Below are 57,671 nucleotides of genomic sequence, written 5' to 3'. Positions count from 1 at the left end.
TTTATTAAAGCATTTTTTACCTCAGAATCTGAATATATTTTAAACTCGAAATTAGTCGTTCCATCAAAAGTAGGAGCAGTGTAATGTTCAATCGCTCTTTCTGTTTCTGTTTTACCTGCTCTGTTTTTTTTATCTAACGCAGATGGTTTTGGCACTTGAGATCTATCAACTTTTATCATAATGATCTATTTTTTAGTGTCCAAACTTTTCCATATACTCTCGACTCGTTTCAGTGCCTCTGCTTCTAAGTCTTTTTTTATTTTTAATCCATCTTCTCTTGTCTTTCGAGCAAGTAATTCATCAATTACATAATAAGTAAGTTCTTCACGTTCTGTATCTCCCAAATGTTTAATTCGAGGAATAATTTGGCTTAGATCTAAAAGACGATTTTTTTGTTCTTCACTTCTTTCTTTTTCTTCCAAAGCAAGAATTGCATAATATTCATCAAAAAGTCTTTCTGTTTCAGGATCTATAGTACTTTTTAATCCAAAAAAATCGGAAGTCAATATCTGATCTACTCGTAGTTCGCTTGGGTCTGGCAACTCCGTTAACGCTATTACTTCATTTTCTTGATTTTTAGTAAGTACAACAGTTTCTCCGGCTCTTAATCCTCTCAAACAAAGTGGTTCATGAGTTGTTACTACAAAACGAATTTTAGGAAAAGCTTTTCTTAAACGTGTAACCACTTCCATTCTCCAACGTGGATGCAAATGAGTGCCTATTTCATCAATAAGTACCATTCCTTCTGCTAAGTCAAATGTTACATTTTCTCCCGCTAAAGTAGCCATAATGTCAACTGCCAAATAGAAGATTGATCTATAGCCATCACTTAGTTCATCAATGGAAAAAATATCACCATTCCTATTTATTACTGGTTGATTTTTTATAATACTTATAGTGTCATCATTTTCCAGAAGCATTAAATCTTTTAGTGATATTGCTACTCGATCAAAAGCATTTTTATCTTTCTTGAATAATTTGACTAGCCAAGTGTCAGCATCTATTAAAGAAAAAGTATAATCAAACAGGTTTTTGGCTTTAGCTCCATAGAAATCTCCTTTTTCAGGCTGAATTTTTCCTTCTTTAGGATTTAAGCGTATGGAGTTATAGGCTACAATGTTAACAATAGGTTGATGTAATGTAGTTTTAATTTCTGTTTTGTTAAAAGTTACCTCTATAGGTTGTTTTGCACCTACAAGATGTATTCGAATAAATCCATTTCTTGCTCTATGCTTTAAAAGGTCTTTTCCTTTTAGCTCTAAACTTTTTATATATCCATCTCCTGTCAAGCCAATTACAAAAGCTTTCAATAATGAACTTTTTCCAACACCATTTTCACCAAGAAATAATAGCCAAGGTTCATTTTTAGTAAGAGAATCAGAATTATTGTTAAATTCTAATTCTAAGGAAGAGAAACACTTAAAGTTTTTCAATTCTATTTTTTCAACATATATATGTTTTATTTCATCGATGTTAAGGGATTGATTAATTCCTTCCTTATCTTCAAAACTTAGTTCAACTTTGTTCGCAAATTTTTCTATATCCTCTTCTAAAAAATTTAAGGGTTTTCCTTGTAGAATTTCAAAATCTTGAAATATTTTAAAATCCCGGTTATTCAAATAATCATTTATACCTGCATCCTTAAATAATTTAGTGAGTATTTGTCTTTGAATAGCTAAATATGGTTTACTCGAATCATTACTAAAAATACTTCCCCAAGATTTAACCATTTTATTAATAGCAGTCATATTTTCTTCAGGAGTAGAAAATAATTTAGAAAAATGTTCCCATTCTTTTTTAAGTTCTTGTATAATTTTTCCTCTTGCTTTTACTAAGTCAGCCCGATTTAGCTTAATAATTTCAATTGTTGTTTTCCCCTTAGAAGTAAGAAAATCTACTTCACCTTGTTCATTATAAATTAAATGTTCTTCTGGTTTATCAAAGCACGGATCTACTAACAAAGCTTTTTCATGATATATAACTTCTTTGTAGGGAGTATTTAATGGTATTCTTTTTCCCTCTACTGGAAACCATGTTGATTTATATTGATTACATAAAGTACAGCTCAGATAAATATTATTCCAATCATAAGTTAACCACCAATAATGATCTGTTGAAAATTCCTTGTCCAATCCTCGGGCTCCTCCTTTAGGGCGAAAATGATCATATTCTGACCTTGAAGTTTCGAGAGGTATCACTGATTCACAATAAGCACATTTCCCTTTAAACACTTCTCGCAGTGCTTCAAGAAATTTATTTCTTAATTCTTTTTCAAAGGGTTGTGAGTATTTTTGCTGAGATCTGCTCTCTTTTGATTTTATATAAAACTCTTCTAGTCTTTTTTTCGCTATTTCGACTTCCTTTGAATAAAAAACCTCAGGTACAGGAATACTATTTCTTTCTACGTAAATCATCTTGTATGTTTTTTAGCAAATTTTTCTAGGATGCTTGAGCTAGGATGACTAGATAGTGAGATGAGTTTATTAGCTAAAGCTACTGGCACTATTGAATTATCATACATATCGCATCTTAGCTTTTCTATATTCCAGAGTATTGTGTCCAAATTTTTAAAATCATCTTTTTGCGGGTTTAATACTATATTTTTATTTTCAACAGGAAGCGTGACAACATATATTCTTTCATCTCTTGATTTAAAGATAATCTTCGAACTATAATATGAAGTATGTGCATAGGGATCAGGATTGTCTGAAGAGCCGGGTAAAATATAGGAATAAATGTGCTTATTATTAAGCAATAAAGCTTCTCCTGGCTGTAATAGCTTTTTGATTTCATCTGCATGTTCCACAAATGCTCCTGATTTTTCTAAACCAGCCAAAAACAAGTTATGATGTTTGAAAAGATAATTACATAGTTTTCTAACATGTTTATGTGTATCGGCAGTTTGTCCAAAGAATGCTAATGGACCATCTTTAATAAAGAAAAATTTATCCAACCATTTCGGTTTGGTTTCTTTAATATATTTGATTGTATGTATAATATTTATTTGTTCGATTAGGTTAACCAAGTAGCCAAGAATTCCACCAGCTCCGAGTTCATCATCTATCACTTCATGCAACCTAAAATAATCAGTTATATATAATATTCCATCACATTCAGGACACTTCGTAATGTAGTCATCATTGAAATTGGAACGTAGAATATCCTGATTTGCTTTTTTACAATATGGACAAATGGTCAGGTTAAAACTATCCTCTGGTTGGTCGAATAAATTAAAGATTAGCCAATAAGTTGTCGAAAGCAAATTACTTTTTTCTTCTCCTTTCTTTTTAAAGTATTCGTAAATAGTACTACGAACAGAATGAGTTAAAGTAATATTGCTATTATATGAAACGTTTTTTGTTGGAAGTACTAATTTGCTTCTTTCTAAGTCTTTAAGTGCTGACATTGATTCTCTAGAAATAAACGGCATTTCGGAAATGTTATTTAAATCTTCGGTATTTAGAAAGATCTCTCCAAATTGGAAGAATGTTATCAATGAAGAAGGAAATGTTTTCTTTACCGGAATAGTAGCGTAACCACCATCCATTGCGATAATATGTTCAATTGGATTTTCATCCGGATATTGAACTTTAATAATAAGAGACCTATCCAATTCTACTTCTTCAGCAGATTTGGGATATTCGCAATTTTCCAAAAATGATTTAACATCCTCATCATTTATAATAAATGAGTGTGACGATTTACTAGCTAACTCATCAGGACGCTTACCTGTTCTACTACTATATGCCATAACATTTATTTTGAAGAGGTTTAAACTGAAAATTTATCAATCTTTACTGGTACAACAAAAGGATTAGAGTAGGTTTTCATTCTCACAAAACCTTTGTCGTTTTTCGCACTGAAACGAATTAATGCATCCGCAAAATCATCAAAGTCATAATATTTTCTGAGTTCCCTTATCTCATCCTCATTGTTTAGATGAGCTATAAACCAATTCTGTGTATTTTTTAATATACTAGAACTTATTGAACTTACTTCTTGTGTAGCGTATATCATTCCCAGATTTAGTTTTGCTCCTTCTTTAGCAATTCTATTATATATTTGACTTAAATCTTTATCGTCTTTTTTTGGAAATAAATTATGAGCTTCTTCAAAGTAGAATTGAATAAAGTTATTCGGGAGACTGTCTGTAAATCTAGACATTGAATCTGAAAATATCTTTTTTGATATTCTTTCAAGAAATACTTCTTGAAGTTTAGGGTCTCCTTGTGATAAATCAATAATTACAATACCTCCTATTCTTAAATGCCTAGATATATCAACTTCAAAAGAATTATCGGTTGTATTTGTATGCATTTTTGCAACTTTTTTAAATTTGTCAAATCCACTTACAGAACGACCATCTTTCTTTTGAGTTAAAAATACCATAAGTGATTTCATTTCATCTGAAAACCAATCTTTACCATTTTTTCTTTTATAATCTGTAAAAACTTTATCATTTGTGTTTTCCCAAGCACATAAGAACCAATTTTCTGCTTCATCCAAAGGAATACCTTTCTCGATATCTAACTCTTTGTATTTTTCAGATACTAATTTTTTTATTGATGCATCTGCTTTAAACTTTACTTTACAATTTGTTGAAGGCTTAAAGCCTGCTTTATTTAAACAACAGAAATAGATCGCTTTATTTTTATTGTATCTAGTCCATTCATCAAAATGTTCTTTGTCCAATGGGGGCGGGGTGAAATCTAATACTTTTAAACTTGTAATGTAATCTCCTTTTTCATCTTCCAAAGAAGCACATATATAGTTAAACCCAGTTACAATATCCTTGTAAAAATTCACTTTCATTATTTTAAAGTCTGGATCACTTTTTTCTAAAATACTATATCTAATAGTATTTTGTTTATATTTTTCAAATATTGCAGTTCCCTCATCTTGTAAATTTTTATTTGCATACTCTCCATTTACATCAAAAATTAACTGCCCTACTGAATATTTAGGAGCCCCATTAGTATCAAATGATTTTAGATTTTCCTCAATAGTATCAGGAGATTTAGAAGGCAAGATGGCTGTAGCTTTACCCGATATTTGAGATGTAGCTTCAATAATCTTTTTAACTGTATTAGACTTACCTGTTCTGGTCATTCCAAAAAGAGCTGTCCTTTTTCCCAGTAGATCAGTTGGGTTAATATAAACTTCTGCTTTGTCTTCTTCATTTTTGCTTTGAAATCTGAGACTGGAACTGTACTGTACGTGTCCAATGGAAAATTCATTATCATTGCCAGGAATAATATCAGGGGAATCTCTTTGGTTAACAATATAACCTAAAACATCTTTATTGACTTTATAAACACTATAATGATGAGCAGAATAAAAATTTTCTAAGTCTGCACCAAATTCTACATTGGTTCCATTTCTATAGAATGTTCCTAACACACGGCATTCTAGTCCTGAAAAACTAAACTCATAACGTGTAAAATCATCCAATTTAGAGTTTTTACCAGAAGTAGGTAAATTGTCTTTATAATATTCTATCATCGAACTTATCATTGCACTATCTGTTGGCAACTTGGCTGGTGCCAAAGCTCTTAAAAGAATTGCTTCTTCAACAGTTTCTTCGTTATCATAAAATGCTAATAAAAAAGTTCCTTGTGCTATCCCTTTAACTCTTTCTTTATCATCATCACAAACAAGAATACTAGCTTTATTATAATCAAGAGAAAAAGGATGTCCTACAAAAAATTCAGGTTGTTTTCCTTGTTTTAAAGGATCTACAGATGCAAGTTGTTTTATTCTATCTGTTGTTTTCATACTTTCATTTTTTTCAGAGGTGATTTTAATAAAGGATCACTAAAACGAATACAAGCTTGTTCAATATAATCTTCCTTAACTTCAAATGACATCCAATTTCGATTTAATTTTTCAGCACAATATCCTGTAGTATTACTTCCAGAGAATGGATCCAAAATCAAATCATCTTCATCTGTAAGAAATTCTATGAAGAAATTAACTAAGCCTCCAGACATTCTTGCAGGATGTGGTTTTATGTTTTTTTCTCTACACATTTTCAGATAATAATCATTGGAACTCGTGTTAGAAAAGCTAAGGACACTGTGCGGTAACCTTACTTCTCTATTATCATCAACTTGTTCTAATTCAAAAAAGTTATGTGCTATACTACCACCATTATCTTTTAAAAATCCAGTCTCACTAATATTATGCTCAGAAGGTCTCTTTCCTGCATTATATTTTTGCTTTTTTAACAGGCTTTGCATACTCTTACTATAAGGTCTAAGCACTTTACTATTATCCGCTTTAGGAAAGTCATTTTTAGCTATCCACCAAACGTGTGTATAACTATCTACTGTTCTTAATCTGTTAACTGTAACCCATTGAGCTGGTGACGGTAATTTTGAAGGATTGTAACATATAAATTCTTGTATTAGCCTTAAATTAGCTTTAGGATGTTTTACAAGACCAAATAAGCATTCTAAATGTAATAATGATTGTACTGGTCTTTCAGGCTCCCAAGCATTTCCAATTTCAATGACTAGAGATCCATCTTCTGTTAATAAATCAGAAAAGATTGGAGCCATATCTATAAACCATTTTAAGTATTCTTCTCCTTTTTCATTTCCATATTGTTTTTTATTATTTAATGGAAAAGGAGGTGAGGTGATAATTAAATTTACTTTACCTTTTAATTCTTTCTTCATTTTACCGCTCAAAAGTTCTATTGAATTACCTTCAATAATTTTTCCTTTATCGGTTTGATATTTAATATTAATCATCCTGTTACTTTATTAGAAAGCTTTAACCCAGTAATAAAAAGCTTCCGGGTTGTTCTTTTTTAATTTGTTTAGTTTGTTGTATTTTGGGTCTTCAATAATCCAATCTTTTATTTCTAAAGGATTATTAAACCTTTCGGTTTTTATTTCTTTTTCGGCTTGTAATAGTTTGGTGAGATAAGCTACTTTAGCTGCTGCTGTTATAGCTTCGTCTATGTTGAATCGGTCAATTGTGAAGTTGATAAAGTTTCTGATCCCTAATTGTAGATGATTAAACTCTTCTGATTTTATATCGCGTTCTGCTAATGTATAGCAAGCTTGCCAAGTGTCTTCTAAAACTTCAGTTGCTGTTATGTTTAATTTTCTGAAACCAATTTCTTCCTGGACTACTTTGTTGAAGCTGTTTTTTACTACAGTTAAGTCACTTATGTTGTCGAATAGAAATGCGATGTCGTATAATTGTTTTATGATTTCTACTGGACGGTTTTTACTGTAAAGTATTCCAGTTGTTTTGGGAGCGAATGCGGTTAGTTTGTCGCCCAAAATGGCATCAAAGGTGGGCATTGTGATTATGTTATCTTCTCCCGAAGTGGAAATCCAATTGTGTTTTATAGGTAGTTCCTGAATTTGAGGATAAGGATTTGGTGTATAGAGCAGGTCCAATAAAATAGGTTCGACATTACCATCTACTACGCTTTTGTAATAGGTTTTGAAATGTCCGATTGGTGCATCGGGTGTATGTTTTCTATGGTTGTCGTCTTCCCAATCCAGGAAGATTTTTTCCTCCACTATTTTTTGTAAAACGGCTATTATTTCTTTTTCAGAATGTTCTGTTATGATATCGATGTCGATTGAGAATCGTTTTGGTTTTTCAGTAGCCAACAACAATGCTGTACCGCCTTTGAATGTAAAGTTTAACCCTTCTATTTTTAATTGCTCCAATAGTGTTAGTGCCCAAATTACTTTTTCAATTAATTTGGGATCAATGCGTTTTCCTAATTTGTTTCTTAAGTCAAGAATCCAATCTAATGTGTGACTTTCGTTGTTAATCATCGTTTGTATATTATTGGCAAAAAACCATCTATTTTGCCAAACTTATATTTATCAATTTTTCTACTTCTGTTTCTCGATTTCTTCTTGCTGCATATCGTTTCATTTTTGATTCGTTGATGTCGTATTTGTTAAAGGCTGATTGGTAAATAAAATTTAATTCTCCTTGTTGTGCGGCAAAAAGGGTATCATCAATTACTATATCGACTAATATTTTTTCAAGTGTTGGGATAGTCAAATCATTAGTTTTCGAAATGGGTGCTTCAGAATATAAGTTTTTTACAATAATTACATTGTCTAATACACTTATGTATCTTTCGAAGAAAATTTCGTCCGGGTTTATAAAGGTATTTTGAAAAGAAGCGTTCAGTTCATTAAATACTTGTTCTGTAGCCACTTTTTCGATTTCAACGATTGTAAAATTTTTAAATGGTTGGTGACGCATCAAATCGTTTAACCAAGAGCTATTCCAAACACAATAGTTAACGAATGGAAATCCTTTGTGAATTCTACTGGCTATTTTTTTTAATTGTTTGTCAATTTTTGGTGTGAATAATTGGATTTTTCCAACGGTATATATTCCTCTGGAGATATTGTCTATCACGCCATTTTTTTTTAGTTTATACAAGTAGGCGTTAATGGTATTATCTGACCAAGTGGGAAAATCGTTTTTGAGTAATTCCATCAAATCTTCCTTTGATAACACTTCTTTGTTATCAAAATATTTTATTATATGATTTTCAACAGTTTTCTCCAATTTTTATTAATTTGTAGTAAATGTAATAAAATATTTTTAACAAATATAATTTTGGCAAAAATAGTGTGATTTTGCCAAAGTTATATGATTTGATTTTGTCCCAAATTTGGTCAAGAATTGGGACAAAAAATTATATCGCAATCTACTTATTTATGTTTCATAGTTGCATTGTGAGGTTTAAACTCACTAAATTGATACATAGCATAATTAATCAGTAAAGTTTTGGCATTAAAACATCTTTACTGCCGAAACTTAATCGTATTCAAAGGAGTCAATAAAAAACTTTAAATTGTATAATTCAAGTACACCATCCTCTTCTAAATCTTCGTTTTTTAGTTGGTCAATTTCGATAAAGGATAAGTTATTTGCAAAGGACTTTTCTCCGATTAAATGCTCAATATGAACATAAACAGCTTCTCGAAGTCTTGGGTTGTCTTTATGGGCGATGTAGTTTTTGAGTAATACTTTTATTCCTAAATCGGTTGGTTTGTTTGGGTTTTCTAATGGGATGAAATACATTTCGCTTATTTTTAAACTGATACCGTAATATTCTAGTGGTTTGTCGGTGCCGTTTTCGTATTTGGTAAGGTTAGTTTCCGGCTGGAGGAATGCATTTATTTTCCAACGTTTTACAACTGGTGCATGATGAACTAGTAATTCTACTTCTTTGAAGAGGTAAGGATTTCCATTGGCCGTGATAATTAATTCGGCTTCGGATTTCTTGTTTTTAATAATGAGGTCTAGGTCTTTGTTGTATTTATGGAGTATTTCGATTAGTTTGTCGAAATGGTTTTTTATTTCTTCTTTTGGAATTTCGTTTAGGAGTAGGAAAACGAAATTGTTTTGTTGGAAGTGGTTCCAGAAGGAGGTTATTTGGTTCATTTGGCTATTCGTTTATTCAGTTATTTGAAAGGTTCTCGATACAATTTTGCAAACAAAATCACTCGAACTGACGTTAGCGTTTATCAGGTGTTGATTTATCGTATGCAATTAAATTTACCATTTACTCACGCTTTGTTATTGTTTTTTTTTGTGTTCGTGATTATGCAATTTATTTACGCTTGTCTTTAGCTTCATTGTCGAATGCTATTAAGTTGCATAATTCACGTAAACGGCTTCTAACTCGATTGCCATACTGTTTTTCTATTTCTGTGGCTGATAGGTTTGTGGTGATGTGGGTTTGTAGTTTTTTTGAAATGAATAGATCATATCTGCTTAATAGAATTTCTGCCATTACGTTGCATTCGTTGCCGTAATATTTTAGGTTGTTTTCTGTACCAAGATCATCAAAGCATATTGTTCGTGGGTCTGCTTCGTAGAGTTTGCCTTTGCTGTATTTATGAATTATTTGATAACCATCCTGGATGAATTCAAAGCTTATATCTCTACACGGTTTAACGAAAAATTTATGTTCTGTTGCTGTTAGGTATTTCATTAAGTTCATGAGTGAGGTTTTACCGCATCCGATTGGTCCGGTTAGTAATATTCCCTTGTTGAGGTTTATGCCGTATTGAAAACATGTTGGTTCATCCTTCAGGAAATAAGCGATTAGTTTATACATAATTGGGTAATCAGTTTCTATTATTTTGAAATGATTGCCGTATAGTTCAACTCCTTTAGCTTCGAGCCAATTGATTACTTCGGTGTAGCTGTAGTGTGATTTAATTTCTTTTTCCATAACTAAAATTTTAACCGCAAAGTCCGCAAAGATTAACGCAAGGTTCGCAAAGGATGAGATGCTGAAACAAGTTCAGCATGACAAGAATGCTATAGCGGTTCTGAATAGTCTTTGTCTGTTGTTGTGTTGAGTTGTTTTGTCCTGTTAGGTTGTTCTGCATTTGAAATGTATTTTGGTGCGTTAATCATCCAATTTTGTGCTGCTGCCTGCCAATCGGCCATTGGTGTTTTGCCACCGACTAACCAACCAACACTTTTGAAGTAATTGAAGAATTTTAGAGCTTCTTGTTCAGGAAAGTTATTTTCTTGAAAATAGGTTTTGACTTCTTCGATTGTTGGTTCTAACTTTTCTTCTTTTTTCGTGGAACTTTTTTGCCAACTATTTTTTATTTGATTCTCATCGGAGTTGGCGAATACAGAATTTTCATTCTGCATTTCTTCTTTTTCTTTTTTCGCGAAACTTTTTTCTTTTTCTTGAGTTTGGTTTTTTAAATTGGAATTATTTATTTCTTCAAAATTTTTTGTGTGCTTTTCCAAGTTTGAAACGTTTTTATCGTTTGAAATGTTTGTATTGTTTATATAGTTTATTGAAGATACTAGTGCTTGTTCAGTAGCTGTCTCGGTAGTAGTCTTAGTAGTTGTTTTGTGCTTGTCTAGAACCTGTCCAGTATCTAGTGAAATTTTTTTAGTGGTGTTATCTTTTTTTTGAACTGGCTTTAAGTCTTCTGAAAAATTGAATAAAATTACCATACTGCCTTTATACGGGTTAAATGATGGTTCGTACTTTATATACTGCTTTTCGTTTAGTTCTCGCATACATTTATGGTATGTAGCTTTGGAACATATTTTACTAATTCGCATCATTTCATCCCTTGTAATACTGATTGGATTTTTAAAACGGTTCACATTCCATGCTTGGAAAAGTGCTATGTATAAACTTATATGTGTTGGGTTTAGTTCCCGGTCTTGAATGATACGGTCGAAGAAACCCGTTAGGTGTTTGATGTAGTTCATTTGAAAGTATTAAGAATGGAGTATTAAGTATTAAGACAAAAACCTGTCTTTCGTCAAGCCCTGGATTTAAGTTCAGGTTGACAAAATAGTAGTTACTTAAAAAGAGTAGGTAAGGCATTTACTTTGTTTCCCTGAAGGAGTTTTTCAATGTCTGCATTATCATAATACATGATGCCACCAACTTTTGTATAAGTTAGTGTTCCATTGATTCTTAAATTTTGTAAAGTACCAGGAGAAATGTTTAACAGTTTACGGACTTCTTTGGATTTGAGCCACTGTTTTGCCTGTTGAGGTTTGGTATGAATGATTTCTTTTAAATCATTTAGAAGAAGGGTGCGGAATTCGTTTAAGTCTTCGCGAGTGATAATTTGGATTTCCATAACGTTTATTTTAAATTGTTATGGTACAAAATTGTAGCGTTTGATTCGATTTAAATCACAAGTTAATCACAAGTTGTGAATGATTTTATTCGAAGTATTGTATTTGTTGGTATTACAGCAAGTCGTCTGTGTTTTCCATTCTTTTTACTAATTTTTCTTTTAATGCGTTTAAGAATTTAGTTTGGTCGGATTTACGCATTCTAATTTCAAGGAAAGCCCTGTGATACTGACCTAAATTGACATTAAAGATACTTTCAAAATATTCTGCAATATCTTTTAAATCGGAGGTACCATTGTTGAACACACCTTCGGTATGCAAAGCATACAAAAGCTCAATTAATGCGACTTTAGCACCTGTCCAATTTTGTTTCACCTTGGGATTGACTTGTGATTTTTCTTTTGGTTCTCTATTTTCCATCATTAGAAGCTTATCTTCTAAATAGACTTGAATTAAATCGTGTGCCATAATTTTAGCCACTTTAAAGTCGTGTGAAGTAGAAAAAGTGCGATCAGCTTCAAAATAAAAGCTGTCTAAAGTTAGCTTAATATCAAATTTACCTCTTGTAAAATACTTGTGGTCAAGATAATTACTGCCAGTTCGGTAATACTTGTAAAAATCTAAATTGTTATCAAAATACCTTTTTAGTTTTTCTAATTCATTGTTTAGATACTTTTTTATAATGCGTTCGCCTCCATGTGGTTTTTTAGTTTCTATTTTGTAGATTGCGTTATAATAAATTAGTTTTGATGTAAACTTTGGTTTTATGTTTTTGAAAAAATCAATTTCTATTTCTTGGGATTTGCTTTTTTCTTTTTCGAAAATAAGTTTCAATTTTTCAATTGAATTTACAATAATGTTTATCGCACTTTCACTCCTAAGAATTGGATCGTCAATTTCTAAATCGGTAAAATTTAATTGTTCATTTAACTTTGATAGTAGTTGTGTGGCTTTATTGTTCAACTTATACTTTGTTTGAAAGATTAGTTTAGTGAACCGTACTTACATCGTGATTTTTATTTCACTTATCACCAAATTTGATGTTGCGGAGGCAATAATTCCTTTAGAGCTAAACATATTTGCTTTTACATTGATTATTGATTTACCTTTTTTAATAACACTCGTTTTTACTATGACTGTATCTTCTTCTTTCGCCGCACTAAAAAATTCAACATTTATATTAATAGTAGGAAAGAAATTATCAGTGCCTAAAATCATAAAGTTTACACCAATACAATCGTCAAACATCCCACAAATAACACCACCGTGAAGCGTTCCTGCCGGATTAGTCATCTCTTTTCGTACTTCAAATTGAAATTCAACAGAATTTTCATCAACAGCAATCACCGTCCCATTCAGCCATTTGGCAAATGGGGACGGACTTCCTGAAAATGGTCTTCCAATAAAACTTTGTAGTAGTTGAAGTCTTTTATTTTCCATTTTACTTTTAATTTAATTTTCCAAAAATTCTTCTTCTGCCATAGCATTATTTAAAAACACTCCTGTATTATTTCCTGTTGATACAGCATATGATACAGCACGAAGAGGATTAGTACTGTCACCACAAGCGAATATATTATCTACTGTTGTTTTCTGAAACGCATCTACTTTGATAAGCCCTTGTTCGGTCAATTCACAACCCAATAATTCGGGGATTTTACAGTGCTGTTCAAAAGGAGGTCTTGAGTAGATAGCTTTTAATTGAAAAGTTGAATTGTCAGAAAAAATTATTTCTTCAACTTCTCCGTTTTGGTGTTTCAATGAGGTAATTTCTTTTTCAACAATTGAAATATTGTGTCTTTTGATTTCATCAGTTTGCTCTTGTGTCAATTCTGATTTGCCATTAGTAAATATTGTCAAGTCTTTTGTCCAGTTACTAATGAGTCGAGCCAGATGAAATGCACCGTATCCATTTGCAAAAATTCCTGTTTTTTGATTTTTCACTTCATATCCGTGGCAATAGGGACAATGAAGAACTGAAATTCCCCAACATTCAGAAAATCCCTTGATGTTTAGCATTTTATCTTTTAATCCTGTTGCAAAAATGAGCTTTTTAGCTGAAAATACTTTTCTTGACTGTGTTGAAATCTCAAATCCTTTATCAGTTTTTGTTCCATTAACAGCAAGGTCAGTTATGAATTTTACTGTATCGTATTGCAACACTTGCTTTTTTGCTTTTTCTGCAATAACGCTTGGTTTTTCTCCGTCTTGCGTAATGAAGTTATGTGAATGTGGTGTTTGTCTATTACAAGGCAAACCGCTATCAATAATTAGAACGTTTCTTAATGATCGTCCCAAAGCCATTGCTGCTGAAAGCCCTGCATAGCTTCCGCCAACAATGATTACGTCAAAATTTTTGTTATCTGTCATATTGTTAAAATTTGAAAATGTTATTAATGGAAAAGGTAAAGCTAAAACTGATAAAGCAAGACCACCTTGTTTAATTAGTTCTCGTCTTGATATTTCTTTCGATTCAACCATCTTGTTTTTAGATTTATAAATTATTTGATGGGCAGAATAAATTTACTTTATTTTGCCGATCTTACACTTTTATAAATGGCATTTTCAAACATTGAATAGGCGTAATTATTAAGGAACAGTACCATTCCTGCCATTTTTCCTACGATGTTTCGGATTTTTGGATTTTTGGCATTTATCACTTTAATAATTTTGTCCACTATTACAGAAGGATCATCTCCCTCTGCCAAACCATTTTTGATATACTTATTCACTTGCTCTTTATAGTTCTTGTATTCTGCTATATTTCCATCAACAGCAATCATATTCGTGCCAATATTTGTTTTTGCCCACATAGGCTCTATCATACTCACCTTAATATTAAATTGATTTACCTCAAATCGTAATGTTTTAAAGTAACCTTCTAAGGCATGTTTGGATGCAGCATACATTGACTTCATAGGTATTGTTATAAGCCCCATCATAGAGCTCACTGTAATAATTTGACCAAATTCTTGTTTTCTGAAATAAGGCAATATTGCTTTTGTAACATTAACTGTTCCCCAAAAGTTAGTATCAAATTGAAGTTTACCTGCCTCAGTAGAAGTCTCCTCTGCTAATCCAGTGAGCATGTAACCTGCATTATTCACAAGAACGTCTAATTCTTTTACGGTTTCAAATAGTTGCTTTGTAAATTCTTCAATCGATTTTTCATCTGTAACATCTAGAGACAATACTTTGAAAGGAACTGTGGCTTGTAGTTTTTCTGCATTTCTACTAGTACCGATTACATTGTGTCCTTCTGTGTGCAACTTATTTGCTAACATCAATCCAAAACCTGATGATGCTCCTGTTATTAAAATTGTTTTTTTCATTTTCTTAAATTTTGATTATTAATATCTTCAATTATGTTTATCTAGTTTTTATTTAAAATTTGAACTCATTCGTTTTAATCCTTTTCTTTTCAGTCTTTCACAATACCAATTGTTTTCTTTATAGCTTGAAAAATTGTAGATGTAAACAAAATCTTCTATTTCAAGTTTGTGTTCTTTAAAAAAGCCATACAGAAGCTCTACAATATTTTTAAAAGTTGATTTCTCAGGTTCAATTAGAATTAGTGTATCCATCCAATATATTTTGTCAATTTTGGAAATGATAGTCTCTTTTAATTTATTGACTATTGCATCGTCTTCAATATTATAATGGATAGCATTCATTTTTATTCTTCATCTAGTTTAGGAGGAATCAATTTGTACATTACTGGTGTTACAATTCTTGCCAGAATAGTTGAACTTATCAATCCTCCAATTAATACAATCGCTAATGGAGATATTTGAGGATTGGGATTTACTGCCAGAGGAATCAAACCACAAATTGCGGTGACTGATGTTAATACTACTGGAAGAAAACGTGTTTCACCAGCAATTGCAATGGCTTCATCAATGGACTTTCCTTCTTGTCTTAATTGATTTGTAAAATCCACCAGAAGAAGAGAGTTTTTCACTTGAATTCCTGATAATCCAATGAAACCGATAATAGAAACCAAAGACATCGGGTTTCCTGATGCTATTAAAAACAATACTCCTCCTAAAACGCCTAACGGAATGATGGACATAACAATGATGATTCCTTTAAATGTTTTGAATTGTAGTAATAAAACAGCAATGAATAAAAACGTACTCAATATAATTACAGCAAGAAAATTACCTCCTAATGCATCACCTTCCGATTCTTTTTCTCCTGATAGTTTGTAATAATACCCTTTTGGCATCTCTAATTTATCCAATTTCGGAATAATATCTACCAACAAATCATTTGCTAAATAACCATCTTTTGTCATAGCACTGACTTTTGAAAAGCGTGATTTGTTAAAGTGATTAATTGCAGTTGGTGCTGTTTCAAAAGATACTGTTGCAATTTGATTCAATGCAATTGGTTTCCCCTGAACATTATTTACATATAAACTTTTCAATGCATCAAGATTAGAAAACTTATCTCTTGGTAAAGTAATGGTCACGTTTCTTGCATCTCCACGGTCATCTATATAATCTCCAACAGTTAAACCGGCAACAGCAAGTCGAATTACTTTATCGACCTCACTGGTCAGTACACCCAATGTTCTTGCCTTTTCTTTATTGATTTTTATTTTAACATCCGTTTTATAAGTGTTTAACTCGTTGTTGATGTAAACTGTACCTTCCTGATTTCTCAAAATAGTTTCTACCTTAGAAGATAATTTGCGTAAAACCTCTTGGTCTTCTCCAAATAATCGTACTACGATGTTGGCTTCCAATGGTGGTCCTTGTTCAAAATCTTTTACTTCAACTTTAGCATAAGGCATCGTTTTAAATTTTTCGCGCAATTCTTGTATAAGACTGGTTTTGTCTGAAGGTTTTGCTTCTTCTTCTAGTTGCACGAAAATTTGAGCAAAATCAGATTTTCTGTCCTGAGGATGTACATTGTAGTAAATCTGCGGATTTCCGTGTCCAACATTTGAAGTAAAATATACAATCTCTTTGTGTTTCTTTAATTCAGTTTCCACAATTTTAGTTACCCTGTCACTTTCTAAAATATTGGCTTGAAGTGGCATTTTTATGTTGATTAAAAACATTGGTTTTTCCGAAGTTGGGAATAACTTAAATCCAGCTACAGAAAACAGACCGAAAGCGATGACACTTAAAAATATAGAAATGGCAATCGTAGTTTTTGGAAACTTCAGTGCTTTAGGCATAATGTTTTTGTATGTATTTGTAAGGAATTTTTGCAAATACTGAAGAAATATATTTCCTCCTTCATGTTCGTGTGTTTTTAAGAAACGACTACCCAAAAACGGAACCAAGGTCAAAGCCACAATCATAGAAGCTAATACACTTGTGATTACCGCCATAGGTAAACTTCTGATAAATTCACCAGCCGTATCTGGAAGAAAAGTCAGAGGTAAAAAGGCAATAACCAAAGTAGCCGTTGTACCTACAACTGCAACACCTATTTGCTTTGTACCTTTTAAAACGGCATCCATTTTAGAATGTCCTTCACGGAGCCAACGTTCTATATTTTCTACAACTACAATACTATCATCAACCAGCAACCCTAAAGCAACGACCAAGCCCACAATACTCAATTGATTTAAGGAATACCCTAAAGCATTCATTGCAATTAATCCCAAAGCCAATGATAAGGGTATAGAAATCATCACTATAAGAGATGCTCTCCCTCCTAATGGAATTAATGTAATAACAACCAAAAGAATTGCTAATCCAAAGTCAAAACCTAAATGCCCTAAACGTTTTGATACCATATCGGCTTGGTCAAAGTTTTTTACAAGCTTAATGTTCTGAGGTAAATCTTTAGAAAACGCATCAACTATTGGTAAATATTCTTTTTGAACATCACTAATGTTTACATTGTCCTTCATTCCGGCAGTAACCAAAATGCAACGATGTCCATTAATTCTTGTAATGTGATAGGGCACTTCAGATTTGTAATTCACATCAGCCACATCTTTCATGTAGATAATTTTGCCATTAGCATTGTAAACAACCGTATTAGCAACATCTTCTGCATTTTTAAATTTTCCACTTGTTTTTACATTGAATACTTTGGTATCCATATCAATACTTCCACCAGGAATATCAGCAGCTTCACTTTGTAAACTTCCCATCACAATATTCAATGGGATTCTTAATTGTGCTAATTTTTCCAAATTCAAATCCACACGGATTTCCTGTTCCGGAATACCACTGTATTTTACATCTTTAAGATTGGTTATTTTTTCAATTTTTGTCTTTAGTTTGTCCGCTTCATCACGTAGTTTTTTGTCAGATGCATTTTCAGAAATCAAAGCTACCTGAAGAATTTTTACATCTGAAGACGAAATTTTTTCCGTTTTGATTTGATAAATATCTTTTGGTAGTTCACTACTTTTAAGGGCATTCATTTCGGTAGAGATTTCCTGATATTTATTATCTACATCCACTCCGTATTTAAATTTTACCTGAAAAGCGGCTACGCCATCTTCTACAGTTGTGAGTATCTTTTCGATATTTTCTAAGCCGTAAATCTTATTTTCAATTGGTTTTACAACCTGTTCTTCCATATCTTTCGGACTTGTACCTGGATAAATTACGGTAATCAAGTATTCTGGTGGATGTGTTGCAGGATCTTCTGCTCTTGGCATCGTGAATAAGGTAAGGACTCCTACCACAGCCACCAAAAGAGCGAGAATCAGTGTAAACTGATAATTCTTAACGGAAAAATTTGTAATTTTCATACTGTTAGTTATTTAATGATCTTTATCGTTGATTGTTCATTGAGGTAGGCGCTGTTGGAAATGACTATCCGGTCTGTTTTTTGAAGACCGTCATTTACAAACACCTTATCATTGTCAAATTTGTTGATGGTGATAGGTTGACGTTTCACTTTGTTATTTTCCACGACGAATACAAAGGCTTTGTTGCCGTCCGCTTCAATAAGTGCATTATAAGGGATGGCCATATAATCTTCGGCTTTATCGGTTTGTATTTCTGCTTTTCCAAACATCCCCACAGCAGGTTTTTGGTCTTTCATATTGAGTTTTAGTTCTATTTGAAAAGACCCAAGAGCAACATCTGCCGCTTGCGACTTTCTAAAAACGGTAGCTTCAAATTTTTCATCAGGAAATCCGTCAAGGGTTACAGAGGCTTTTTGATTTATTTTTACTGAAGCCCATTCTTTATCAGTCAAGCCTACTTTCAACAGGTAATTGTTGTTGTTTGACGTTTCGTTTATAGCTAAAATTGGAGACCCAGGACCAACAACTTCACCTTCATTTGCTAATTTGTTAGCGACAAAACCATCAGCAGTTGCATATATTTTAGCATGACGAGAATTAAAAGCTACTGCATCTTTTTGCTTTTGGGCAATGTCAAGACCTGTTTTTGTATTTTGAAGTTGTTCCAACGTATAGACATTGTCTTTGTATAGATTATTAGCACGTTCATAATCTCTTTCAAACTTCTTTAAATTTAAATCGGCTTGATTTAAACCTGCGTTGATTTCGGTTTGATCTAATGTGGCTAAAAGTTGTCCTTTTTTGAAAAACTGACCTTCTTCTACATAAATGCGACTTACCACACCACCAATTTTAAAACCGTAATTAGCTTGGTTTTCTGTGGTTACTAAACCCGAAGCACTTATATTGTTGGTAAATGCTAATGATTCAACTGTTGCTGTTTTAATTGGAATAATATCCGCAGTTTCAAATGGATTGTTTTCCTTTTTTTCTTCTTTGCAAGCGAAGAAGAGAGGTAATACGAATAGGGAAATGATTATTGATTTGTTCATGATCTTAATTTTTATTGGTTTAAGGTAAAAGTTGCATTGGCTCTTTCTAATTCTGCATAGGCAATCCACGAATTATAAAGTGCTATATTAGTATTGAGTTGGGCATTTACCCATTGATTTTGAGCATCCAGAAGTTCAATATAGATGGCCTGGCCTTCTTTATATAATTTGGTTATATCGTCATTATATTTTTTGGCAGACTCTTTTTGATTTTTATTGGCATTGAATTGTTCCAAAGCTGATCTCAAATTGTTTTGTGTAACTTGAAACTGAAGTAATAATTGTTGCCTTACATTGTCAATCTGTGAACTGATTTTTTTATTGTCCTCTTCAACTTGTTTTAGCTTGTATTTGTTTTTATTTCCTGAAAAAATATTCCATTCTAAACCTAAACCCGCAAAATAATAGCGTGAATCTTTGTTCATTTCAAAATCAAAATCCTGTATTCCAAAATCGGCAAAACCGCTTAATGTTGGAAACCAGTGTGATTTTGTGAGTTTATTAATGTTCTCGTTTAATTCTTTTACTTGGTCTAATTTCTTTAATTCTTCTCTGTTCTCAGTATTTCCTTCGACTAATGCACTAGGAACGTTTTCATTGATTTCATCAACCATGATTTGTGTATCGAGTTTTTGATTGAGCAGGAAATTAAAATAGGCTCTGGCATTATCACTTACTTGTTTTGCAGTTTCTAAATTGGCTGCAATACGTACTACTTCATTATCACTTCGTAAGACAGCAGTACGGTTTATTTTATCATTTTTAAATAAGGAATGGTTTACCCTTTGATTTTCGGTAACCAATGCCAAAGCATCTTCATAAATTTTTATTCCTACCAGGGATTGCAAATACTTGTAATAGGCAATTTTTATATCCTTGACCAATTCTCTTTGGTAGATTTCCAACTCTATTTTTTGTAAAGTTGTTTGTTGGGCTTTAATCCTTTTGTTATAGATAATTTCAAAATTCAATAAAGGCATTGTAGTATGAATTTTTGCATCATAGAAATTATCCGGATTAATAAGTACTGACTGATTTTCTAAAGTTGGAAACGCATTAGAATTTGTAATTTGATTCAAGGTGCTATATACCGGATTTAGCATATCTCCAATAGGGATATCAATGGTTCTTCCACCTTCTGCCTTTGTGTAAGTTCCATTTAAAGAAACGTTAGGGTAGAATAAGGAACGTGCTTCTTTTAAAGCCCACATACTTTTGTTAATATCGAAGTTATGCTGTTTGATAACTTCGTTGTTTTTTAGTCCGGCTTCGATGTAGCCGTCCAGCTTACTTTGCGAATATCCTTGATACTCAAGTAAAATTGCTATTAGAACTAGTGCTTTTTTTATCATCATTACATTGTTTTTTAATTGAACGTTGTTCATTTTTTTGAACAAAAAAAATTATAATTTATCTATTATTTTTAAATACTCATTGTAACCATCATATAGGATAGTATCTGGATTTGTGAATTTTACACCTTTAGTTCTTTGACGAATTTCGAGGCAACACATACCGTGGACTAAACTCCAAATCATAAACGAAAGCGGTTCCATATTGTGACCTTTAAAATGTCCTTTATCGATGCATTCCTCAATTGTTTTTTTAACATGTCCAAACGTTACTACTCCTTCGTTCCAATCTTCATTATTGGAGCTTTCCAAAAATTCCATAGGTGCTTTAACATTAAACATCAAATCATACATTTCTTGATTTTCGAGTGCAAATTTGATATAAATGAATCCCATTTTTTGAAGACGTTCCATAGGATCTTCTATTTTGAATAAGTCTTTAAAATAACTACCCAATTCCTGAAACCCAATAGAATGCAAATCATGTAAAATAGCGTTCTTATCTTTAAAGTAAACATAGACAGTACCAACACTATAGTCAATTTCGTCTGCTATGTTTCTTATAGTTGTCTGTTCAATTCCTTTTTCCAAAAAAAGCTTTTTTGCTCCTTTTAGAATGAGTGCTCTCAATGCTTCTTTTTCTCTTGCTTTTCTATCTGCTACGCTCATAAGTATTATTTTCTTTGCAAATATATGTATTTTTTTTGAACAACGTTCATTTTTATAAATTATTTTACTTTTTTATTTGAATGTAATGAGTTTACAGTATTTAAATTGATAAATTTCTCCCTTAAAATCTGCATATCCTCACTCACTTTTCTATCCAAAACCTTAGCATAATGTTGAGTGGTTCTCAAATTTTTATGACCTAACATTTTGCTCACACTTTCAATTGGAACACCATTAGTAAGTGTTACGGTGGTTGCAAAAGTGTGTCGAGCAATATGGAAGGTTAGTTCTTTTTCAATTTCACAAACTCCAGCAATTTCTTTTAGATAAGCATTCATTTTTTGGTTGGATAGAATGGGAAGCAGCTTATCTTCATTAATACATTGCGGATGACTTTCGTATTTATCAATTATCATTTGAGTAACTGGAAGGATTGGAATTTTTGAAGCTGATTCGGTTTTTTGTCTGTGGGTGAATATCCACTTCTCTCCATCAATACCGTAGCTTATATGCGACTTCGTTAAGTTCTTGACATCGATGTATGCCAAACCAGTAAAGCAGCTGAAAAGAAAAATATCACGAACTAATGATAGCCTTTCGGTTTTGAAGTCTTTTTCAATTATAGCTTGAATCTCTTCTTCGTTGAGGTACACACGTTCTACTTCTTTGATTTTTGATTTGTAGTTTGCAAAAGGGTTTTTATCGAGCCAATCATTGGCCAAACATATCTTGATAATTTTATTGAAATTCTTGATGTATTTCACCGCTGTATTATTAGCACAGTTTCTAACGCTTCGTAACCAAAATTCGTAATCAGAAATAAAGGCATGATCAATCTTTGTAATATCGATATCGGAAACATTATATTTCCATTTCATGAATTCAATAGTATGTTTCAAAGAAGTAGTGTAGCGTTCTAATGTTCCTGGAGCGTATTCTTTTCCAACCAATTCTTTTATTTTGTTGTTGTGGTCTTGGAAGATAGGAACGAGCATTCTTTGCCTTTTATCTGTTCCTTGTAGTTTAGCTTTCAATATTGATGAAGTCGCTTGCTCTTTATCTTTCAACACTTGATGATGCGCTTCGTAAACTTGCTGTTCTAAAGTTTTTAGATAAGCATTTAATGTTTTAACCTCAGTGCTAGAACCAATAACTTTTTGAAGTTTGTTATCCCATCTATCTAGTTGAATATTTCTTTTCGCTGAAATTTCTTTGGGTACTCCATCAATAGTAATTCTTAAGTAGATTGGAGCAGTGCCATCGGCTTTGATTTTGTTTTTCTTGATAAAGAAAAGCAAATTGAATGTTTTGTTCATAATGTGGTGACTTTAGGTTTATAAAATTATCCTTAAAAATCACTTGAAACAAGATGTTTAAAACGTGAACACCTTATCATACAAGTGTTTCAGCTTAATTTAGTGACCTATTTGGTTTGTTAAAAATAGGTCACTAAATAGGTCACTGACAGAATACCATTTTATGAACTTTTTGGTATAGCCACTAATGAAAAAACGCCGTAAAACATAAGTTTTACAGCGTTTTGTTGAGGTTTGTTAACCTTTCAGCGGAGAAAGAGGGATTTGACTACCTATTTCAACGTATTGTATTACAGCTTTTTACAATTGAATTTTTATTTGGGTAACCGATTTTACCCCCTTTTTAATCGTAAATAATTCATTTCATTTGTGAGTTGTAAATATACTCATTTGCAATGATATAGCAAATTAAAATTCAATAAACATTACTAAAAATTGAACAAGTTATTAAAGTGTTTGATTGTATAAATCTTGATTAAAATCTTTCTGAAGTATTTTTCAATTTTAACCAAAAATCAAGTGAGTTACTTGTTCATATTTTATGCCACAATATGTACAGAACTCTTCAATCGTTAGAAACTCATTTTCGAGCTTATTGAGGTCTTTTTTTATCTTTTGCATCAATCTAGTACTTTGACGATAACTCTTGCCTGTTATGCGTTGTATGTCCTTCGGATAGATGCATACCCTCTGATTATTCAATTTCATACTTTATCCATACCTTTGATATAGCTATGCTATACTTCTGACGTGCAGAAAATCTTTTGCAATTTAGTTATAATTTTTCATACTTATTTATTGTGTTTTTATGTTCATTTAAGTCACTTGTGTCGATTTTGGACATATGGTACACTTGTTACTTTTTCTTTAGTGAAATGCTTTGTAAACTTTGCTATAATCATTCAAAATGTGGTTGCAACTGATTGAAAGAATGAAGGTGATTTTAGATGAATGTTTAACAAAATTTTGAAGTTATGGCTAGACAGAAAGGCATAATTAAATTGAAAGGTACTATCGGAGATATTACTTTTTACAAAACGCAAGATGGACACTTAGCAAGAGAAAAAGGTGGAATTGACGCGAGTAGAATTGCGAGTGATCCTGCGTTTCAAAGAACACGTGAGAATGGTTCGGAGTTTGGTAGAGCTGGTAAGGCAGGAAAAATGCTAAGAACTGCTTTACGACCATTGCTTTTAAATTCTGCTGATGGTAGAATGGTGAGCCGTTTGACGCAAGCGATGGTTAAAGTTATCCAAGCAGATACTGTTAGTGAACGTGGTTTGCGAAACGTAATTGATGGAGAAGCTGAATTGTTATTTGGTTTTGAATTTAATATTCGTGGTAAGCTAGGAACTACTTTGTTTGCTCCGTTTGTGGCAACTATTGACCGTGTGGCTGGTGAAATTACTGTGGATTTGGCATCATTTATTCCTGCGAATATGATTGCTGCTCCAAGTGGAACTACTCACTACAAAATCATTTCTGGTGGAGCTGAAATTGATTTTGAAGCTGAAACGTATGTGGTAGCTACTTCTGAAACGGCAATTTTGCCTTGGGACGGAACTGCTACTGCTCCAATTAACCAAGTGAATGCGGTTACAGCTAACTCAACTAAGCCATTGTTTTTGGCTTTAGGTGTTGAGTTCTACCAAGAGATTAATGGGCAAATGTATCCATTGAAAAATGGTGCTTTTAACCCATTATCGATTGCTAAAGTTGATAGTGGCGTGTAATGGTTATTTGGTTAACTAGAACTTATTTCCCTGAAGGAACGAATGGTAAACTCGAATGCGAAGGCAAATTGATTTGCAATACAATCGAATTGCCGTGGAAGATGAACGAAACGAAGGTTTCCTGTGTTCCAGAAGGGAAATATTTTATTAGAAAGCGATACAGTGCAAAATACAAATGGCATTTAGAATTAGTGGATGTGCCGAATAGAAAGTTTATTCTTTTTCATCCTGCTAATAATGCTCAAAAAGAATTGCAAGGTTGTATTGCTCCTGTTACTAAACTTTCTGGACCTGGTTTAGGTTTAATGTCGAGAAAAGCTTTTACGAAGCTAAAAGACTTTGTTTACAAAGCTTTGGACAATAAAGAAAGTGTTGAATTAATTATCCAATAGATCCTTTACAGGATGACAAAAAACGTAATTATGAAAAAAATCATTAATAGAGCAAAAGCTCCCACACCAAAATTTTTCAAAGTGCTTCGAACTGTTGGGTTGGCATTAGCTGCCGTTGGTGGAACTATTTTAGCTGCTCCAATTGCTTTACCCGCGATTGTAACTACCATTGGTGGTTATGTTGCAGTAGCTGGTGGAGTTTTGTCAGCTGCAAGTCAGCTTACTACAACTGATGACAGCAAATAATCCCACATTGATGGGTACTGCTGGAGGCACATTTTTAAGTATTGTACCTAATCTCTCCTCTGATGATATTGTAAAAACAGTTATTTTAGCAACTATTGGAGCTGTTGTAAGTTTTACGATTTCATTACTGCTTAAAAGCCTTAATAAGAAGCACAAAAAATAAGTTTAGCCCTAGTTGTGGTGACCTTTGGGTTAAACAAAGTGAAAGCCAAGTCGAGAGACCTGGCTTTTTTCATTTATATCCTATAAGGAACTTCAGAAGGAATTATTTCAACATCGGAATAACCATTTTTTGAGAGGAAATCTTTAATAGAATGTTTGTTTAATTCTGAGTCCAAAGATGGACCAATAATAATATGACTAATAGGAATTTTTTTAACCCTATATTTTTTATTTTTTTCTAATAATTCCAAACTTGCTTTATCATCCTTTGCTCTTTCTTTTTCAAAAGCATAGTCTGTTTTTAAAACTTTATAAGGAACTAAAAGATTATTTTTTCCAACTCTGTAAGAAATAGATTCTAAGGATATGCTAAATTGTTTATCTGTTGACATTTCGAATCTAAATTCCTTTTCTTCTTCAAATGAACTATGCTTGAAAAGACCAATATATTTATCCAATAATTCATTTATTTCTTGTGCTATTTCTTTAAAAACATCTTCATCACTTTTTAATCCAAAAATTAAATCAAAATGTTCAAAATAGTATTCAGTGATTGTTTCTATTAAATTATTTACTAATTCTAATTGATTGTTTGAACCATATTCAATATAAAATCCACTAGCAATATTTTCAAAACCTTCAATAAGTTTTTTTCTATCTAAACCTATTGCAATTCCTTTTCCATCATTTGCATATGCTCTCCATTGGCTTAATAAATCTCCTTCAAGCGAAAAACAAGTAGCAAAATGGTTTGATATGTTTTTTTCTTTTAACTCTGTTAAAACGGCAGATACAATATTAAATGAAGTATCATTTTTAGGATTATTAGCTATTTTTTCAAACTCTTTTTTAAAGAGATCTAACCCGTAATAATATTCTTTTTTATCATTTAAGTAGGCTGAATTACTACAAAAAAAGGATTGATTTTCAACAATTGCTTTTAGACTATGTAAATCCGTATAATGATATAATGTTTTACTATTTTTTTTAGATTTAAATGAAGGGAAGTTTTCAAGAATTGAAGATATTTTCTTTTCTAAAGGAATTTTTAAAGCCTCTAAAACGGTTCTTCTATTATTTAACTCAACCATGACCTACTTCTTTTTATCACTGGTTAACGCACCCAATAGAAGTAATGCAGCTCCAACACCTAAAAGTATTTCTAATCCACTTGCCCCTTCTTTCTCTTTTATGCTCCTAACAGGCTTGATTTTCTCAAACAAATCTCTCTTGAATTGCTCAATACTATTTAAATTATAATCATCAATAAACATTTCAATAGGTTTGTTGTTTGGGAAATCTATGTTTTTTCCAAAATGTTTAGAATAGATCACAATTATATTGCTGTCTTTTTTTGAGTTAAAAGCATATTCTATCTCATCTTTTACTGTTTCGGAAAGTTGAGATGTTGAAAAAATTACAAACCAATTTGCAGAGTCAATATTTAATTTTGTTTGTTGGCTAATTCTTGAAAAATAATTATTTCGTTCAGGTAAATATATAAAATATCCATTTTGCTTGCCCTTTTTATACAGGTCTAGTGCAATATTTTTTTCATTATCCGAATTCGGATTATAAGTGATAAAAACGCTCTCTTGCATGGTTATTTTATATTTTCACAAAAATACAAAATCTTAATACATTTTTGTCATTTATTAACATATCTATATAAAATTACTCTGCGTATATCGTTGATAAGGTTTATATTTTTGTGAAATTGTTTTTCTTTTAATTCAAGAAGTTTTAAAGCTTCAACATGCTTCAAATGTGCTTCGTGTTCATCCATCAAGAGTTTTGATTTTGGAAAAAACTCTCTTTTGAAATCAGGAAGGCGCAAAAACGAAATCACAGAACCAACTAAATGCTGGTGCCAAAATTTAGATTTCCACAAGCTATAAGCAATCCAAAAAATATTTTTGCAATCAGTTTCATTATCAAATATGATTACAAAACTATTTGTGAATGGCTCATTTTGAGGCTTTCCGCTGTTCATTCCTTTGTTTAAAATGAAAAAATGCGGTTTGTTGTAAAAGGTGTCCTTCTTGTGGGTTTTAACGATAAAATTCATCATGGCTTCGGATTTAAAAATTAGGTTTTCTTCTAATTTTCTGTTGAGTTTCTGATAAATGCAGATGTGCCTCGCTACGCTCCGTCCATTAAATTTTTCAAAAGAAAAAAAGAAAAAAAAGAAAGCCATTCGTCTAGTGTAAGGTTTCAAAAAAGCAAGTTTTTCAGAAAAAATACTACCCGATACGTGATTGAAATCGGCAGCGTCAAGTCAGAAGTTAAATGTGTTTTGAAACTTTTTGGGTGGAGATTTTTTCTGAAACCCGCAGGGCTTGAACTTGCTTTTTTGAATACCTGGAACTTAACTTTGCTTCCTTTTTTTTTATTTTTATTTTGAATATTCAAATCAAATGTTCCTATTCAATCGGATTTTATCTGAAGTAATGAGAGTTGATTTGAAAGATAGGCGTCTTCGGAAAGGGTATCAAATTCTTTGGATGGATGAAAAAACCAATTCAAAAAATAAAAATGCTTTTCAACCGGCCAAAGAATTTGATACTCTTTCTTACGGTTTTGATTTTTGAGGATGCCTGAAAGTCAGTTAGCAGTCGCAGTGTTCAATTAGCAGAAAAATGTCATATGAAAATGTGAAGCATCTTCAAAAAACAATGCATCATACTGCCGAGTGCGATGTGGCAGTAGCGCAAGTAAGGGTATCATTTTTTATTTGCTTATTGGGATGTTTCTGATTGCTTTTGTGGAAAAGCTGATGCCTGAAATCCAGTTTGCAGACACAGTGTTCAGTATGTAGCAAGTTATCTTGAAAAACGTTATGGCATCAGCTTTTCCGCAGGAGCAATGACTGCTTATTTTCTGGCAAATAAAAAATGATACTCTTACTGGGGATTTTGGTTTTGTGGGTAATAAAATGGCTTTTACCATCGGCAAATTAACTGAAATTAAAAGCCATTTTATTACTTACAAAAGCAATGCAAATACTTCCTATTTAAACACAAAGCTGATAAAAACAGTTACCGTGAACGTTTTTAAAAGAGATGGTAACCGAAAATATTCCTATGAAATGGCGAACGTTGTTAAAGACAGTGGCGAAGGACGGTGTTTTTTGTAGCTGGGTGATGCGATGGGAGCTGCAAAAAATGTTGTCCTGGAGCCACTGGCAAGCGCGTTGGGTGAGCGGCTTTTTTACATAATGTTATTATAGTGCATCCGAGATTTTGATTAGTAGCAGGATAGTCTTTATGCACTATAATGCCACATTATGTAAAGAAGCTTTGGGGAAAAAAATTACTGGCATGAGTCGCTTTGCGAACGCGTTTTTGTTCCAAAAACCATGACAGTAATTTTTTTTTGAGCGTTGGGAAGGAGTGGCAACTGAAAACCTAAGACGTCAATTTACAACTAAATGAAAGAATACGTTCTCGTTATTTAAAAATGAAATTAGCGAAATGAATTAAACAAAAAATTGATACTAGTAATACTTGGACTAGGAGCAATTTTTGAGCAGATGAAAGAGATAATTTAATTATTCAAACTTTATAAATTAAAATGTTTTAAAAATTTTATTTAGAGTTTCATCTGAGATAAAAATTTCAGCATTTTTATTATGTATGTAGAGAGATTCACAACTAAGATTTTTAATTATTCTTCTTCTATAAAAATGCTTTTCAATACTAATTTGTTTTTCTTTATTATTATCAACAATTTTAGAAAATATTACAATTCCTATTATACTCTTAAAGTTTATAAGGTAATTTTCTATTCGCTCAATGATTAAGTTAATTTCAGTAGTCATAAAATATATTGGACTAACTGGAAAATAAAGAAGTCCATTGAATTTTGGAGGTATTTGATATGCTTCTTTCTTTATCTTACTGATTATTTGATTTGTTAAATTGAAGTCTATAGATAGTCCTTCTATATTATCAATATCCCAAAAATATTTTTTAGATATTTCAATAAAATCATTTTTATACTGCCTTGGGGCAATTAAAAAAAAGAATCGTTTATCTGAATAATAAACAATTTGTTCATTTTGATGAGCTCTCTCTTTTGCTATAGCAATTATTTTACTTATTTCACTATATTCAGATTCTTTTATAATTTCTTTTTGTTTTCCAATAAATGAGTTTTGTGGAGGTAAATAATGAAAGTTTTTGTGAAAAAAATAATGATTTTGTCTTATGAGTATTCTTTCTTCATTTTCATTCAATGACGACACCTCTATATAAACAACTTCATTGTTATCAGGATTAATGATTCTAATATCAGGTGATTTATCTACATTATTCTCAACTGGAAAACTTACTTTAAAATTTTCATTGATATAATTTTTAGCAATCTCAACGAATGGAATACCTTCTTGTTTGGATTTATCTCTCATTAATAATTTTTTGATAAGTTCAGAAAAATTAATATCAGATGTTTCTAATTGCTTTAATGTATCAGCAAATTCTATAAGTTCAAATATTCTAAACTCGGTTTTTTCAATTACCATTTGTCTAATAGGATTATTCCTATGTGAGGATTTTAGAAAGGTTCTTCCTAATATTTTTTCAAATACAATTAATGCATCATAATATTTTTTTCTAACATTTTCTTCAAGACCATCAGCTACTAAAGCATAGTCTTTTTGTTTTTCCCATTTATAATGATCTTCAGAATTTTTAAATATTTTAAAATAATTGAGACTCATAATTATAAAAATTTAGTAAATAAATCCATTCTTCTTCCCTACAATAGTGAATATAAGACTTTTTTTTGGATAGTTTTTTCTTATTGATTTAAATCAAAGGATTACCTACTTTAAATTATTAGTTAAGATTTTTAAAGAGATTAGAGCGTCATTCAATATTTCTTTATAAATTCCCGTCTCATTTAAATCTTTATATCCTAAATTCTCCAATACTTTTTTGTAATCAGAATTTTTACGATGTGCAGAACCTGTCGATCTTAATTTTTGTAATGCTTTATAAAATGAAATAACTTTTTCGAGATTATCAAATTGGTTCATTTTAAGAAAATTTTCAAATTTTTCAATTGATCTAAGTTCTTTTTGCTCAGAATTTAAATACTTATTTATTTCTTTTATGTTTAAATAGTCAATTAAAACCTTACATAAATTCAAAACTAGAATATCTAATTCACAAGGTTCATTTTTTAGAGGAAGTCTAATTGTTTTAAAACAATGAATATCATCTTGATCAAATTCAGAAATAAGGTAAAAGCCAAATTTTTTTAGCCACAATTTATTTAGGCGCGTAAATTCATTTTTGAATTTTAAATCTTCTATTTCAGGATCATAATATGAAGACAGAAAGTCAATACTAAATCTACGTTTATTTATTTCTGATTGAGGTTCAATATTAAAACTTTTCCAATATAATTGTTCGGAGTGAGACAATATTCTCAAATCACCTAAGTAGACAACTATAAAGTCATAATTGTTATTGTCTATGCTTAATCTCCAAGAGCCTTTCATGTTTATAAAACCATCATCAATTGTATATAAATTAGGGCTATTGTAATATTTTAATAAAACTTCTCTTTTAAAAAATACTGGTGAGTAAAAATGATATTCAGATTTTTTAAATTCGCTTTTATTACAGTTTTCATAAATGAAATTCCCACTATCTTTGTTTATATCTACTATAAAATCCTCACATTTCTCTGAATTAAATTTATCATAATCTGTTTGAATATTTTGACTTTCATAACCGCGAAGAATAGCTTTTCCTAACAATCTAGAATCACAGCAATCTTTATCTTTTAGACAGTAATCTTTAAAGCAGATACTAAAATTGTAATGTTGAGTAAACTCATCAAAAAACATATTTTCATTAAGGTTTTGTTCTGCTAATGTTTTATCTAATTCCCTAAAATAATCCAATTGAAAACCTAAAACTAGCTTTTTTGCATAAAGAAATTGCCTTAAAAAATGTGTTCTTATTTTAAACTCAATATTACCTCCTTTTTTTATAATTTTAACTACTTCACTCTCCTCGGAAGCTATATCAATACCAATATAAGTGTTTGTTTTATTATCAAAGTATAAATTGAAAAATTGCTGAATTTCTTCAATCAATTCATATTTTGTGGGATAAATGTTGTTATAGAATTGTTGATATACCAGAGGTTCATATTTTGACTCAATTCCCCATCTGTAATACTTTGACGGTTTTTCTGAATAATGAACATAATTAGGTTGCAAATGGGTAATGTTTAAACTCCAAGTCGGATGCTTTATAAATTCTTTAATTAATTTTTCAGGAAATAAAAGACAATATAAATATTCACGAGAATTGTTTTCTTCCCATTGTTTATATATAGTAGTCCAATTTGATATTCTTTTATCAGACTTTATCCAATTCACTGTATCATTAAAATAAAAATCAAGCATATATATTATTTTAAATTGCAAGATTAAAAAGGAGCAATAAATAAATTTCTATCTTTACTAATTGAGTTAAATAGTCGATTTATTTCTAAAACTTCATCTCTAGTATTTTCTTTATATGACTGAATTTTTACATCCTTATCTTTACTTTTTTCTTTGTTAAATTCTATTTGAGATGAAGTATCAAATTCATATTCAATAATTGCTTCAGATGCATCTAATCCAATATCTATATTAATTTGGATAGCTTCTTGCTTTCGTTTATTTACAATATCATCCAATTCATCAATCTCTAAAGTGTTATCAATTCCGTAAGCATCTGTCATATAATCATTTGAAAGTTTTTCCCAAGAAATATCAATATTTTTCTGTATTTCATTATAATAGTTGTTGTTTTTTATTTTTGATTCACTAATAAAATCAGAATAGCATATATTTGATTTTATTAGATTTGAAAAAGTCTTAATAAGGTAATGAGATGGTATGTCTTTAGAAAGGGCTTTAATTAAATTTGGTAAATTATTGATTTTTTTAATTAGGTTATTTTCAGCTATATATTTTAAAATTTCTATTAAATTATCTCTATCTTCCCAACTTAAATAACTAATATCTAAATCATTTATTCTCTTTAATAATTCTACTTCAATTTCACTTTTGCTAAATAATCTAATAAGAATAGATATAATGTTTAGGTTAGCATTACTATGAAATCCCTTAAGAAAATCTTTCTTTTCGCTAAATGTGTCGTATAATTTTTTTCTGCTATTTTTATTAGAAAAGCTTATTCTTTTTTCACCTTTAACTACTGTAGTTGCTATTCGATATTTGAATTGCTCGAAGAATACAGATGATTTAAGTAGTTGTAAATATTCTTCATTAGAATTTTGAAAATATGTAAAAATAAAGTCATCTATTGATGGATTAAAAAAACTATATCTAGTGTCATTTTTGTCAATAGTTCTAATAATGAAAGCTCCTACTAATTCTTTTAAAGCAAAATTATATTCATTTCCATTTTTTTGATAATTATTATAAACAACTTCGTGATTTATTCTACTATTAAAAGCTTCTTTTAGTCTTTCATCTGTAACATAATAAATTCCACCACTTAATGAGTACATCGTAAGTAGCAACAATCTGGAAACATTTGAAATCTGTATATTAAATGGCTTTTCCCATATTTTATTTGGGTCATTTAGTATTTCTAAAACAAAATTTTCTGAATACTCTGTATCAACTAGATTACTTTTACTAGTGATACCTTGGATTAGTCTAGGATTATAGTATCGATGTTTAATTACTTTCCAATGAAAATCATTCTGAAAATAAATTAACTTTTGTTCATCTGATAAATCAGAAAGATATATGTGATTATACAAAATTCTTGCTTTATCCCAATTTGTGTAGTTTTCAATTCTAACTTCATAATTTGAAATATCAATGTTAGAATTTTCAATTTTATCAGAAATATTTTTTGCCTGATTTAAAATTGTTGTTCGACAAGTTAATATTAATCTTTTATGTTTATCATCTCTTACTCTCTCAATAAAATTCACAATTGCAGAATCAGCATTCCTTGAACTATATAAATCCAGAGTAATTGCACCTAAAAAGTCATCAAAATAAAATATTTGTTTCTTTTCAGGAGAAAAAGCTTCTTCTGCTTCAGTAATTTCCCTAACATATACTAATTCAAAATCTTCAGCTAAAAATTGATAAGTAAGCATATTGGCTAATGTTGATTTTCCAATACCTGGAGCACCAGTAACTAATATGAAATGATTTTTGTTTAGCGCACTTACTGCTTCACTGTGAGTCTTATTTGGGACATATACTGTAATTTCTTTTATTATTTTTTCTTTATAAAATTCTGATCTTCCTTTGATACCATTTTTGACTATTTTTTTAATTATATCAATTGACGACAGCCAAAGTTTAAAATGTCTTTCTTGAATTTCAGGATAATCATCTAACCATTTATTTAGGTCTTCTTTGCCTATAACATCTGATGTAGAGTGTATATAAGGATTGAAAATGTTTTTAATATCTTCCTTGTCTTGTGGAGATAATGGTAATGAAGTACAGAATATGTATCTTTTAGGTTTTAAAGTAACTACTTTTTGAGTTTCGTTATTACTTAAATCTAACTTTAATTTTGAGATACCAGAACCTAAGTAATGTTTAACTTGAACTACTATTTCATTTTCATCATTTACTGTTGAATATCTTAAATCAATACCTTTATCTTTTCCTGGTTTGAATGACTGAAAATTTACATTCAGTACTTTTGAAAGTAAATCTCTTGTCAATTCCTCTAAGTCTCTATCATTTAAAGTTGAAAAATCGTAATTAGCCATTGTGATTTACGGAATAAGATTTTAAATTAATCCTTTTTTGTGCCAAACCATAATTTTTGAATTTATACCTCATATATGCTGAAGCCATATCCTCATGGGTTGAAATTATTAATTGATTTGAATAAAATTCATTTCTTAGTAATTCTATGAATCCTGCAATATTGATTTCATCCATAGTTTGAACTGGGTCATCAATCAAAATAATCTTGTTTTGAGAATACTTTTTATGCAATGCTAGAGTAAAAGAAATAATCAATGCTGATAGTTGACCGGAACTCATAGAGAAAACTGCATCAAAAGTTTTGGATGGATTAGTTTGAAATCTTATACCATCTTTATCAGAATAAATAAATAATCCTAAACCTCCTTGAAAATCCTGCATAATTCTTCCTGAGTATATATGAAAAATAATTTCAATGTCTTTTATTACTTTTTTCTGATATTCTTTTAGAGATTTTTTATAGATGCTATTCAGATTTTTCAAATTATCTTCTAATGTTTTCGCATTATTGAATTTACTTTCTTTGTTATGTAACTCTTGTTTGTTTTTATCTAGAGTTTCGTTTTGTAATAATGAATATTTATACTTTAAATAATTTTCTTTTTTGATTAAATTTTCTATTTCCATAGAATTCAATAAATCAAACTTATTATCGAAATACTGAGTAAAAAACTCTTTAAAATATGTTTCAACACTATCTAATTCTATTTCTAATTTGAGTGAATTTAATATTGGAGTAATATTTTCTATATCAATTACACTTTCACTGCTTAATGTCTCGTTCAAATAATCTTTAAAATCGAAATCAATATTTTCAAATTCCTTTTTTACTTTAGTAAAAAAAGTTTCATCAATTGATAAAAACTTATTTATAAAGATTATATCAACTTTAAGTTCAGTGATTTTCTGATTTAAAATTTCTATAATTGGAAGTATAACATCTTCCTTAAAATTAATTAATTCCTCATTAAAAATTCTACTTTTTGATGAAGTAATTCCTTCCAAACTAACTGATTGAATTTCTATGTTTTCTAATAAATCATCAATATTGTCCCAATCATAACCACATAAAAAACAAGTACCAGTTGTTTCTATATTCTCCGCTTCTTTTAGGTTTTTAATATTATCAACTAACTTTTCTCTAGATTCTTTTATTTTAGAATAAATACTTTCTAATTCATCTAACTCTTTGAATCTAACTTTAAGTGATTCATGCCCTTGATTTAAATTTGAAATTAAAACCTCCTCAATAAAATCAAAGTCTTCAAGTTCAAATACAAATGAATCATCTTTAATATTATCAATGGAAAATTCCGTTAGAGTATCAATAATTTTATTTATGCTTATGTATTCATTTTTTTGAATTCTTAAAGCTTCTCTTTGTGGAAGAAATTTATAATACAGTAAGAAGCTTTCAATTCTTTCGGTATCTGAAATTATGTTACTAATCTTTTCATTTCGAATATAACTTCTAAATAATCCCTTGTTTTCAATTAATTTTTTTAATCTGGTAATGGTTCCGTCTTCATTAAAAAGATTTTCATAGCTGATATTCTGATAATTGAAATCTTCTAAATCCCAATTTATTTCTCTATCAGAAAATAATTTTATATACTCTGTATTATTAAATTCTGATGCTAAAAAATCTTCAATTTTTTTTATTGAATCCTTTAAATTGTCAATTTCATCTTTTTTGTCACCGTTACATAATCCACTAATTTTATTTTTTAGCTTATCAATTTTTGTTATTTTGTTTTCAAATTCATAAACATTAAATAAATGGGATATATGCTGTTTTCTATCCTTATCTTTATTTTTTAATAAAAACAGACTATCCTCCTGTTCTATGTAGTTTAAGTACTGAAAATTTTGTTTATAGTTTTTACCTAAAATTTGATTTAAATACTCCTCTTCATTTTGAATTAAATTTTTTTCATTAGAATTAAAATTATTTTTTTTATATAGTTTATATAAGCTAAAATTCACAGAATTAGATAGTTCGTCTCTTTTTGCAATTCTTTCTAAAACAAATAAAGAATCACCTTTGGTAAATTCTATTTTTACAGATATATCACCATCATTATAATCACATAAGAATGGATGCTCGTTATAGCTTTCTCTTCGATCTACTACTTTTCCTTCTAAGTCATCAAATCGTCTTATTTTACCCGTAAATAATAATTCTATTGCATCATAAATTGATGTTTTTCCAAATCCATTAGGACCATCAAAAACAATTAAATCTGAAGATTCAAAATCGATAATTATATTTTGAAAAACTTTAAAATTATGGATTTCTATTTTTTTAATTTTCATCTGACTTCAATGTTGGTAATAAAATGTCATATATAATATCTGCGTTCATTTCATCAATATTTTCAACATCTCTATTGAAAAAGTTTTGATCAATTAAATTGTTTAGGCTTCCAAATGAACCATTTTCAATTTTCTGTCTATTATTATCAGTTAAAGCATCCAAACCATTTTCTTGGACAATATTGAGGTTTATTAATGGGATTTTATGAACTAGACGATAAAGAAGAGATTCATAATCGTTATTATTGATATTCTCTTTATGCTTTTTAAATACTTCTTCCTCTAAAATTTTATTTTCAATAAAACCTTTAATATTTTGTTGTTGTTGCTCTAGTGCTTGATTTAACTTTTCTACTTCAGAATCATTGTATAGAATAATTTGTTTTTTGAACAAATATGGGTCTTCCTCAATCTCCAAAACCAAACTTTGAAAATTTTCAAAATTTTCAACTCTGTGTAAGATTAATAAATTTACATTCTTATCAAACCATTCATTATTTATTATTTTTTTTGCTTCTTCAAAATAATTCGCCTGATTTTCAATAACATTAATTAGGTTATCTGTTTCTATTATTAACCAATAAGATTTTTTATTAATATCATCAAATGAATATAAAGAACCTATTTCCAATTCTTTATTGCTAAGTCCTAATTGAGAAAATATGTTGTTAATTATTGTTTTCATTTAGTTTTTGTTTTGCTTGTTCTAAATCAATTAATGAAATCTTTTTCCATTTAGTAATTTTATCATATTCAGAAGAAGTTGAATTATTTAAAATGTCAATGTCCGATTGGTTTATTCTAGTTGATTTATTTGCTTCTTCAATAATAGATGACACATTACATCCTTCTGTAATTACATAATCTGAATTAAAAGGAACTTCAATCAGTGTATCTAATGCAGTGTTTAGTATATCTATTGAAATATTTTGTTTACTTGCAGATGAATTTGAAACAATTATACTTGAAGGAAAATATTTTTTACTTAGACTATCTGTCCAACCTATTTTATTTATTTCATCTGGACTTCTAATCCCATGAAGGATACTTAAAAAAGCAGTTTTTACTTCATTTATTAGCAGGGAATTATCTTTGTATTCTTGAAGTGTTGAAAATTTTACATGTCTATGAGGCATTATTTTTTGCAAAAAACCCTCAAATTGTGGATTATTCAAACTATTAAAATATACCAAATATTGATGTAGTTTTATTTGAGCTTCATCATCAATTTCATCCTCGGATTCAAGGCAAAATTCTTGGTAATATCTATTTAAGTCAATCTTAAGTTTCTTAATAAAATAGTTTTTGTCTTGCTGAATACTTGTTAAGTCTGTAATAAGAATATTTCTAAATCTATTCAATGAAATTGTACTATAATATGCAGATTTATTTATAGAATCTCCGTTAGGTGAATGATTTTGGGCATGAATTAAAACAATATTATTGGTTATTAAAGATTCTAGTTCATTACATAAAATTTCCAAGTAATTATCATTTGATAAATGTATTAATCCTAATTTATTCAAACAATTGCTAGCTTGAACTTTTATTTTGTCTTGCAACTCATCAATTTTACAATAAGGATTACCATCATACTCATAAATTTTAAGCTTTGCATGCTTATCTTCAATATCAGCTTTAGTTTCTTCATTCTCTGTTGCTAAATGAAAATAGGCTTCATCATCACAAGGGAAATTGTCTTTCCTTTGTTCTAATTTTTCAAAAGCTTCTTTATATCTTGAATAATAATGGCTTTTGACAGCCTTTACTTGATGTAGCGTTATTGGTTTGGGTTCGTTATTTTCATATCGTATTATCGCAAAATCTTCTAATGAATCAAGCTGTAAATGCAATCCGTCAACACTATCTCTTTCGTTTATTAATTTTAATACATGATATAAAGCAACTTTACCTTGATATATAAATCCATTCCACGTATCAGCCGCTGAATGAATATCATTAGGATTTATTAGTTGAATCATAAATTATTCTTTATTTTAAATTTATTTAGCTCTAAATATTTCATTTAGATTTTTTAATTTATCTATCAATTCTTCAAACTCCATTGTATCTCCATAAATCATAAACTCTTGCATGGCTTGGTAGTCTTTTTTCCAAAGTTCAGTTACTTCTGCTGGTGGAATGAAATTTATTGTTTGTGGTGTGTGTAAATCATACGAAATTCCTCTTATAGGTGTGTATTTACTTCTGTGTTGGACTAGTGTTTCGAATAGCTCTTTATTTTTTATTGCTTCTTTTCCGTAATCGTGGTCCATTAGTTTTTCTATATCGTAAAGATGTCTTGACATTCTGTAATGTCTTATGTTTTCGGTTGGCTTCAGAAATTCTTCATGCAACAACATTATTTTTTCTAAAAAGGTTTTGGTTGGTACCACTACAATTACTTCAAAAGGTTGAATTGTAAAAGCTTGTTCCGGATATATTTGGCCAATGATTGATTGAATTTTTTTTTGTTCGTTTGGCTCTAGCAAAGCTCTTGCTCCTAATTCAATGATAACCCTTTGCGGAATGTATTCTCCTGCTTCAACTATTGAGTTGTATTCTAATTCTATACGATGCGGATCACTTGTATCATCTATTTCATCATCAAAGATTAAATTATAATTTTCTTTATTTACTCCCAGCTTTTCTAGTTCTGAAATCAATTCTTCTTTAAATTCACCTACTATAAAATTACCCGAAGCTTTACGAAGTTTTTTTATTTGTGTTTTTGATAACTCGCCCTCAAATCCTAACATCGTTCTATCAATTGATAAGTCTATATCTTCTGAGAAACGTTCTATTAAGTTATAGGCTTTGCTTAGTGATGTGCCGCCTTTAAAAACTAAATGTTGTGCAAATTTTGAAGAAAATATTGCTTTTAACGTAATGGTTACCCACCAATCTTTTTCAATTGCATCGGTTGGAAGTCCTGTTTGATTGTTGACTTGGTTTAGTATTTCAAGCCGTCTTTTTTCGGATAGTTTAAGCCACTCGTTCATATTAGTCTTTATTTATTAATTCAAGGATTGTATTTCTAATCCATGTTGGTGCTGCAACACTATCTTCTTTTATACTTTCAATGGACATTTGGTACAATACTTTTTTAATTTTTTGTTTAGCATTTTCATCTACATTGTCTTTGCCTAACTCTTTTAATCCTTGGATTACAATGTTGAGTTTTTTATCTTTAATGGTCAGGTTTTTGGGAGTGGTTTTTTTGAATGTGATTGTTCTTTTGCCAACTTTAATTTTTCTTGGTGCTCCATCAGTCAAATAGACTATATTCATAGGTACTTGTGTTGATAAGCCAAGTTGTTGCAATGCTTGTACACCTGTAGAAATTATTCTTGCTTTATCTCTTTTTGCTATGGCTACTGCAATTTCTTCGGTTGAAGGGAATAGGGTTCCAAGGATTTTATCTTTTTTTGGATATAGATAAATACCGTGTGCTAATCGAATTAAAATTTCTTTTTTTTCTAATCGCAATAGTACCTTTTTTACATTTTCGGCAGTACCGAACTCTATAAAATCGGCTATAAATAGAATGCTTCCTTTTTTAAAGATTTTATTTTTTCTTCTATTTGATTGTGAATAGATTGTGGTTTCATCTTAATGTTATGTTTGTCCCAAATTTAGTAAAAAAATGGGACAAAAAACATTTAGGATAACTTTTTTTAATTCTTCTATGTTATATATTTAGACCTACGATACATTTTTATAGTAGTGTTATCAGAATTAGGTAAATTTTATTTACAAAAAAACATCATTTATTTGTACTTGAATGAATTATATTAGTGATTTACTAAAGAATCTTATAGTGTTTTGTAGGTGGAAAATTTATTAAGCTTTGGCAGTAAACTGAATTTATTGCCGAAACTTAATTACGCATTTCAATGTCGATATAATATTTTAGATTATATAATTCAATTTGGTTTTCATCATCTCCTTCCCATTGTCCAATCTCAATAAAAGCTATATCATTAGCAAATGCTTTTTCTCCAATTAGATGTTCAATGTGCACATAAACTGCTTCACGAAGTCTTGGGTTGTCTTTGTGGACAATGTAGTTTTTGAGTAGTACTTTTATTCCTAAATCGGTTGGTTTGTTTGGGTTTTCTAATGGGATGAAATACATTTCGCTTATTCGTAAAGTGATGCCGTAATATTCTAGTGGTTTGTCTGTGCCGTTTTCGTATTTGGTTAGGTTGGTTTCTGGTTGAAGGAACGGTGTTATTTTCCAACGTTCTACAACTGGTGCATGATGAACTAGTAATTCTACTTCTTTGAAAAGATAAGGATTTCCGTTTGCGGTAATGATTAATTCTGCACCGTTTTTTTTGTTTTTAATGATGAGATCTAGGTCTTTGTTATATTGATGGAGTATTTCGATTAGTTTGTCTAAATGGATTTTTAGTTCGTCTTTTGGGATTTCGTTTAGGAGTAGAAAAACGAAGTTGTTTTGTTGGAAGTAGTTCCAGAAGTTGGTTATAGTTTTCATGTTATTATTTTTTTAACCACAAAGAGCACAAAGAAGGCACAAAGTTCGCGAAGCACTTCGACTGCGCTCAGTGTGACAACTTTTATCTCTTATCTTGTGTTGATTTTTCAAATGCAATTAAATTTACCATCTCACGTAAACGGCTTCTAACTCGATTTCCGTAATGTTTTTCTATTTCTGTGGCTGATAGGTTTGTGGTTATGTGGGTTTGGAGTTTTTTTGAAATGAATAGATCATATCTGCTTAATAGAATTTCTGCCATTACATTGCATTCGTTACCGAAATATTTTAAGTTGTTTTCTGTTCCTAAATCGTCAAAGCAATAGGTTCTTGGTTCTGATTGGTAGAGTTTGCCGATGCTGTATTTATGGATTATTTGATATCCGTCCTGGATAAATTCAAAACTTATGTCTCGACATGGTTTTACGAAAAACTTATGTTCTGTTGCTGTTAGGTATTTCATTAAATTCATCAATGATGTTTTTCCGCAGCCGATTGGTCCAGTTAATAAAATGCCCTTGTTGAGGTTTATACCGTATTGAAAACAAGTTGGTTCGTCTTTTAGAAAATAGGCAATTAGCTTGTAAACTATTGGGTAATCGTTTTCAAGGATTTTGAAATGATTGCCGTATAGTTCGATGCCTTTTGCTTCGAGCCAATTGATTACTTCGGTGTAGCTGTAATGTGATTTTATATTTTCATTCATTGGGTTGCTTTTTGTTCGCTAAAGCGAAGTTTTTGGAACGCGGATGACACGGATTAAACAGATTTACACTGATTTTTTAATTTGAACCGCAAGGTTCGCAAAGGATGAGATACTGAAACAAGTTCAGTATGACAAAAAGACTATAATGGCTCTGAATAATCTTTGTCGGTTGTTGTGTTGAGTTGTTTTGCTCTGTTGGGCTGTTCTGCATTTGAAATAAATTTTGGTGCGTTAATCATCCAATTTTGTGCTGCTGCTTGCCAATCGACCATTGGTGTTTTACCTCCGACTAACCAACCGACACTTTTGAAGTAATTGTAGAATTTTTGAGCTTCTTGTTCCGGAAAGTTATTTTCTTGGAAATAGGTTTTAACTTCTTCGATTAATGGATGTAACTTTTCTTCTTTTTTCGCGGAACTTTTTTCTTCTTTTGAATTTTCATTTTCTAAATTGTAATTATTTATTTCTTCAAAATTTTTTGTGAGCTTTTCCAAGTTTGAAACGTTTTTATCGTTTAAAATGTTTGTATTGTTTATATAGTTTATAGAAGGTACTACTGCTTGTTCAGTACCTGTTTCACTACTAGTACAAGACTTGTTCAAAGCTTGTTCAGAAACAAGTTCAATAAGTGGTTCATTTTTTGGTTTTCTTTCGGATTTTGGTAACGGTTTTAAATCTTCCGAAAAGTTGAATAAAATGACATGACTTCCTTTGAATGGATTGTATGATGGTTCGTAATTGATGTAACCCAAACTATGCAAGTTCTTCAGACATTTGTGATAGGTTGCTTTGGAACTAATTTTACTTATTCTCATCACCTCATCGCGATTTATGCTTATTGGATTTTTGAAGCGGTTGCAGTTCCAAAACTGAAATAAAGCAATGTACAAGCTTACGTGTGTTGGGTTGAGCGTTTTATCAACGGCTACTTTTTCGAAGAAACCTGTTAGGTGTTTGATATAATTCATTTACTAGTGATTAGTAATTAGTGAAAAGTGATTAGAAAAGATTGCATTGTTCCTCGCAATGACTTTACTTGAATAGAGTAGGTAAAGCATTAACCTTATTTCCATTTAATAACTTATCAATATCTGAATTGTCGTAGTACATTATGCCGCCTATTTTGGTATAGGTTAGTGTTCCGTTGATGCGGAGATTTTGTAAAGTACCAGGAGAGATGTTTAACAGTTTGCGGACTTCATTGGATTTGAGCCATTGTTTAGTTTGTTGAGGTTTGGATTGAATGATTTCTTTTAAATCGTTCAAAAGTAGACTTCTGAATTCGTTTAAGTCTTCGCGAGTGATAACTTCGATTGCCATAACGTATGTTTTAGATTGTTATGGTACAAATTTGTATGTTTTGAATAAATAAAACTCACAACGCAAACAGAGTTGTGAACGATTTTATTTAAAATAGGACAAATCTAAAATTAAATTGGTTCGTCAGAATTATTCATTCTTTTCTCTAAAGTTTCTTTTAAAGTATTTAAAAATTTGGTTCTTTCCGTCTTGCGAACTCGAATTTCAAGAAAAGTTCTTCGGTATTGTCCTAAATCAACATTGAAAATATTTTCGAGATATTCAGCTATTTCTTTAAGATCAGTTGATCCATTGTTGAAAACTTTTTCTGATTGTAATGCGTAAAGTAATTCAATTAGTGCAACTTTAGGAGCTGTCCAAGTTAGTTTTGCGTTGTGATTGTGTTGTGATTTTTCTTTAACACTTTTGTTGTTTATTTCTATTAATTTATTTTCTAAATATACTTGTACTAAATCATGTGCCAAAATTTTAGCTACTTTAAAATCATGAGAAGTTGAAAAATTATGATCAACTTCAAAAAAGAAACTATCTATGGTTAGTTTTATATCGAATTTACCACGAACAAAATATTTAAAATCAAGATAGTTATTACCTGTTCTATAATATTTATAAAAGTCTAAATTATTATCGAAATATGTTTTTAGTTTTTGTAATTCGTTGTTGAGGTATTTTTTTACAATTCTTTCACCACCATAAGGTTTTTTTGTTTCGATTTTATAAATTATATTATAGTAAATAAATTTTGAAGTAAACTTTGGTTTTATATTTTTGAAAAAATCTATTTCTTGTTCTTGATTTTTAAATTTTTCTTTGAGAAACAAAATTTTAAGTTTTTGAATTGAAACTATTATAATTTCAATTGCTTTTTCGCATCGATTAATTGTATCATCAATTTCTATATCTATAAAATTCAGCTGTTCATTTAAGTCTGAAAGTAATGTGTTTATTTTTAAATTCAATTCTAAAATATTTTAAAAACGTAAAACCTCTGTCATAATACCAAAACGGATTGTATTGATTTGATGTTGAAAATAAATATTATAATAATCCATACCATGATAGAATTGAACAAAAAAGCCAATATCTTCTAAGAATTTTGGGTGATAATAGAGAATTAGACTTGCATTTAATCTTTTGGCGTCAAAATAGTTCCAATTATTAAAATTATCTAACATTATTGTCGTTTCAGCTTTAATTGAGAAGTTTGCTCTTTGTTTTTCGTTTGGAAGTGGATTTGTTTTCATAGGAAGTTTATAAGCTAAAAAGGTATTGTGCCATCGCAATCCGCTATATTGACCATGAAGTTCCTCTAACATCCAACTCTTTGGGTGGATTTCAAATGAGCTTTTTATAAATTTGAAAGCTTTCAAGTTTTGACTATATGATGATTTTAAAAATCCAAGTTCTATATAATTAGTTGCAAAGTTTCCTGATTGTAAATTGATATCTCCATTTTCGGTATAGAAATTTCCGTTTTGACCATTCGAATGATGTGCAATTTTACCAAAAAGTGTTAATTTATTGGCTGATTCTTTATGTCCTGTTAGAAAATAAAATGCTATTTGAGGAATATAACTGGGTGTTTTTACTGGATATGAATATTCATCAAACATTCTTATAATGATTTGAGAGGTAAGTACTGCCATTAATCTTGAATCTTTACGTTCTCGAATTTTAAAATTAGGACTAACATTTGCTTCAAATAGTAAGGGTTCTAAATTACCAATATCAAAAGGAAATGTAACATAACTTTCTCCTTGGTTAACTTGTGCTATTTTATCTAAAGATAGAATTGCTGTTGTATCTACTTTAGTTTGAGCTGAAGTTATGGTCGTTATTACAATAATAAAAACTAATACTATATTCTTTTTCATATTTTATTGCTAATTCGTCTATATTTTCAGATATTTTACAAGAAAGAAAATAATATTTTTCTACATTTTAGTATTAATTAAAAAGACATAGACAAGAATTGTTTTATTTTTCTAAAAACCACCATTTTGGTTTATATTGTTTATTTACTAACCCAAATTTTTTGATTGCATGCGTTTCAAGATGTGTAATTAAATCAGGAATAGAATCAGTTACAAAAAGGAGCTTCATATCTTCTGGACTGATGCTTTCATTTTCAAGCATAATTTTAATATGATGACAAAGTTCTTTATGATAATCTGAATCAAAAATAATTATCGGAAAGTTTTTAATTACTTTAGTTTGTATCAATGTAAGTGCTTCAAATAATTCATCTAAAGTACCAACTCCACCTGGCATCACTACAAAGGCATACGAATATTTTATCAAAACAACTTTACGAACAAAAAAATAAGGAATATCTATCCATTTATGTAAATATGGATTTGGTTTTTGTTCTCTTGGCAATACAATATTGCAACCAACAGAATAACCATCATTTTCAAATGCTCCTTTATTTGCGGCTTCCATTATTCCTGGTCCGCCACCTGTCATTATTGTAAAACCTAATTTAGAAATTTCTGCACCAATTTTTTCAGCATTTTTATAATGTTCTGATTCTGGTGTAAACCGAGCCGAACCAAAAATAGTTACACATGGACCAAGGAAATGTAATTTTCTAAATGCTCTTATAAAATTAATTTGAACCCTAAATGTGAACATTAGCTCTTTAAATCTCGATAGCGGACCTCGAAAGAATAAAGATTCATTCGTAACTAATTTATTACCATTCATTTTTAATACCTTTTAAAAACTTAAACTTCTAATTTGATTTTTTATAACTCCAAACCGCCATGCCGTTTACAAATACTGCAAATCCGGTAACAATTAATAGGTTTGGCAATACTTCAAAAAATCCAGATCCTTTTAGTAGAACCATTCTTATGAACTCTACAAAGTATCGAATAGGATTTAACAATGTTAAGTTCTGTGCCCATTTTGGCATACTTTCGATAGGTGTAAATAAACCACTCATTAATATGAAAATCACCATAAAAAACCACGCAATAAACATTGCTTGTTGTTGGGTTTCGGTATGATTAGATATGTATAGTCCGAATCCTAAAATTAATAGCAAATACACTGATGTGAAACCATAAACAAGGAAAATATTACCTAACATAGGGACATTAAAAACAACTTTGGATATTACTAAACCAACAGTCAAAATCACTAAGCCAAGCACCCAAAATGGAAATAATTTTCCAACTATAAACTGATATTTTTTTATTGGTGTTACATTAATTTGTTCTAATGTTCCTATCTCTTTTTCTCTAACTATATTCATTGATGACAGAAATAAAGTAAGCATGGTAACCAATAAAACCAAGATACCTGGAACCATAAAGGTTTTGTAGTTTAAGGTTTTGTTGTACCAAAAAGAGGGTATGGCTATAATATTTTGAGGTATTTCTTTGTTTCCTGAAAAATAGTTGGACTGCATTTGAATGTTTTGATTGTATGTATTTATAATTTGTGTTACATATACATTTTCAACACCTGCTGTTGCAGCATCTATAGCATTAATACTTACTGAAATACTTGTTTTTTGGTATTTTTGAAGGTCACGATTGAAGTGAATTGGAATATTTACAATAATGTCGGTTTTTCCTTTTTGCATTTCTTGGATAGCTTCTTTTTCAGAAAAATAGGGTTCTTTAACTTTAAAATAGGTTGAGGATTTAAACGAATTTATTAAATCTCTTGATTCCCGACTTTGGTCATTGTCAACAAAGGTTATTACAATATTTTTAACATCGAATGTAGCTGCATTTGACAAAATTAATAATTGCAAAATGGGTAATATAAATATCAGTTGGAGCATACTTTTATCTCTAAAAATTTGCTTAAACTCTTTCTGTATGATGAATAATATTGTTTTCATATGTAAATATTATTTGTTTTTTGGTGCATATGTATCGCTATTTTCATTGGTGTTTGTTTGCAACAAACTTGTTGTTAATGGCGATTTCATAATTTATTTTTATATCCCAATGATTGTTTTTAAACCTTTACAGTAATACTATTCTTACTCTAGTCTAATTTTATATTTTTTGATGCTCAATGTTATAAAAAACACAGTCATCCCTATTAATATAAGGGTTTCTTTCCATATATATTGAATTCCGACTCCCTTGAGCATAATGGCTTTTACAATAATAATGAACCATTTTGCAGGTATGATGTTACTGATTACTTGCATGGGTAAAGGCATACTATTTATAGGAAATATAAATCCTGATAGAATAATTACTGGTAGCATCAAACCCATTAATGATAACATCATTGCGGTTTGTTGAGAATTAGAAACGGTAGAAATTAATATCCCCAATGAAAGAGCAGAAATGATAAATAATATACTTTCAAAAGCTAACAAAAAGATGCTTCCATTTATAGGCATTTTGAACACAAAATAGCCTAATGTTAATATTACTATTGCATTGATAATTGAAAGAAAAATATAAGGAAATACTTTTCCAATAATTACTTGAAATGGTTTTAATGGAGAAACTAAAAGAATTTCCATAGTGCCTAATTCTTTTTCTCGTGTGATAGAAATAGAGGTCATCATAGCTGAAACAAGCATTAGAATAACAGTCATTACACCTGGAACAAAATTAAAAACACTTTTGAGTTCAGGATTATAAAACATTCTCGATTGTACTTCAACCTTTACCGGATTACTATTGGATTGTTTTTTTTGCGATTGATAATTTTGTATAATTGCTGAGGTATAATTTGCAATTGTGTTGGCAACATTAGGTTCGGTCGCATCGGTAATTGCTTGAACTACTGCTACTTTTTTGGTTTCGAGATTTTTACTAAAATTTGGTTCGAAAATAAGAACTGCCTTGATTTTTCCTTTTTTAAATTCTGATTCTATGTCGCTTTCTTTTTCAATTTGGTTTTCAACATTAAAATAGGGTGATGCTTTTATTTTATAGATAATTTTTTGTGTTTCTATATCATTTGATTGGTCTAAAATGGCAATGTCAACATTGTTAATTTCATTTGTTATGGCAAAACCAAACAATAAAATTTGGGCAATCGGCATACCAAACAGAATAAACAAAGAACGTTTATCTCTGAAAATATGGTAGAATTCTTTTTTTACAAATCCGATAAATCTTTTCATTTGTTTTTTGTTTCTAGTTTAAGTTTCAAGTGTTGTAGTGATTTATTATTCTATATTCCTTGCTAATTTTAAAAAAACATCATTCATAGAATCTACTTTGAATTGTTGTTTTAAATTTTTTGGGGTGTCTAAAGCTTCAATAGAGCCGTCAACCATAATAGAAACACGGTCACAATATTCTGCTTCATCCATGTAATGTGTGGTTACAAAAATGGTAGTACCTTTATAAGCTTGTGTATAAATCATTTCCCAAAATTGTCTTCGGGTTATTGGGTCAACGCCTCCTGTTGGCTCATCGAGAAAAACAATTTTTGGCTCGTGCAGTAATGCAACTGAAAACGACAATTTTTGTTTCCAACCCAATGGTAACGAACCTACTAAATTATTTGCTACTTCTTGAAGTTCTAATTCTTCTATTAATTGTGCGATTTTTTGTTTGATTTGTATTCTTGATAATCCATAAATTCCACCAAAAAAAGTAATGTTTTCTTTAATAGTTAAATCATCATACATTGAGAACTTTTGGCTCATATAACCAATACTTTTTTTTACCATATCGGCTTGTGAGTGAACATCAAAACCTGCAACATTGGCTTCACCTGAAGTAGGATTTGAAATTCCAATCAACATTTTCATAGCTGTTGTTTTTCCTGCTCCATTGGCACCTAGAAACCCAAAAATTTCTCCTTTATAAACATCAAATGAAATGCCTTTTACTGCAGTAAAATGACCAAACTCTTTCGTTAAATTTTTTACAGATATTATTTTTTCTCTTTCCATTTTTTTGTTTATAAGTCCATGAAAACATCTTCAATGGTTATTGTAGCAGGTTTAATAATTATATCCGTATGATTTTTATTTTTCAAATAGGTTTGTAAATCGTTTGGATTGAAAGTTGCATTTTTATCTATGTAATGTACAAACTCACCAAAAGCATAAACACTGTATTGATTAGGATAATTTTTTAAATCGTGAATCAATCCGTGTGTGTTTTTTGCTTGTACATCATAAATTACTTTTTCGTAGTTGTTAATGATATTTTCAGGTGTATCTATTTTTAAAATTTTGCCTTTTTGAATTAATGCAATTCTATCGCAAAGAGAAGCTTCATCCATATAGGGTGTTGAAACTAATATTGTAATGCCTTTTTGTTGCAATCTTTTTAGCATTATCCAAAATTCTTTTCGAGAAACGGGATCAACTCCTGTAGTTGGTTCGTCAAGAAATAATACTTTTGGAGCATGAATTAACGCACAACATAATGCTAATTTTTGTTTCATTCCGCCCGAAAGAGCACCTGCTCTTCTGTTTTTGAATGGTTCAATTTGAATGTATATGTCTTTAATTAAATCATAATTTTCCTCAATTGTGGTTCCGAAAATAGTGGCAAAAAAATGTAAGTTTTCTTCAACAGTTAAATCTTGATATAGCGAGAATTTTCCTGGCATATAGCCAACAGAGTTTCTGATTTCTTTGAGTTGTTTGACTACATCATATCCAGCGACTTCTGCACTTCCTTCATTAGCAACTAAAAGCGTAGTTAGTATTCTGAAAATAGTTGTTTTCCCTGCACCATCAGGTCCAATTAAACCAAATAATTCTCCCTCATTTACATTAAAAGTAATGTTTTCGACTGCTTTTAACTTTTTGTAAGATTTTGATATGTTGTTTACTGCAATACTCATTATTTCATCAATAAGAAATTACTTTCATCGATTGCTTTTACAGCGTGTTTTACATTTTCTTCAATCATTACATAATTGCCTGAATTGAGATTAACGACTGTTCCTTTATCATCAGTAAAAACAGCATTTCCTGAAATGCAAACTAACAATGCAGGTATTTTTGAAACGTGCTCTTTAAGTGTTTCACCTTTTGCTATTTGCAATGAAATTACTTTAGCGTCTTTTGGTTCAAATAATAATTGTGTTTGAACGGGTTTATTTTCGGTATGTAAGTTTTTTAAAATCATTGGAAATATTGATTAAATGTTTTAAACGAATTTTGAATTTCTGTAAACTGATTTGCTGATTTTTCTTTAGAAAACGAATCGACTAACTCTATATATGGAACTAACCATTTGTGAAGTTCGTCATGAGCTTGTCCTTTCATGGTACAATTTGATGTTAGTATATCAATATTTGTCTTTAATTTATTAGCTAATAATGAATAATTTGTGCTTTTTTCTTGGTCAAAATGGACTACATCTTTTTCCATATTACGAATGTGTATCATCATATTATCATCTACCTTCCATTTTTCACCATTGTTTAATTGAATTGTTTCGCTTTCAGAATGTTGGTGTTCTTCAGTTTTAATTTCAGTAGTTTTTTCTTCTTTTGATTTCGTGTTACAAGAGAAAATGAGTAATACAACTGTAGCTAAAAAGGCAATTTTTATTTTTAACATTTCTTGTAATTTTTTAATTAATATTTAATCCACATTTCTGCTGGCATTCCGATTTTTAGTCTGCCATCATTTTTTACTTTTACCTTTACGGCATAAACGAGATTTACTCGTTCTTCTTTTGTTTGAATAATTTTAGGAGTAAACTCTGCCGAAGATGCAATCCATGAAATATTTCCTTGATATGATTTCATATCTTTTTCAGCATCAATTTTTACCGATACATTTTGTCCAACTTTTATTTTTGACAACTGTGTTTCGCTTACATAGATTCGCAAAGTCATTTCAGAAATATCAGCTATCTTGTATAGTGGTTTTCCAAATGCTGTTATTTCGCCTGGTTCAGCATACTTAGTTAAAACAGTTCCATTAATAGGATTAATAATTTTACTTTTTGCTATTTGATCATTGATTCTAGCAATTTGTACATCTATCGATTTTAAGTCATTTAAAATAGGTGCGTTTTGAGTTCCGACACTTTTAATTTGCTCTTCGATAACTTTTACCTTTCCTTCAATTTCATCTACTTGTCGTTTAGTTGCAGCATTTTCAGAATACATATTACGGATTCGGTTTTTCTCTAATTTAGCTGTTTTTAATTGTTCATTTAAGACGCTTTTTTGCGATATTACATTTGCGGATTTTGACGATATGGTGCTTTTAGAGGCAATTAATTGTTGTTTCGCAAAATGTAATTGTAATGTATCAACTAATCCTACTTGTAATTGAGATTTTAATTCATCTCCTTCTTCGACTTTTAAAAACTCTATTTTACCGTTAGCTTCTGAAGAAATAGTTATTTCAGTTGCTTCAAAATTCCCATAACCGTCAGCTTTGTCGTTATTTTTGTTACAAGAAATTAGCCCTATCGTTGCTAAAATTATTATGCTTATTTTTTTCATTTTTTTAAATTTTTCGGGTACTATTTTATTTTCCTTTAATTATTTCGTAATTTGATTTAGCAGCTGCTAATTGAACTTCATGCGTTTTCAAAATATTTTTTGCTTCAAATAAATTGGTTAATTCTATAAGATATTCAGACGATGTTATCACACCATTTTTTAATTGAGCATCTGAGGATTTAATAACTTTTTCACGTATTTGAATTATTTCGGTATCAGAAAGCAGCAGTTGTTCTAATTTTTTAATTTCAAAATCTTGCTCTTCTAATTGTATTTTGTTATTTAATTCAAATGTTTCTTTCTCAGATGTTACTATTTCTTTAGATATATCCAATGCTTTTTTATCTATTTTGGTTTTGCCCCAATCAAAAATATTCCAATTCGCTTTTAGGCCAACAACATAAAATGGTTGAAAAGAATTGTCTAACATGTTTAATCCAGGATTACCATAACCCGCTTGACCAAAAGCATTTATTTTTGGAAGATTTGATTTAGATAGTACACTTTTCGAGAACTCTAATTGCTGATTTTGTAAATCATAAAAAGCAATTTCAGGTCTTGTTGTATTAGTGCTATTTGGATATGATACTGGTTGTATTAAAGTTGTTTCGGTATCAATATCTGAAAAAGTTAATTCTGAAAGGTTATTTAATAATTTGATGTTTTCAAATTTAATTTCGGTTAACTGCTGGTTTATTTTAATAATTTCTGCTTCTAAAACCTGTTCTGATGATGGAAGAATTGCTCCAAATTTGACTCCTGATTTCACTTCCTTAACTTTGGAAGTTAATAACTCTTTTTTTGAAGATAGTAGTGCCTTTTTTTCTTGAAGTAACAAAACAGAAAAGAAATATTGATTAATTCGAGTTTTTATTTGATATAAGCTAACTTCAATTAGTTGCTGTTGTGTTTTGGTTTGTGCTTCTTTTAATTTAGTATTTGCATCAATTATTCCACCATTGTATACTAATTGATTTACATCTAAAGTTGCTCTATATTGATCTTTATTTAAAGATTGAACTCCAGGTAGTGAAGTAGGTAATCCTATCACTTCAGATTGATAAGTTGCTTGTGCATTTACATCGATTTTTGGTAATTTTCCTTTGCTTAATGCTTCAATTTCATAACTTGATTTTTGTTGTATTAATCCTGTTTGTTTTGATAAAGGATAATTTTTTGTAGCTAATGAGTAACAATCTTCCAAGGTTAAAGTCTGTTGTGCATTAGCATATATTGATATAGACAATACTATCAGTATGATTAACTTAGTTTTCATAATTTATATTTTTATTGAATTAATGATAAACTCAGCCACTTCCGTTTTTCTATTTTCTAGTATTTTATTATAGCTTTCTTTATCCATATTAACAAGTGCCATTAATAGCGGTTCTCCGATAAAAGGAAAAATATTTAAAGAGATAATATTGATAAATAGCTGTTCGGCTTCGATTGGTTTGATAATTCCTTGATTTATAGCATCACTTACTTGAAGTTTAAATTTTTCAATGGAAGGAAAATTTTTTTCAGAGCGAAGTTTTTGAACAAATTCTGGGTTCTTATTTAATTCTTGTATTACAAAATTTGGCAAATAGGGATGTTTGATTACAAACGAAACATAATTTTCAGTGAACTTTCGTATTTTTTCAAATAAGTCACTATCATCATTTAACACTTTATTTAATTGTGGTGCTAAAAGTGAAAAAGCACTTTTGAAAACAGCTTCAAATAATAATTGTTTGCTTCTATAATAATAATGTAATAATGCTTTATTGATTTTTGCTTTATCTGCTATTTCTTGCATTCTTGCACCTGCCATTCCTTTTTGCTGAAAGATTTCTTTTGCAGCTATTAATATTTCAGTTTCAGTATTTTCAGTTTTAATTTTATCCATATTGTTTAATTATATAGTTTAACTATTTGGTTAACAAAATTACTAAAATAAAGTTACTAAAATGGTGTTTATGCTTTTTTTAACAAATAATAAAGTCTTAATAGCTTTAAATAGCATTGATTACTAGAAATGTTTAGCTTGTGACTGAAGATTTTTTCAATATATTATTGTCTAAAATTGAAAATTTATCTTTTAAAATCTTCATATCATCACTAACTTTTCTATCTAAAACTTTAGCATAATGTTGTGTAGTTCTTAAATTTTTATGCCCAAGCATTTTGCTCACACTTTCAATTGGAACGCCATTGGTAAGTGTCACAGTAGTAGCAAAAGTATGTCGAGCAATATGAAAAGTTAATTCTTTTTCAATTTCACAAACTCCGGCTATTTCTTTTAGATAAGCGTTCATTTTTTGGTTGGATAAAATAGGCAGTAGTTTATCTTCGTTATTACATTGCGGATGATTTTTGTACTTGTCGATTATCATTTGAGTAACTGGAAGGATTGGAATTTTGGATGCACTTTCTGTTTTCTGTCTGTGAGTGAATATCCATTTTTCGCCATCAATACCGAAGCTTATATGCGACTTTGTTAGGTTTTTGACATCAATGTATGCCAAACCTGTAAAGCAGCTAAAAAGAAAGATATCACGAACTAGTGATAGTCTTTCTGTTTTGAAATCTTTTTCAATTATTGATTGGATTTCTGCTTCAGTAAGATAAACTCTTTCAACATCTTTGACTTTTGATTTATAGTTTGCAAATGGGTTTTTATCAATCCAATCATTTGCTAAACAAAGCTTGATTATTTTATTGAAGTTTTTAAGGTATTTAACTGCTGTGTTATTAGCACAGTTTCTAACGCTTCGTAACCAAAACTCGTAATCGGTTATAAAGACATGATCAATCTTGGTAATATCGATATCGGAAATATTGTATTTCCATTGCATGAATTCAATAGTATGTTTGAGTGAAGTAGTGTAGCGTTCTAATGTTCCTGGAGCATATTCTTTGCCAACTAATTCTTTTATTTTGTTGTTGTGGTCTTGGAAGATAGGAACTAGCATTTTTGCTCTTTCATCAACTCCTAATAGTTTGCTTTTAAATATTTCGGTTGTTATTGTTATCTTTTTATAGATTAACTCCATTTCAGCATCTCTGATTTGATTTTTAAGTAAATCAAGATGATTATTTATTGAACGAGCTTCTTCTGAAGTCCCTTTCATTTTACCTGCTTCTGTTGACCATTTTGAAATTTCTATAAATCGGTTTGTACTTAGCTCGATACGCTTACCGTTGATAGTAATTCTCATGTAAATAGGAATTAAACCGTTTGCAGCTGCTTTTGCTTTCTTTGCATAAAAGAGAGTTGATACTTTTGTTTTCATTGTGGTGACCTTTTTAGTTGTTATTAAATTTAACTTCAATATGACTAATCCACAAGATGTACAGTTTTTAAACTGGTTGTTGAACTGGCTGTAAAGCCTTGTGAATACAAGTCTGAAATAAAAATCGGTTACCCAAGATTTGGATTGTTTAGGGTAACCGATTTTATCCCTTTAGGTTCACGAATGATTGAATAATTTGATATGTGATAAAAAGAAAAAACCCTTAAAATCATACGATTTTAAGGGTTTTAATTCAATTTGCTTTTCAGCTTGCGGAGAAAGAGGGATTCGAACCCCCGGACCTGTTACAGTCAACAGTTTTCAAGACTGCCGCATTCGACCACTCTGCCATTTCTCCAGTATGTATCGCTCTACTTCCGTATTGCGAGTGCAAATATAACACTGTTTTTTATATCTCCAAACGTTTTGATAAGAAAAAATGTAAATATTTTTTAACTAATTTATAACTATTTCAAAATGTTCAAATTAGAGTTAATATTTTTTTTCTAATAATTTACGTATTCTACAATTTCCAAACCGTATCCAATCATTCCAACACGTTTTCCCACTTCTGTATTTGATACTAAACGTATTTTTGTAATATCGATATCGTGTAATATTTGAGCCCCAATTCCATAGTCTTTACTATCAATAACAATTTTTGGAGCTTTCATTTCACCTTTTGATTGCAAATCTTTTAATTCATTAATTCTATTTAACAAACTTACTGATTGCATGTCTTGATTTATAAATATTACAGCACCTTTACCTTGCTCATTAATCACTTTAAACATATCATCCAACTGTTTATCAGCATTAGTAGTTAAAGTGCCTAATAAATCGTTATTTACTTGTGAAGAATTTATACGAGTCAATACAGCTTCCCCTGAATTCCAAGTACCTTTTGTTAAGGCTATGTGTATTTGTTTATTAGTTGTTTGCTCATAAGCACGCATTCTAAATGTTCCAAAACGAGTTTGAATATCAAAATCTTCCTTTTTAACAATCAAACTATCGTGCTGCATACGATAAGCAACCAGAGCTTCAATTGATACTAATTTCAAATCAAATTTTTGAGCCACTTCTACTAACTGAGGCAAACGAGCCATAGAACCATCTTCGTTCATAATTTCTACAATAACTCCTGCTGGTTTAAAACCTGCTAAACGAGCAAAATCAATTGCAGCCTCTGTATGACCAGTTCTTCTTAAAACACCACCTTGCTTAGCAATTAATGGAAAAATATGTCCAGGACGTGCTAAATCAAATGGTTTAGTGTTTGGATCAATTAAAGCTTGCACTGTTTTAGCTCTATCTGAAGCAGAAATACCTGTAGTAACTCCGTGACCTTTTAAATCCACAGAAACAGTAAATGCTGTTTCCATATGATCTGTATTGTTTGTAACCATTGGACGAAGTCCAAGCTCTTTACAACGACTTTCTGTAAGAGGAGCACAAATAAGCCCTCTTCCATGAGTTGCCATAAAGTTTATCATTTCTGGGGTAATTTTTTCTGCAGCAGCAAGGAAATCACCTTCATTTTCTCTGTCTTCATCATCAACAACGATAATTACTTTTCCTTGTCTGATATCATCTATTGCTTCTTCAATTGTGTTTAATTTAATGGTATTAGTCTCCATTTTCTTGTATTGTGTTGTTGTTATTGTTTAATTTTCTAGTGATGAATTCATACACTTTTTTAAATGGTTCTGTTATGAAATCAAAATTAACATCACCATTATCATTTACTGCCTTTTTAGTTAAATATATGGCCAATGGGGTAAGAACTATAGATGAAATCCAAGATCCCATAAATGGCGTTGTTCCTCCTTCTTGTGCCAATTTTTTTCCAAAAGTGTTTAAGAAGTGGAATGTTATAAAAATTAGCATTGCAAATACTATAGGCAATCCTAAACCTCCTTTTCGTATGATAGCTCCAAGTGGTGCACCAATAAAAAACATAAGTAAACAAGCATATGCGATTACAAATTTCTCATACATTGAAAGCCAATGGTTGTTTATATCTCTCTTTTTTTCCTTAAATGAAAGTTCATTCATTTCAAGATTTTGCTTTGAACTTAATGCATCGCTGTTTGCAATTTCTAAGATTTTTGATTTTAAATTATTATCCAAAAAACTGGTCAAATTTGGCGTTTTTGGATTTTTTATTTGTGCGGAATCAAGTGGATTTGGATTATAACTAAATCCAAATCTTTGATATACATTATCTGAAACAGAAATTATTTCTTTATTGTAACTTGTTGTAAGTGAATCGGTAGTATACTTTAATTCACTTAAACTAAGCATATTGTTAGTATTTGTAATTTGAGATTTATCTTCATCTGCTGAATTTAACTTAGACAAATCAATATTTATATTGTATTTTTTAAAATAGACTTTTGCAAAAGGCATTTTAGGTCTATCCTTATAATCCTTAGGAGTAATATCTTCATAATAATACCCGTCAATTAAAACCAACTGAAGTAAATTTGATTCTTCACTACTAATCAAATGTCCTTTTTTAGATTTGATTACTGTTTTTGCTCCTTCGCCTAAATTAGATTTTTTGTGAATAGTTACATTTTCTAAAAATTCTCCCTTCTCCCCTGTTTTTTTATCAACCTTAATATTAATATTTCCAATGTTACTAAACTGACCTTCAGCAATTGCTAAGGCAGGTTTAACTTGAGCAATATTTTTTCGAAAATTGATAAATTTATATTCGGCGTAAGGAATTATATTATTTGCAAAGAAAAATGCACAGAAAGACAGTAAAACAATAAAAACCGACAAGCCTTTCATAGTTCTTTGAAAAGAAATTCCAGCGGATTTCATTGCGGCAAACTCATAATTTTCGGCAAGATCACCAAATGTCATAATTGATGACAATAACACCGAAAGTGGTAATACCATTGGAACTAATTTTGGTGAAGCAAACAGTAAGAACTTTATAATCATGAATAAATCCAAGTCCTTACCCGCTAATTCAGAAATAAATAACCAAACGGTTTGTAATATGAATATAAAAAACAAGATTACAAATACCGAAGTAAATGTAATCAGGAAAGTTTTTAATAAG

At 30.2% G+C, this 57,671-nt stretch carries 55 protein-coding genes and 1 tRNA gene (2 of these 56 cut by a window edge); 4 read left to right on the top strand and 52 right to left on the bottom strand.

Annotated features, from left to right (window positions below; translation table 11 throughout):
- The 21 genes from LJY17_RS02955 to LJY17_RS02855 all read right to left on the bottom strand — a co-directional run.
- Window positions 1-179, bottom strand: the beginning of a protein-coding gene (locus LJY17_RS02955) for a retron system putative HNH endonuclease (protein WP_264542366.1). The gene continues 715 nt to the left of window position 1, outside the view; 179 of the gene's 894 nt are visible here — the first part of the coding sequence; its start codon is at window positions 177-179; its stop codon lies off the left edge, out of view.
- A gap of 6 nt (window positions 180-185) precedes the next feature.
- Window positions 186-2,414: an AAA family ATPase gene (locus LJY17_RS02950; RefSeq protein WP_264542365.1), complete on the bottom strand. Its 2,229-nt coding sequence runs from the start codon at window positions 2,412-2,414 to the stop codon at window positions 186-188.
- Window positions 2,411-3,751, bottom strand: coding sequence for a hypothetical protein (locus tag LJY17_RS02945; RefSeq protein WP_264542364.1), 1,341 nt, complete (start codon window positions 3,749-3,751; stop codon window positions 2,411-2,413). The genes LJY17_RS02950 and LJY17_RS02945 overlap by 4 nt, the downstream gene beginning before the upstream one ends.
- Before the next feature lie 20 nt (window positions 3,752-3,771).
- Window positions 3,772-5,775, bottom strand: coding sequence for an ATP-binding protein (locus tag LJY17_RS02940; RefSeq protein WP_264542363.1), 2,004 nt, complete (start codon window positions 5,773-5,775; stop codon window positions 3,772-3,774).
- Window positions 5,772-6,755 (bottom strand): DNA-methyltransferase, encoded by a 984-nt coding sequence (locus tag LJY17_RS02935; RefSeq protein ID WP_264542362.1) that lies wholly within the window; start codon window positions 6,753-6,755, stop codon window positions 5,772-5,774. Before LJY17_RS02935 ends, LJY17_RS02940 begins: the two co-directional genes overlap by 4 nt.
- A 12-nt stretch (window positions 6,756-6,767) precedes the next feature.
- Window positions 6,768-7,805 (bottom strand): nucleotidyl transferase AbiEii/AbiGii toxin family protein, encoded by a 1,038-nt coding sequence (locus LJY17_RS02930; protein WP_264542361.1) that lies wholly within the window; start codon window positions 7,803-7,805, stop codon window positions 6,768-6,770.
- Window positions 7,806-7,833: 28 nt separating this feature from the next.
- Window positions 7,834-8,559 (bottom strand): winged helix-turn-helix domain-containing protein, encoded by a 726-nt coding sequence (locus tag LJY17_RS02925; protein WP_264542360.1) that lies wholly within the window; start codon window positions 8,557-8,559, stop codon window positions 7,834-7,836.
- Window positions 8,560-8,811: 252 nt separating this feature from the next.
- Window positions 8,812-9,441, bottom strand: a complete 630-nt coding sequence (locus LJY17_RS02920) for a hypothetical protein (protein WP_264542359.1) — start codon at window positions 9,439-9,441, stop codon at window positions 8,812-8,814.
- Window positions 9,442-9,610: 169 nt separating this feature from the next.
- Entirely contained in the window at window positions 9,611-10,237 is a 627-nt protein-coding gene (locus LJY17_RS02915; protein ID WP_264542358.1) for an ATPase, read from the bottom strand.
- 89 nt (window positions 10,238-10,326) lie between these two features.
- Complete coding sequence (locus tag LJY17_RS02910) at window positions 10,327-11,250, bottom strand: transcriptional regulator (RefSeq protein ID WP_264542357.1); 924 nt, start codon at window positions 11,248-11,250, stop codon at window positions 10,327-10,329.
- Between the two features lie 92 nt (window positions 11,251-11,342).
- Entirely contained in the window at window positions 11,343-11,630 is a 288-nt protein-coding gene (locus LJY17_RS02905) for a helix-turn-helix domain-containing protein (protein WP_264542356.1), read from the bottom strand.
- 112 nt (window positions 11,631-11,742) lie between these two features.
- Window positions 11,743-12,591, bottom strand: a complete 849-nt coding sequence (locus tag LJY17_RS02900) for an RteC domain-containing protein (RefSeq protein ID WP_264542355.1) — start codon at window positions 12,589-12,591, stop codon at window positions 11,743-11,745.
- A 39-nt stretch (window positions 12,592-12,630) separates the two neighbouring features.
- Entirely contained in the window at window positions 12,631-13,068 is a 438-nt protein-coding gene (locus LJY17_RS02895; protein ID WP_026713535.1) for a PaaI family thioesterase, read from the bottom strand.
- 12 nt (window positions 13,069-13,080) lie between these two features.
- Window positions 13,081-14,109, bottom strand: a complete 1,029-nt coding sequence (locus LJY17_RS02890; RefSeq protein ID WP_264542354.1) for an NAD(P)/FAD-dependent oxidoreductase — start codon at window positions 14,107-14,109, stop codon at window positions 13,081-13,083.
- Between the two features lie 47 nt (window positions 14,110-14,156).
- Window positions 14,157-14,960, bottom strand: a complete 804-nt coding sequence (locus tag LJY17_RS02885; protein ID WP_264542353.1) for an SDR family oxidoreductase — start codon at window positions 14,958-14,960, stop codon at window positions 14,157-14,159.
- Window positions 14,961-15,008: 48 nt separating this feature from the next.
- A complete protein-coding gene (locus tag LJY17_RS02880; protein ID WP_026713531.1) occupies window positions 15,009-15,302 on the bottom strand; it encodes a hypothetical protein in 294 nt (97 codons plus the stop codon).
- 2 nt (window positions 15,303-15,304) lie between these two features.
- Window positions 15,305-18,355 (bottom strand): efflux RND transporter permease subunit, encoded by a 3,051-nt coding sequence (locus LJY17_RS02875; RefSeq protein ID WP_264542352.1) that lies wholly within the window; start codon window positions 18,353-18,355, stop codon window positions 15,305-15,307.
- Between the two features lie 8 nt (window positions 18,356-18,363).
- Window positions 18,364-19,407: an efflux RND transporter periplasmic adaptor subunit gene (locus LJY17_RS02870; protein ID WP_264542351.1), complete on the bottom strand. Its 1,044-nt coding sequence runs from the start codon at window positions 19,405-19,407 to the stop codon at window positions 18,364-18,366.
- A gap of 11 nt (window positions 19,408-19,418) precedes the next feature.
- A complete protein-coding gene (locus LJY17_RS02865) occupies window positions 19,419-20,792 on the bottom strand; it encodes a TolC family protein (RefSeq protein WP_264542350.1) in 1,374 nt (457 codons plus the stop codon).
- Between the two features lie 18 nt (window positions 20,793-20,810).
- A complete protein-coding gene (locus tag LJY17_RS02860; RefSeq protein ID WP_026713527.1) occupies window positions 20,811-21,428 on the bottom strand; it encodes a TetR/AcrR family transcriptional regulator in 618 nt (205 codons plus the stop codon).
- Between the two features lie 59 nt (window positions 21,429-21,487).
- Window positions 21,488-22,744 (bottom strand): site-specific integrase, encoded by a 1,257-nt coding sequence (locus LJY17_RS02855; RefSeq protein WP_264542349.1) that lies wholly within the window; start codon window positions 22,742-22,744, stop codon window positions 21,488-21,490.
- 974 nt (window positions 22,745-23,718) lie between these two features.
- Here LJY17_RS02855 and LJY17_RS02850 point away from each other — a divergent pair.
- From LJY17_RS02850 to LJY17_RS02835, 4 genes are read left to right on the top strand one after another with little or no spacing between them, the layout of a single operon-like run.
- A complete protein-coding gene (locus LJY17_RS02850; RefSeq protein ID WP_264542348.1) occupies window positions 23,719-24,477 on the top strand; it encodes a hypothetical protein in 759 nt (252 codons plus the stop codon).
- Window positions 24,477-24,869: a DUF5675 family protein gene (locus LJY17_RS02845; RefSeq protein WP_264542347.1), complete on the top strand. Its 393-nt coding sequence runs from the start codon at window positions 24,477-24,479 to the stop codon at window positions 24,867-24,869. The genes LJY17_RS02850 and LJY17_RS02845 overlap by 1 nt, the downstream gene beginning before the upstream one ends.
- 30 nt (window positions 24,870-24,899) lie before the next feature.
- Window positions 24,900-25,115 carry a hypothetical protein gene (locus tag LJY17_RS02840; protein WP_026725702.1) on the top strand — a complete coding sequence of 72 codons (216 nt, stop codon included), beginning with the start codon at window positions 24,900-24,902 and terminating at the stop codon, window positions 25,113-25,115.
- Window positions 25,102-25,278 carry a hypothetical protein gene (locus LJY17_RS02835; RefSeq protein WP_264542346.1) on the top strand — a complete coding sequence of 59 codons (177 nt, stop codon included), beginning with the start codon at window positions 25,102-25,104 and terminating at the stop codon, window positions 25,276-25,278. Before LJY17_RS02840 ends, LJY17_RS02835 begins: the two co-directional genes overlap by 14 nt.
- A 73-nt stretch (window positions 25,279-25,351) precedes the next feature.
- Here the strand turns inward: LJY17_RS02835 and LJY17_RS02830 are convergent, their stop codons facing one another.
- From LJY17_RS02830 to LJY17_RS02680, 31 genes are all read right to left on the bottom strand, one after another.
- The gene (locus LJY17_RS02830) at window positions 25,352-26,368 is read right to left on the bottom strand and encodes a DUF2971 domain-containing protein (protein WP_264542345.1); all 1,017 of its coding nucleotides are present in this window, start codon (window positions 26,366-26,368) and stop codon (window positions 25,352-25,354) included.
- A 3-nt stretch (window positions 26,369-26,371) separates the two neighbouring features.
- The gene (locus tag LJY17_RS02825; protein ID WP_171221833.1) at window positions 26,372-26,878 is read right to left on the bottom strand and encodes a hypothetical protein; all 507 of its coding nucleotides are present in this window, start codon (window positions 26,876-26,878) and stop codon (window positions 26,372-26,374) included.
- Between the two features lie 47 nt (window positions 26,879-26,925).
- A complete protein-coding gene (locus LJY17_RS02820) occupies window positions 26,926-27,348 on the bottom strand; it encodes a DUF6943 family protein (RefSeq protein WP_171222004.1) in 423 nt (140 codons plus the stop codon).
- A 1,497-nt stretch (window positions 27,349-28,845) separates the two neighbouring features.
- A complete protein-coding gene (locus LJY17_RS02815; protein WP_264542344.1) occupies window positions 28,846-29,997 on the bottom strand; it encodes a hypothetical protein in 1,152 nt (383 codons plus the stop codon).
- A gap of 105 nt (window positions 29,998-30,102) precedes the next feature.
- Complete coding sequence (locus LJY17_RS02810; protein WP_264542343.1) at window positions 30,103-31,701, bottom strand: hypothetical protein; 1,599 nt, start codon at window positions 31,699-31,701, stop codon at window positions 30,103-30,105.
- 23 nt (window positions 31,702-31,724) lie between these two features.
- Window positions 31,725-34,055, bottom strand: coding sequence for a restriction endonuclease (locus LJY17_RS02805; protein WP_264542342.1), 2,331 nt, complete (start codon window positions 34,053-34,055; stop codon window positions 31,725-31,727).
- The gene (locus tag LJY17_RS02800; RefSeq protein ID WP_264542341.1) at window positions 34,048-36,372 is read right to left on the bottom strand and encodes an AAA family ATPase; all 2,325 of its coding nucleotides are present in this window, start codon (window positions 36,370-36,372) and stop codon (window positions 34,048-34,050) included. The genes LJY17_RS02805 and LJY17_RS02800 overlap by 8 nt, the downstream gene beginning before the upstream one ends.
- Window positions 36,362-37,057, bottom strand: coding sequence for an ABC-three component system middle component 1 (locus LJY17_RS02795; protein WP_264542340.1), 696 nt, complete (start codon window positions 37,055-37,057; stop codon window positions 36,362-36,364). The genes LJY17_RS02800 and LJY17_RS02795 overlap by 11 nt, the downstream gene beginning before the upstream one ends.
- The gene (locus LJY17_RS02790) at window positions 37,041-38,354 is read right to left on the bottom strand and encodes an ABC-three component system protein (RefSeq protein WP_264542339.1); all 1,314 of its coding nucleotides are present in this window, start codon (window positions 38,352-38,354) and stop codon (window positions 37,041-37,043) included. The genes LJY17_RS02795 and LJY17_RS02790 overlap by 17 nt, the downstream gene beginning before the upstream one ends.
- Window positions 38,355-38,375: 21 nt before the next feature.
- Window positions 38,376-39,374: a nucleotidyl transferase AbiEii/AbiGii toxin family protein gene (locus LJY17_RS02785; protein ID WP_264542338.1), complete on the bottom strand. Its 999-nt coding sequence runs from the start codon at window positions 39,372-39,374 to the stop codon at window positions 38,376-38,378.
- 1 nt (window position 39,375) lies between these two features.
- On the bottom strand, window positions 39,376-39,921 hold the full coding sequence (locus LJY17_RS02780; protein WP_264544874.1) for a DUF6088 family protein: 546 nt from the start codon (window positions 39,919-39,921) through the stop codon (window positions 39,376-39,378).
- Between the two features lie 331 nt (window positions 39,922-40,252).
- Window positions 40,253-40,873: a hypothetical protein gene (locus LJY17_RS02775; RefSeq protein WP_264542337.1), complete on the bottom strand. Its 621-nt coding sequence runs from the start codon at window positions 40,871-40,873 to the stop codon at window positions 40,253-40,255.
- Between the two features lie 82 nt (window positions 40,874-40,955).
- Window positions 40,956-41,579, bottom strand: coding sequence for an ATPase (locus tag LJY17_RS02770; RefSeq protein WP_264542336.1), 624 nt, complete (start codon window positions 41,577-41,579; stop codon window positions 40,956-40,958).
- A 140-nt stretch (window positions 41,580-41,719) separates the two neighbouring features.
- A complete protein-coding gene (locus LJY17_RS02765; protein ID WP_171221822.1) occupies window positions 41,720-42,547 on the bottom strand; it encodes a transcriptional regulator in 828 nt (275 codons plus the stop codon).
- A gap of 64 nt (window positions 42,548-42,611) precedes the next feature.
- A complete protein-coding gene (locus tag LJY17_RS02760) occupies window positions 42,612-42,899 on the bottom strand; it encodes a helix-turn-helix domain-containing protein (RefSeq protein ID WP_064715049.1) in 288 nt (95 codons plus the stop codon).
- Between the two features lie 110 nt (window positions 42,900-43,009).
- Complete coding sequence (locus LJY17_RS02755; RefSeq protein ID WP_264542335.1) at window positions 43,010-43,858, bottom strand: RteC domain-containing protein; 849 nt, start codon at window positions 43,856-43,858, stop codon at window positions 43,010-43,012.
- Window positions 43,859-43,870: 12 nt separating this feature from the next.
- Window positions 43,871-44,773: a hypothetical protein gene (locus LJY17_RS02750; RefSeq protein ID WP_171221820.1), complete on the bottom strand. Its 903-nt coding sequence runs from the start codon at window positions 44,771-44,773 to the stop codon at window positions 43,871-43,873.
- A 103-nt stretch (window positions 44,774-44,876) separates the two neighbouring features.
- A complete protein-coding gene (locus tag LJY17_RS02745; RefSeq protein ID WP_105045934.1) occupies window positions 44,877-45,605 on the bottom strand; it encodes a TIGR00730 family Rossman fold protein in 729 nt (242 codons plus the stop codon).
- Between the two features lie 28 nt (window positions 45,606-45,633).
- Window positions 45,634-46,755, bottom strand: coding sequence for an ABC transporter permease (locus LJY17_RS02740; RefSeq protein WP_264542334.1), 1,122 nt, complete (start codon window positions 46,753-46,755; stop codon window positions 45,634-45,636).
- Between the two features lie 144 nt (window positions 46,756-46,899).
- Window positions 46,900-48,006, bottom strand: a complete 1,107-nt coding sequence (locus tag LJY17_RS02735; RefSeq protein ID WP_112112172.1) for an ABC transporter permease — start codon at window positions 48,004-48,006, stop codon at window positions 46,900-46,902.
- Between the two features lie 45 nt (window positions 48,007-48,051).
- A complete protein-coding gene (locus tag LJY17_RS02730; protein WP_112112173.1) occupies window positions 48,052-48,786 on the bottom strand; it encodes an ABC transporter ATP-binding protein in 735 nt (244 codons plus the stop codon).
- 8 nt (window positions 48,787-48,794) lie between these two features.
- On the bottom strand, window positions 48,795-49,691 hold the full coding sequence (locus tag LJY17_RS02725) for an ABC transporter ATP-binding protein (RefSeq protein ID WP_231843185.1): 897 nt from the start codon (window positions 49,689-49,691) through the stop codon (window positions 48,795-48,797).
- Window positions 49,691-49,978, bottom strand: a complete 288-nt coding sequence (locus LJY17_RS02720) for a hypothetical protein (protein WP_264542333.1) — start codon at window positions 49,976-49,978, stop codon at window positions 49,691-49,693. The genes LJY17_RS02725 and LJY17_RS02720 overlap by 1 nt, the downstream gene beginning before the upstream one ends.
- On the bottom strand, window positions 49,975-50,415 hold the full coding sequence (locus tag LJY17_RS02715; RefSeq protein WP_231843186.1) for a hypothetical protein: 441 nt from the start codon (window positions 50,413-50,415) through the stop codon (window positions 49,975-49,977). The genes LJY17_RS02720 and LJY17_RS02715 overlap by 4 nt, the downstream gene beginning before the upstream one ends.
- A gap of 17 nt (window positions 50,416-50,432) precedes the next feature.
- On the bottom strand, window positions 50,433-51,314 hold the full coding sequence (locus LJY17_RS02710) for an HlyD family secretion protein (protein WP_171221814.1): 882 nt from the start codon (window positions 51,312-51,314) through the stop codon (window positions 50,433-50,435).
- Window positions 51,315-51,339: 25 nt separating this feature from the next.
- Window positions 51,340-52,590, bottom strand: a complete 1,251-nt coding sequence (locus LJY17_RS02705) for a TolC family protein (protein WP_171221813.1) — start codon at window positions 52,588-52,590, stop codon at window positions 51,340-51,342.
- A 3-nt stretch (window positions 52,591-52,593) separates the two neighbouring features.
- Window positions 52,594-53,205, bottom strand: a complete 612-nt coding sequence (locus LJY17_RS02700; protein ID WP_171221812.1) for a TetR/AcrR family transcriptional regulator — start codon at window positions 53,203-53,205, stop codon at window positions 52,594-52,596.
- 133 nt (window positions 53,206-53,338) lie between these two features.
- On the bottom strand, window positions 53,339-54,592 hold the full coding sequence (locus LJY17_RS02695) for a site-specific integrase (protein WP_264542332.1): 1,254 nt from the start codon (window positions 54,590-54,592) through the stop codon (window positions 53,339-53,341).
- Between the two features lie 273 nt (window positions 54,593-54,865).
- Window positions 54,866-54,950 (bottom strand) — tRNA-Ser (locus LJY17_RS02690).
- A gap of 148 nt (window positions 54,951-55,098) precedes the next feature.
- Entirely contained in the window at window positions 55,099-56,232 is a 1,134-nt protein-coding gene (gene ribB, locus LJY17_RS02685; RefSeq protein ID WP_264542331.1) for a 3,4-dihydroxy-2-butanone-4-phosphate synthase, read from the bottom strand.
- Window positions 56,222-57,671 carry the 3' portion of an LptF/LptG family permease gene (locus LJY17_RS02680; protein ID WP_264542330.1) on the bottom strand. 20 nt of this gene lie beyond the right edge of the window, so 1,450 of the gene's 1,470 nt are visible here — the last part of the coding sequence; its start codon lies beyond the right edge, outside the window — the gene reads right to left on this strand; the stop codon is at window positions 56,222-56,224. Before LJY17_RS02680 ends, ribB begins: the two co-directional genes overlap by 11 nt.

This window comes from Flavobacterium hankyongi, assembly GCF_036840915.1.
Taxonomy (GTDB): Bacteria; Bacteroidota; Bacteroidia; order Flavobacteriales; family Flavobacteriaceae; genus Flavobacterium; species Flavobacterium hankyongi.
This window is presented reverse-complemented; position numbering and strand designations above follow the sequence as displayed.

Bases quoted from the DNA above. Each gene is read 5' to 3' on its own strand.
- LJY17_RS02935 (WP_264542362.1), bottom strand. From the start codon at position 6,755: ATGATTAATATTAAATATCAAACCGATAAAGGAAAAATTATTGAAGGT.
- LJY17_RS02905 (WP_264542356.1), bottom strand. From the start codon at position 11,630: ATGGAAATCCAAATTATCACTCGCGAAGACTTAAACGAATTCCGCACC.
- LJY17_RS02890 (WP_264542354.1), bottom strand. From the start codon at position 14,109: ATGGTTGAATCGAAAGAAATATCAAGACGAGAACTAATTAAACAAGGT.
- LJY17_RS02705 (WP_171221813.1), bottom strand. From the start codon at position 52,590: ATGAAAACTAAGTTAATCATACTGATAGTATTGTCTATATCAATATAT.
- LJY17_RS02915 (WP_264542358.1), bottom strand. From the start codon at position 10,237: ATGGAAAAAGAAATTAAATCACACTACAGCTACACCGAAGTAATCAAT.
- LJY17_RS02855 (WP_264542349.1), bottom strand. From the start codon at position 22,744: ATGAACAAAACATTCAATTTGCTTTTCTTTATCAAGAAAAACAAAATC.
- LJY17_RS02940 (WP_264542363.1), bottom strand. From the start codon at position 5,775: ATGAAAACAACAGATAGAATAAAACAACTTGCATCTGTAGATCCTTTA.
- LJY17_RS02735 (WP_112112172.1), bottom strand. From the start codon at position 48,006: ATGAAAAGATTTATCGGATTTGTAAAAAAAGAATTCTACCATATTTTC.
- LJY17_RS02725 (WP_231843185.1), bottom strand. From the start codon at position 49,691: ATGAGTATTGCAGTAAACAACATATCAAAATCTTACAAAAAGTTAAAA.
- LJY17_RS02745 (WP_105045934.1), bottom strand. From the start codon at position 45,605: ATGAATGGTAATAAATTAGTTACGAATGAATCTTTATTCTTTCGAGGT.
- LJY17_RS02930 (WP_264542361.1), bottom strand. From the start codon at position 7,805: ATGATTAACAACGAAAGTCACACATTAGATTGGATTCTTGACTTAAGA.
- LJY17_RS02840 (WP_026725702.1), top strand. From the start codon at position 24,900: ATGAAAAAAATCATTAATAGAGCAAAAGCTCCCACACCAAAATTTTTC.
- LJY17_RS02795 (WP_264542340.1), bottom strand. From the start codon at position 37,057: ATGAAAACAATAATTAACAACATATTTTCTCAATTAGGACTTAGCAAT.
- LJY17_RS02750 (WP_171221820.1), bottom strand. From the start codon at position 44,773: ATGAAAAAGAATATAGTATTAGTTTTTATTATTGTAATAACGACCATA.
- LJY17_RS02870 (WP_264542351.1), bottom strand. From the start codon at position 19,407: ATGAACAAATCAATAATCATTTCCCTATTCGTATTACCTCTCTTCTTC.
- LJY17_RS02770 (WP_264542336.1), bottom strand. From the start codon at position 41,579: ATGAATGAAAATATAAAATCACATTACAGCTACACCGAAGTAATCAAT.
- LJY17_RS02895 (WP_026713535.1), bottom strand. From the start codon at position 13,068: ATGGAAAATAAAAGACTTCAACTACTACAAAGTTTTATTGGAAGACCA.
- LJY17_RS02710 (WP_171221814.1), bottom strand. From the start codon at position 51,314: ATGAAAAAAATAAGCATAATAATTTTAGCAACGATAGGGCTAATTTCT.
- LJY17_RS02875 (WP_264542352.1), bottom strand. From the start codon at position 18,355: ATGAAAATTACAAATTTTTCCGTTAAGAATTATCAGTTTACACTGATT.
- LJY17_RS02720 (WP_264542333.1), bottom strand. From the start codon at position 49,978: ATGATTTTAAAAAACTTACATACCGAAAATAAACCCGTTCAAACACAA.
- LJY17_RS02910 (WP_264542357.1), bottom strand. From the start codon at position 11,250: ATGAACTACATCAAACACCTAACGGGTTTCTTCGACCGTATCATTCAA.
- LJY17_RS02730 (WP_112112173.1), bottom strand. From the start codon at position 48,786: ATGGAAAGAGAAAAAATAATATCTGTAAAAAATTTAACGAAAGAGTTT.
- LJY17_RS02715 (WP_231843186.1), bottom strand. From the start codon at position 50,415: ATGTTAAAAATAAAAATTGCCTTTTTAGCTACAGTTGTATTACTCATT.
- LJY17_RS02835 (WP_264542346.1), top strand. From the start codon at position 25,102: ATGACAGCAAATAATCCCACATTGATGGGTACTGCTGGAGGCACATTT.
- LJY17_RS02885 (WP_264542353.1), bottom strand. From the start codon at position 14,960: ATGAAAAAAACAATTTTAATAACAGGAGCATCATCAGGTTTTGGATTG.
- LJY17_RS02880 (WP_026713531.1), bottom strand. From the start codon at position 15,302: ATGAATGCTATCCATTATAATATTGAAGACGATGCAATAGTCAATAAA.
- LJY17_RS02860 (WP_026713527.1), bottom strand. From the start codon at position 21,428: ATGAGCGTAGCAGATAGAAAAGCAAGAGAAAAAGAAGCATTGAGAGCA.
- LJY17_RS02845 (WP_264542347.1), top strand. From the start codon at position 24,477: ATGGTTATTTGGTTAACTAGAACTTATTTCCCTGAAGGAACGAATGGT.
- LJY17_RS02765 (WP_171221822.1), bottom strand. From the start codon at position 42,547: ATGAATTATATCAAACACCTAACAGGTTTCTTCGAAAAAGTAGCCGTT.
- LJY17_RS02790 (WP_264542339.1), bottom strand. From the start codon at position 38,354: ATGATTCAACTAATAAATCCTAATGATATTCATTCAGCGGCTGATACG.
- LJY17_RS02950 (WP_264542365.1), bottom strand. From the start codon at position 2,414: ATGATTTACGTAGAAAGAAATAGTATTCCTGTACCTGAGGTTTTTTAT.
- LJY17_RS02830 (WP_264542345.1), bottom strand. From the start codon at position 26,368: ATGGTTGAGTTAAATAATAGAAGAACCGTTTTAGAGGCTTTAAAAATT.
- LJY17_RS02775 (WP_264542337.1), bottom strand. From the start codon at position 40,873: ATGAAAACTATAACCAACTTCTGGAACTACTTCCAACAAAACAACTTC.
- LJY17_RS02760 (WP_064715049.1), bottom strand. From the start codon at position 42,899: ATGGCAATCGAAGTTATCACTCGCGAAGACTTAAACGAATTCAGAAGT.
- LJY17_RS02920 (WP_264542359.1), bottom strand. From the start codon at position 9,441: ATGAACCAAATAACCTCCTTCTGGAACCACTTCCAACAAAACAATTTC.
- LJY17_RS02865 (WP_264542350.1), bottom strand. From the start codon at position 20,792: ATGAACAACGTTCAATTAAAAAACAATGTAATGATGATAAAAAAAGCA.
- LJY17_RS02700 (WP_171221812.1), bottom strand. From the start codon at position 53,205: ATGGATAAAATTAAAACTGAAAATACTGAAACTGAAATATTAATAGCT.
- LJY17_RS02740 (WP_264542334.1), bottom strand. From the start codon at position 46,755: ATGAAAACAATATTATTCATCATACAGAAAGAGTTTAAGCAAATTTTT.
- ribB (WP_264542331.1), bottom strand. From the start codon at position 56,232: ATGGAGACTAATACCATTAAATTAAACACAATTGAAGAAGCAATAGAT.
- LJY17_RS02820 (WP_171222004.1), bottom strand. From the start codon at position 27,348: ATGATGAATTTTATCGTTAAAACCCACAAGAAGGACACCTTTTACAAC.
- LJY17_RS02825 (WP_171221833.1), bottom strand. From the start codon at position 26,878: ATGCAAGAGAGCGTTTTTATCACTTATAATCCGAATTCGGATAATGAA.
- LJY17_RS02785 (WP_264542338.1), bottom strand. From the start codon at position 39,374: ATGAACGAGTGGCTTAAACTATCCGAAAAAAGACGGCTTGAAATACTA.
- LJY17_RS02945 (WP_264542364.1), bottom strand. From the start codon at position 3,751: ATGGCATATAGTAGTAGAACAGGTAAGCGTCCTGATGAGTTAGCTAGT.
- LJY17_RS02695 (WP_264542332.1), bottom strand. From the start codon at position 54,592: ATGAAAACAAAAGTATCAACTCTCTTTTATGCAAAGAAAGCAAAAGCA.
- LJY17_RS02815 (WP_264542344.1), bottom strand. From the start codon at position 29,997: ATGAGTCTCAATTATTTTAAAATATTTAAAAATTCTGAAGATCATTAT.
- LJY17_RS02805 (WP_264542342.1), bottom strand. From the start codon at position 34,055: ATGGCTAATTACGATTTTTCAACTTTAAATGATAGAGACTTAGAGGAA.
- LJY17_RS02810 (WP_264542343.1), bottom strand. From the start codon at position 31,701: ATGCTTGATTTTTATTTTAATGATACAGTGAATTGGATAAAGTCTGAT.
- LJY17_RS02850 (WP_264542348.1), top strand. From the start codon at position 23,719: ATGGCTAGACAGAAAGGCATAATTAAATTGAAAGGTACTATCGGAGAT.
- LJY17_RS02800 (WP_264542341.1), bottom strand. From the start codon at position 36,372: ATGAAAATTAAAAAAATAGAAATCCATAATTTTAAAGTTTTTCAAAAT.